Here is a 42606-nt window from a genome sequence, read left to right as displayed (position 1 = left end):
GGTAGACTTATCCACAGTTGCTGGTAACAAAATCAGCAATCCGCCCTGGGTCAAATTTCAATCGGCAGGGTGGGTCAATTTTCCATCAGCGCCAACAGTGTTGTGCATCATCATGCGTAAGGTGCGCGACATGTCTGCATCCATTTCAGCTTCGGCCACACCGGGCTGCTGAAAATGCAGGATGTAATGGAAGCGCTCAGCATACAGCTGGGCCATGATGGCCGTGGCCGGTTGTTTCGGGCGGCCGCCAAAGGGCACAGCCATGCCCACCACCGCCCGCACCCGCTGTGGCTCCAGCAGGGCCAAATGCCAGGCTATTGGTGCACCCCAGTCATGCCCCACCACACACACCTGCGTGTGCCCCAGTTGATCCATGGCTGCCTGAATGTCCCCACACAGGGTAATAACGTCGTAGGCCGCTGGATCGCGCGGTGCGCTGGTTTGCCCGTAGCCGCGCATTTCCGGCACTAAAACCCGGTAACCTGCGGCGGCAAGCGGCGCAATCTGCTGGCGCCAGGAATGCCAGCATTCGGGGAAGCCATGCAACAGCCAAACAGGCCGCCCCGCCTCGGGGCCGGCGCAGTAAAGACTGAGGTCAATGCCGTTGACCTCAAGCATGACGTGTTCAAGCTGATCCATGTGCACCTCCATTAACTGAGGCCACTATGGCAAAAACGCTGGGCAGGCGCGTGCTGTATTGATCCGCCGAATACACGGCCAACAATCAGCCTTGCGCGGTGCTCCAGTCGATCCACTGCAGCTGCCAGGTCGCCAGAATCAGCAAGCCGAAGCCGATGCGATACCAGGCAAAAACGGCATAGCTGTGGTTGGCAATAAACTTGAGCAACGCCCGCACGGCAATCATGGCGAAGATAAAGGAGGTGACAAAGCCAATGGCAAAAACCGCAAAGTCGTCCGCCTGGAAGTAGTCGCGGTACTTGTAACCTGAGTAAACCGCCGCCCCAACCATGGTCGGCATGGCCAAGAAGAACGAAAACTCGGTGGCTGCTTTACGTGACAAGCCAAACAACAGCCCACCAATAATGGTGGCCCCTGAGCGCGAGGTGCCGGGGATCATGGCCAGGCATTGGGCAAAGCCAATCTTCAGGGCGTGCTTCCAGGTCATGTCATCGACAGTTTCAGCTTCAATGCTGTGCTGACGGCGCTCCGCCCACAGCATGATCACACCCCCAACAACCAGCGCAACGGCGACGGTGATGGGGTTGAACAAGTAGTGATGAATCAAGTCGGCAAATAAGACGCCCAGCGCCACGGCGGGTAGGAAGGCGATCAGCAAATTGGCCGTGAAACGCTGCGCTTGCGGCTCTTTGTGCACGTTAACAACGATGCTCAGCACCTTTCGCCGGTATTCCCACACCACCGCCAAAATCGCACCCAATTGAATAATGATATTGAAGGCCATTGCCCGCTCACCGCCAAAACCGATCAGGTCGGCGACGATAATCTGGTGCCCGGTGCTGGAGATCGGCAAAAACTCGGTCAGCCCCTCGACCACACCCAGAATAAAAGCCTGGAAGGCAACCCAAAGATCCATTTCACACTCCTAGCAATCAAATGAACCGACACACGGCACTCTCTCCAAGTGCTCGCATGAGGTGTGGCAACGCGGCCAGACACAACTTCGGTTAGAACTTAGAAAACCCTTAAATCAGTGACTTATGCAGGGCGACTGGCGATGCTAGCAGAGTTGGCATTGCAGTGGCGCGAGGGCAAGCAGCAGTTCAGCCTGAATAAGGGGCATTGCTGGCCGATAAAGCGCCACAAAGAGCCTGCTCAGGGCGTCAATTGACCTACTGTTTACGGTATTAGTCATGCACTCATTGACCAAACGCCGCATGTGATCTGCGGCACTCAAGTGACATCCCAGTATGAATCACACAAATTCGGGAAGTGCTCACCCATGAACAGCTTACGTAGCTTGCCAATCAATCGCCGTCTCTGGCTCATTCTCTGCGTTGCCATTGCAATGCTGGTGATTCAAGGCGTGCTGTTACTCAAGCAGATTCACACAGACTTACAGGCCGGTAAAAGCGAGAAGACCCAGCATGTGGTGCAAAGTGCGGCCGGCATTCTGGAGCACTTTCACGAATTGGAGCGGGCAGGCACCCTCACCCGTGAACAAGCCCAACAGCAGGCCGCCGCGACAATTCGCAAACTGCGTTACGACGGCCAAGAGTATTTTTGGATCAATGATCAAACTCCCGTAATGATCATGCATCCCGCCAATCCAAAACTTGAGGGGCAAAACCTGTCGGGCTTTAAAGATCCGGACGGCAAGGCTTTGTTTAATGAGATGGTCGCCATCAGCAAGCGCCAGGGTGCTGGACAGGTGGATTACCGCTGGCCTAAGCCTGGCTCTGATGAGCCAGTGCCGAAAGTCTCTTATGTGCAACTGTTCCAACCCTGGGGCTGGATCATCGGCTCTGGGGTTTATGTCGATGATGTCGCCGACGAGTTTCAGCAGCAGGCGATCAGCGCCGTGTTGATTGGTTTACTGATTACCGCGTTGATGGCCGTGTTAGTGGTGCTGATCGTGCGCAGCATCACCCAACCGCTGCAGCAGGCGGTTGAAGCGATGGCCAACATTGCCAGCGGCGATGGTGACCTGACGCGCAACCTCGATACCCATGGCAATGATGAGCTCTCAGCGTTGTCGCGCCACTTCAATATCTTTACTGACAAACTGCGCAAGGTGATCAGCCAGTCGCTTCAGTCTGCCGGCGAGCTCGACACCGCTGCCCGTGACCTCAGCCAGATTGCTGGGCAGGCGCAACAACACAGTGAACAGCAATCGCAGCAGATGGAGCTGGTGGCCACCGCCATCAATGAAGTCACCTACGGCGTGCAGGACGTGGCGAAGAATGCTGAAAACGCCGCCAGCGAGGTCCAGGCCGCCGAAGATCAGGCCCGCCATGGGCAACAGAATATTGAAATCAGCTTGCGCCAGATCAGCGACCTCTCGGCCACCATCAACCAGGCCGTGAGCGTCATTCAGGACCTGGCCCAGGAAAGCACGCAGATCGGCAGCGTGCTTGAGGTGATTCGCTCAATCGCCGAACAAACCAACTTGTTGGCACTCAACGCCGCCATCGAGGCCGCCCGAGCCGGTGAGCAAGGGCGTGGATTTGCGGTGGTCGCCGACGAGGTGCGCCTGCTCGCGCAGCGCACACAAAAATCCACAGCAGAAATTCAAGTGATGATTGAGCGCCTGCAAGGTAACTCCGAAGCAGCCGTTAAAGTCATTAACGACAGCAGCAAAGCGTCGCAACTAACCATTGAGCAGGCCAGCCAGGCTGGCACCAGCTTGACGCAAATAGCCAGCGGCCTGCGCAACCTCAACAGCTTGAATGCTTCAATCGCCAGTGCCACGCTGCAACAGTCGCATGTTGTTGAAGACATCAACCAGAATGTCACCCAGGCCGCCAGCCTGGCTCAGGAGAGTGCCCTGGCTGCACAACAGTCCAGTGCAGCGGGCAAGCAATTGGGACAACTGGCCGAGCAACTCAACCGCCTCTTAAGACAGTTCAAGGTATAAACGCCGATGAGCAGTATGGAACACCAGGAAATCGATCTGAGCAGGCCGCAGAATCAAGACCTGATCTGGGATCTGGACAGCATCGCCCGACGGGAGTTGGCCGAACGCTTTATCAAGCTGTTCGAAAATCGCCTGTGTGTTTACTCCGAGTCAACACGCCAGCTTTACACCAACTATGACCTGCACTTTCCGTCTGACATGGGCCGCAAAATGGTGGTTTTGCCTAACCCTTATGCCTTCCACGACACCCTGCACGGTATCGAGCCACAGGCGATTCGCCGCACCGGGTTGTGCGTACTCCCTGGCGTAGTGCTGCATAAACCCGGTTTGCTGCTGACCTCCATGATTAAGGAAGGTGGCCCAGCCCCCAAAACCATGGCGTTTAAACCGGCATTGGCGCAGATCATCAGTAACCAGAAAAAAGCCGGCGATCTGTTTCTGCCTATCTTGATCAAAGGCGACTTGCGCGAATTCGACCAGCAAATGCCTTATCTGCATTTACACCGCCTACAAATCGCTCGCCTTGATCGTTTGTCAGCGTTCGAGCGTGACGATATTCAGAGCACCATCACGCGCAAACTGCTGATGCTTTATCGCCAAGCCGATAGCCTGAGTTGCCAGTGAGCACTTTTGCTGAACAATAAAAAAGCGGGCATCGGCTACCCGATGCCCGCTCTTGATCGTGTTACGCCGCGCCTACTGTTGGCTGACCCAAAAAACTGCTGTTACAACGCAGATGAGGATCAAGGCAAAAATGGCCTTGGCATCTGCCGCACTGTCAGCCCCTTCTGTTTCACTGTGTTCGCTCATGGACATGCCCTCTTGTTCTGTTTTCGGGTGAGTCGCACTCAGCAGTTAAGACCACAGCCTGCGCTTGCTCAAGCCAGCAAGCTATTTTGGCAAGCAGGCTTATCGCTTTAAGTTCTTTCCATATACTCAAACATCACTTTTGCGCATATCCATGAACTGGTATCTTCCTCGGCCTCCGCCAGGGGTGCGCGGCCGTGCGCGCTGATTAGCTGTCTGAACCGGTTGACGAGGTGGCGAGAAATAGCCCGAAAAAGGCGCAGCGCATCGTCAATAGGTTCTAAAAGCCTGATAACAGGACACCATATGTACGTATATGACCAGTACGACCAACAAATCGTCGAGGACCGCGTCAAGCAGTTCCGCGATCAAACCCGCCGTTATCTGGCTGGCGAGCTGAGCGGCGAAGAATTCCGCCCACTGCGCTTGCAAAATGGCCTCTACGTCCAACGCTTTGCGCCCATGCTGCGTGTGGCCGTGCCCTATGGCCTGATGTCATCAGCACAAGTGCGCATGATGGCCAAAATCGCCCGTGACTACGATAAGGGTTACGCGCACATCAGCACGCGGCAGAACGTGCAGTTCAACTGGCCGGACCTGGAAGACGTACCGGAGATTCTGGCCGAGCTGGCGACCGTGCAGATGCACGCCATTCAGACCAGCGGCAACTGCATTCGCAACACCACCACCGATCAATTCGCCGGTGTGGCCAAAGATGAAATCATCGATCCTCGTCCTTGGTGCGAAATCATTCGCCAGTGGTCGACCTTCCACCCCGAATTCACCCACCTGCCGCGCAAGTTCAAGATTGCCGTCAACGGTGCCGTCGGCGACCGTGCAGCCATTGAAGTGCACGACATCGGCCTGGAAGCTGTCCAGAACGATGCCGGCGAGTTGGGCTTCCGTGTTTCCGTTGGTGGCGGCCTGGGCCGTACGCCAATCGTGGGCAGCTTCATCAACGAATTCCTGCCTTGGCAGCACCTGATCAGCTATCTGGACGCCATCCTGCGTGTGTACAACCGCTACGGCCGCCGTGATAACAAGTACAAGGCACGTATCAAGATTTTGGTCAAAGCACTGACCCCTCAGGTGTTTGCCGAGCGCGTGCATGCTGAATGGGCGCACCTCAAGGATGGTCCAACCACACTGACCGAGGCCGAAGTGGCGCGCGTTAAGGCGCACTTTATCGACCCCGATTACAAAGCTCTGGACGACCAAGACGCGGCTCTCGCTGCGTTGGATGCCGAACACCCGGGCTTTGCCCGCTGGCGCCAACGCAACACCTTCGCGCACAAGAAGCCAGGCTATGTGGCTGTAACCCTGTCACTCAAACCAACCGGTGTTGCACCCGGTGATGTGACAGACAAGCAGTTTGATGCCATCGCTGATCTGGCCGAGCGCTACAGCTTTGCTGAGGTGCGCAACAGTCACAACCAGAACATCATTTTGGCGGATGTCGAGCAGGCGCAGTTGTTCAGCCTGTGGGGCGAGCTGCGCGAGCATGGCTTTGCCACGCCGAACGTCGGCCTGCTGACCGATATCATCTGCTGCCCGGGCGGCGACTTCTGCTCCCTGGCCAACGCCAAATCGATTCCAATTGCCGAAGCCATTCAGCGCCGTTTCGACGACCTGGACTACCTCTTCGACATCGGCAATATCGACCTGAACATTTCCGGCTGCATGAACGCCTGCGGCCACCACCACGTCGGCCATATCGGCATTCTGGGTGTGGATAAGAAAGGTCAGGAGTTCTATCAGGTGTCGCTTGGCGGCAGCGCTGGCCGTGATGCCAGCTTGGCGCAGATCCTTGGCCCATCCTTTGCTGAAGCCGACATGGCCGATGTGATCGACAAGATCATCAAGGTCTATGTCGAGCGCCGCAACGAAGAAGAGAGTTTCCTCGATACCTTCCGCCGTGTTGGTGTCGACCCGTTCAAGGAGCGTGTCTATGCAGCGAATCATTAAAAACGGCCAGCTGGTTGATGAAAGCTGGCATCTGCTGCCCAAAGACGCCACGCTGGACGGCATTTCCAATTGCGATGATCTGATTGTGCCGCTGGCTTTGTGGGTCGATCACAGCACCGCGCTCAAGGCCCGGGATGGCGGCATCGGCGTGTGGCTGGATGCCGGTGAAGAAATCGAAGAGATCGCCGATCAGCTGGATAACTTCCAGGTGATTGCGCTGAACTTCCCGGCCTTCACTGATGGCCGCCACTGCTCCACGGCTTACTTGCTGCGTAACCGCTACGGCTACAAGGGTGAAGTACGCGCCATTGGCGATGTGCTGCGCGACCAACTGTTCTCCTACCAGCGCGTGGGCTTTGATGCCTTCGCCCTGCGTGAAGACAAAGATCCGCTCGACGCCCTGAAAGCCTTTGAGGAGTTCAGCGAGGTATACCAAGCCTCAACGGACCAGCCACTGCCGCTGTTCCGCCGCCGCGCCTGATCAACCTGCTGTAGCAAGCAGCTTAGCGCTATAAAAAAAGGCCACCGCGTAGGTGGCCTTATCGTTTGTGTGCTGCGCTTAAGCCAAATTGACCAGCACTCGCCCAACCTGTTTGCCAGCCAGCACCTGCGCAATGGCGGCAGGTAGTTGCTCAAGGGTGACTTCACTCACCAAAGTTTCTAGGTTGACCTTCCATTGCAAGGACAAGCGATCCCACATGGACGCTTTGACCACCAACGGCAATTCGACCGAGTCGACGCCCAGCAGATTCACCCCACGCAGGATAAACGGCAGCACATTGCCCTTGAATGCCACGCCCGCCGTCAGCCCGCAGCACGCGACACTGGCACCGTAGCGCAGTGACTTGACCACATTGAACAGGATGTCCCCGCCCACACAATCCACAGCACCCGCCCATTGCTCTTTGAGCATCGGTTTATCGGTGCCCGCTTGCAGATCAGCGCGCAACACAACCTGCTCAGCGCCCAGCGACTTAAGGTAATCCTCCTGTTCAGCTTTGCCGGTAGACGCCGCCACGCGGTATCCAAGCGATGCAAGCAAGGCGACCGCCACACTGCCAACCCCGCCTGTTGCGCCGGTGACCAGCACAACACCGGCGTCCGGGGTTAGCCCGCTTTGCTCCAGTTTGTCCACGCACAGGGCAGCGGTAAGCCCTGCCGTGCCAAGCACCATAGCTTCACGCAGGCTCAACCCTTGCGGGCGTTTCAAGGCCCAACTGGCCGGGATACGAATGTACTGGCCAAAACCACCGGCCGTGTTCATGCCCAGGTCGTAGCCGGTGATGATGACTTCATCGCCCACAACGAACTCAGCCACGCTGGAAGCTTCGACAATGCCCGCAGCATCAATACCCGGCGTGTGGGGAAAGCTCTTGGTAACGCCTCGGTTGCCACTGGCAGACAGTGCGTCTTTGTAATTCAGTGAGGAATATTTAACGCGAACCAGCAGTTCGCCAGCCGGTAATTCACCGATCTCACGCTGCACAATGACCTGCTCAAATTCACCGGTAGCCGTTTCTCGGGCCTGTAATGCGTTGAACGTGCTCATCTTCATCCTCTGTGTGACGGGCCAATTACCAAAAACGCTGCTGATTCAAGCGGCTAAGCCAGTTAAGCGCAAAGCGATCCAGCGCCACACTGCCCGCCAGCCCAACACGCTCCTGCAGGGTTTTCTTCTCGGCAAAATGCAAATGGAACAAATCAGCATCTTTGGCGCGTTGCGCCAGGTATTCATCGCTGGTTTTAAGCTCATCCACCAACTGCTTTTCCAAGGCCGCCATGCCCAGCCAAACCTCACCAGTGGCGACTTGATCAATATCCAGTTGCGGCCTGTAGCGCGCGACAAAGCCTTTGAACAATTCATGGGTGATTTCCAAGTCCTGCTGGAACTTTTCCCGGCCTTTCTCGGTGTTCTCACCAAACACCGTCAGGGTGCGTTTGTACTCACCTGCCGTCAGCACTTCAAAATCGATGTCATGCTTTTTTAGTAACCGATGCACATTGGGTAACTGCGCCACAACACCGATAGAACCAAGGATAGCGAACGGCGCACTGATAATTTTCTCGCCGATGCACGCCATCATATAGCCGCCGCTGGCTGCAACCTTGTCGATACAAATGGTCAGCGGTATGCCCGCTTGACGAATACGTGCCAACTGCGAGGATGCCAAGCCATAGCTGTGCACCATGCCGCCGCCACTTTCCAAGCGCAGCACCACTTCATCCTGCGCGGTGGCCATACTCAGTAAAGCAGTGATTTCGTGGCGCAGGCTGTCAGTGGCGGATGCTTTGATGTCACCGTCAAAGTCCAACACGTAAACCCGAGGTTTCTGCGTGCCGCTCTTTTTCTCCTGTTTGGCGGTCTTGGCTTGAGCCTTGGCGATCGCCTTCAGTTGAGCTTTGTCGAGAACCGCCTGCTCTACACGCTGTTGCAGTTGATTGAAGAAGTCATTGAGTTTGCTCACCTGCAACTGGCCTGTGCTCTGCCGTCCCTTGCTGCGCAGTGCCGCAATGGCCGACAGCACCACAAGGATGGCCACGACCAGGGTGACTGTTTTGGCCAGAAAGCCTGCGTACTCTGCAAAAAACTCCACCGAATCCTCCTTGTTGAATGAGCAGCGGCCATAGGTCGGTCACGCTGTTTGGCCTCCAGCATACCGAGGCACCGGGTGGACGACCAGCCAGCTTAAGCTCGGCATTCAGCACGCACATGCAATTCAAACAAGCGTATGTTTTTACGTTGACAGCCTCTGAGCTTCCTCATACCCTCGCGAGACTTTCACCGCACTGGAACTGATCGGACGTGGGCAACATCTACCTGATTAGACATGGCCAAGCCTCTTTCGGCGCTGACGATTACGATGTGTTATCGCCCATCGGTATTCGTCAGGCAGAAGTATTGGGCGGGCATTTGGCGAACCTTGGTGTGCGTATTGATCGCAGCATCAGCGGTGACTTGCGCCGTCAACAACACACCGCCAATGCCACATTGCAACAGCTGTTGGGTGATGATCAGAACGCTCCAGTAATTGAAATAGATCCGGCATTTAATGAATTTGATGCGGACGCTGTGATTCGCGCGCTGCTGCCTGACATGCTTCCAGAAGAGCCCGAAGCGCTGAACATTTTGCGTAACGCCGCGCAGCATCGTGCCGAGTTTCAGCGTCTGTTTGCCAAGCTGATTGGCCGTTGGTTGACCGGCGAGTACGACACGCCTGGCCTGCAAAGCTGGCAAGGCTTTGTTGAGCAGGTACAAGGCGGGCTTGAACGACTCTTGCAACAGGCTGACAACAAACAGAACATCGCAGTATTCACCTCAGGCGGTACGATTACTGCCCTGCTGCACCTGATCACCGGTATCGCGCCAGCGCGGGCCTTCGAGCTCAACTGGCAAATTGTTAACACCTCACTGAGCTGCCTGAAGTTTCGTGGCACACAGGTGAGCCTGGCTTCCTTCAATAGCCATGTGCATTTGCAGCTGTTGAAGGCGCCGGAACTCATCACTTATCGCTGAGTCCGGCCCACTGCACCCATTGGGTGCTAGTAACCCCCAAGAAAAAGGAAAACATCATGAGCGTTGCAGACATCGTCCAAACCATGCACTCCAAGTTCAACGCCAGCGCTGCTGCAGGCCTCGACCTGGTATTCCAATTCAACATCGAAGACGGCGAGAACTACGCTCTGATCGTCAAAGACGGCAGCTGCACCGTTGAGCAAGGCGAAAACGCCAACGCTAACGTGACCCTGATCATGGACACCGAAACCCTGAAAGGCATCACCAGCGGCGAAACCGACGGCATGCAAGCATTCATGTCCGGCAAACTGCGCGCCGAAGGCGACATGATGCTGGCCATGAAACTGGGCGAACTGTTCCCGGTTTAAGCCAAGCAGGCGTTATTGCTACTCGAAAAACCGAAGTCTCTGACTTCGGTTTTTTTATGCCCGCAGCCTTTATAACCATGTCAATCAGGCCGCTTGATTAAGCAGCAACACGCTGGCCTATTAAGGCGCGCAAAGCTTGTTCGCAGCCAGCAGCAGCATTAGATTAACCAATAGTCTCAGGCACCTATCATAAGCAGAAGGGATAAACATGGCGCTTACTGACCAGTCAACCCGCATCCGTGACGGCGAAGAACTCAACGCCACGGTCATCGACCAGTACCTTAAGGCGCATATCCCTGGCCTGACAGGCGAGCCGCGTATCAGCCAGTTTCCAGGCGGCGCGTCTAACCTGACATACCTGCTGGAATACCCTGATAAAGAGTTTGTTTTGCGCCGCCCGCCTTTTGGCCACAAAGCCAAATCGGCACATGACATGGGCCGCGAATACCGCATCCTCAATCAACTCAACGCCGGCTTCCCCTACTGCCCAAAGGCTTATGTGCATTGCACCGATGAATCGGTGATCGGTGCCGAGTTTTACGTGATGGAGCGGGTCAACGGCATTATCTTGCGTTCGGATATGCCCGCCGAGCTGAACTTCAGCGCCGAGCAAACCCGCGAGCTGTGCAAGAGTTTTATCGACAAAATGGTCGAGTTGCACAACGTCGACTACAAGGCCGTCGGCCTGGGCGATCTGGGCAAGCCTGAGGGCTACGTGCAGCGCCAGATCAGCGGCTGGAGTGATCGCTACGAGAAGGCGCTTACCCCTGACGCGCCACTGTGGGAGCCCGTTAAAGCCTGGCTGCGCGACAAGATGCCGGCCGATCACCACAAGCCAAGCATCGTGCACAACGACTACCGCTTCGACAACGTCATCCTCAATCCAAACAACCCGATGCAAATCATCGGCGTTCTGGATTGGGAGCTGACCACCCTTGGCGATCCGCTAATGGATTTAGGCAATACCCTGGCCTACTGGATTGAAGCTGCAGACCCGGCTCCGGTTCAGCTTATGCGCCGCCAGCCGAGTAACGCGCCGGGCATGCTCACGCGTCAGCAGTTTGCAGACTATTACGCCGAACGTGCCGGTATCGAAATCAAAAGCATCGATTTCTACTACACCTACGGCCTGTTCCGCTTGGCGGGCATCGTGCAACAGATTTACTACCGCTACTTCCATGGTCAGACCCAGGACAAGCGCTTCGCCCAGTTTGTGCACATGAACAAACTGCTCGAACAAATGAGCCTACAAGTGATCAATAAATCGCAGCTGTAAACGGCCGGACAGGCCTCACAACAAAGGAAAACTCAATGTCCAAGACCCATCTGTTCGACCTCGACGGCAAAATTGCTTTTGTATCCGGTGCCAGCCGTGGCATTGGTGAGGCCATCGCCAAATTGCTGGCTCAGCAAGGCGCGCATGTGATCGTCTCCAGCCGCAAGATCGACGATTGCCAAAAAGTGGCTGACGCGATTATTGCCGACGGCGGTAAAGCCACCGCTGTGGCCTGCCATATCGGTGAAATGGAGCAGATCAGCAACGTCTTTGCGATGATTCGCGAGCAGTTCGGTCGCCTCGACATCCTGGTTAACAACGCCGCCACCAATCCGCAGTTCTGCAACGTGCTGGACACTGATCTAAGCGCCTTCCAGAAAACCGTGGATGTGAATATCCGTGGTTATTACTTCATGTCCATCGAAGGCGGCAAGCTGATGAAAGCCAACGGCGGTGGCTCGATCATCAACGTGGCCTCGATCAATGGCGTAAGCCCAGGCGAGTTCCAGGGCATTTACTCGGTGACCAAAGCCGCCGTGATCAGCATGACCAAGGTGTTTGCCAAGGAGTGCGCGCAGTTCGGCATTCGTTGCAACGCCCTGCTGCCAGGCCTGACCGACACCAAGTTCGCCTCGGCACTGACCAAAAACGACGCCATCCTGAAAATCGCCCTGCAACGCATCCCACTCAAACGCGTTGCAGACCCAAGCGAAATGGCCGGCACCGTGCTGTATCTGGCCAGCGATGCGTCCAGCTACACCACAGGCGTCGCGCTGAACGTCGACGGCGGTTTCCTGTCCTAAGCCGCTTGTTTGTTCACCAAGCCCGCGCCTCAGTGCGCGGGCTTTTGTATGTATACCCGCGAGATTTTTAGCACTGCGGCGCGCATCTTCGCGGTTCAGGCTTTATCATTCCGGCATTCTGTTTGGCCGGGTTAACCATGAAGTTCACCATCGCCCTGTTCTCCCCTCCGCATGCGCCCTCCTCGCGCCGCGCTCTGCGTTTTGCCCAGGCAGCCATCGCGGGCGGGCATGAAATCGTTCGACTGTTTTTTTATCAAGACGGCGTACACAGTGCATCCGGCAATGTGGTCAACGCGCAGGATGAACTCGACGTACCGCGTGAATGGCGTGAGTTTGTGCAAACCCATCAACTCGATGGCGTGGTGTGCATTGCTGCTGCGTTGCGCCGTGGCGTGCTCAATGGTGAAGAAGCCGAGCGTTACGCCCGTACCGCAGCCAATGTGCAAGCCCCCTGGGAGCTGTCCGGGTTAGGCCAGTTGCATGAGGCAGTGCAAATGGCCGACCGTTTGATCTGCTTTGGAGGGCCATAAGATGAGTCAGTCATTGCTGATTATCAGCCGTCAATCGCCTTGGTCAGGCCCCAGCGCTCGCGAAGCGCTGGACATCGCCTTGGCCGGCGGCGCCTTCGATCTGCCTATCGGTTTGTTGTTTCTTGACGATGGCGTGTTCCAATTAAGCCACGCCCAGCAACCGGCTCAACTGCAACAAAAAGACCTAAGCGCCAACCTCAAGGCGTTACCCATGTTTGGTGTGGAGGCACTGTATGTATCGGCGCGCAGCCTGGAAGAGCGCGGTTTGCACGAGCAACCACTGTCGCTGGCTGCCGAGTGCCTGGATGACACTCAGCTCAGTGCCTTGATCGACCGCTACGACCAGGTGATTACCCTCTAATGTCGACCTTGCATGTACTGTCTCACTCACCCTTTAGCGACAACCGTTTGAGCAGTTGCCTACGCCTTTTAGGCAGCCGCGACGCGCTTTTGCTGTGTGGCGATGCGGTCTACGCCTTACAGGCTGGCACTGCGCAGCGCCAAGCCCTAGAGCTGATGCCTGAGGCGATTAGCTTGTATGCCCTGGACGAGGATGTGCAGGCGCGTCACCTGACGCCACCTGAACGCCTGAACCTAATTGACTACCCAGGCTTTGTGGCGCTCAGCTGCCAGTATGACAAGGTCAACACCTGGTTATGAGCAGCCTGCAACTCGATGATCGCCAACTGCCAGTCGACAAAGACGGCTACCTGATTGAACTCGCCGATTGGTCCGAGGCCGCTGCCGCCGCGCTGGCAGAACGTGAAGGCATTGAGCTGACGAATGCGCACTGGGAGATTCTCTGGCTCATACGCGACTTTTATGCCGAGTTTCAGCTTTCACCGGCCAATCGCCCGCTGATCAAATTCGTTGCCAGCAAGTTGGGCAGCGAAAAAGGCAACAGCCTGCACCTCAACCGACTGTTCAACGGCGCTCCCGCCAAACTCTCCGCCAAGCTGGCGGGCCTGCCCAAGCCGACTAACTGCCTATGAACCTGGTAACCCCGCCGGAACACCCCTTTGCTCAATTCGTGCGCATTCTTGGCAAGGGCAAGCGTGGTGCACGTAACCTGACCCGCGAAGAAGCGCGCGACGCCATGGGCATGTTGCTTGACGGAAAGGTTGAAGAAAGCCAGTTGGGGGCGTTCCTCATGCTGCTGCGGCACAAGGAGGAAAGCGCTGAAGAAATGGCCGGCTTTACCGAGGCCGTGCGTGCGCGCCTGCAAACACCAGCCATTGCCGTGGATCTTGACTGGCCCAGCTACGCCGGAAAAAAGCGTCACTTACCCTGGTTTTTATTGGCGGCTAAAGCGCTGGCGAACAGTGGCCTGCGCATTTTGCTGCACGGTGGCGGCGCTCACACCGCCGGGCGTCTGTACAGCGAGCAGTTGCTGGAGACGCTGGATATCCCGCTGTGCCGCGATTGGCAGCAGGTTGAAAAGGCGATGGACCAACAGCAGCTGGCCTTTATCCCGCTGGGTGACTGGATGCCCCCGTTGCAGCACATGATTGACCTGCGCAACATCCTCGGCCTGCGCTCACCGATTCATTCCCTGGCGCGCATCCTCAACCCACTCAACGCGCGCTGCGGCCTGCAAAGCATCTTTCATCCCGGCTATCAGGCGGTACACCGTGAAGCCAGCCAACTGCTGGGCGATACGGCGGTGGTGATCAAAGGCGAAGGCGGTGAAATCGAAATCAACCCGGATGCCAGCAGCCACCTGTATGGCACGGCCAACGGGGTTAACTGGGACGAAGAGTGGCCAGCGTTAGCGGCCATGCGCCACGTCAAACCGGCCAGCCTGATGCCGGAGCATCTACTGGCCTGCTGGCAGGGTGAAGCGAGCGATGCCTACGGGCAACTGGCGATTATCAGCACCATGGCCTTGGCCTTGCGCGGTTTGGGTGAACCGCGCGACACGGCCATCAGTCGCGCCGAAGCGCTCTGGGCCTCACGCCATCAGGTGGCGCGGGCTTGAGCGCCTTCGAACCAGGCCAGTTTTTCCCTTAACTGCACCACTTCGCCGACAATCACCAGGGTCGGCGCACGCACTTCATGCTCCGCCACCCGCGCCGCGAGATCGGCCAGCGTGCCGGTGATCACGCGTTGGTTTTGTGTGGTGCCTTGCTGGATAAGCGCCGCCGGCGTAGTGGCGGCGCGCCCGTGAGCAATCAACTGCTCACAGATCATCGGCAAACCGACCAAGCCCATGTAGAACACTATGGTTTGACTGCTAGAGGTCAACTCCGTCCACGGCAGGTTGGTGCTGCCATCTTTTAAGTGCCCGGTGACAAAACGCACTGACTGCGCATGATCACGGTGGGTCAGCGGAATGCCCGCGTAGGCCGCGCAACCGGACGCTGCTGTGATGCCCGGCACCACTTGGAACGGGATGCCATGGGCGGCCAGCTCTTCGATTTCTTCACCGCCACGGCCAAAAATAAACGGATCACCACCTTTAAGACGCAGCACGCGCTTGCCTTCTAGGGCAAGTGTGACCAGCCGCTGGTTGATCTGATCTTGTGGTAGAGCGTGATCGGCGCGTTGTTTGCCGACGTAAATTCGCTCGGCATCGCGTCGGCACAAGTCGATAATGGCAGGTGCCACCAGGCGATCGTACAGCACCACATCGGCCTGTTGCATCAAACGCAAAGCGCGAAAAGTCAGCAAGTCCGGATCGCCTGGCCCAGCACCCACTAGGTAAACCTCACCGAGCATACGCGGGGCAATTCCGGCGATTTTCTCCTCCAACAGGCGCTGCGCCTCCTGCTGTTTACCGGCGAACACGCTCTCGGCCACTTGGCCCTGAAACACGTCTTCCCAGAACACCCGACGTTGCTGCACATCCGGGAACAGCGCTTTAACCTGCGCGCGGAAACGCTTGGCCAAGCCGGCCAATTGCCCGCAAGTAGCCGGAATCCAGGTTTCGATCTTGGCGCGAATCAGCCGCGCGAGCACAGGCGCATCACCGCCGCTGGTAACCGCGACAATCAGTGGCGAGCGGTCGACAATGGCCGGGAAGATTACGCTGCACAGCTTCGGCGCATCGACCACATTGACCGGGATAAACAAAGCCTGGGCTTGCTGCGAAATCACCGCGTTCAACGGTTCGTCATCGGTGGCGGCAATCACCAAAACCACACCCTGCAAATCAGCAGGCTGATAGTCGCGCAGCAGCACCTCACCTTGATTGGCCTTGGCCATCTCGATCAATTCAGCGCGAATATCTGGCGCGACCACCCTTAAACGCGCCCCCGCCTCACTGAGCAGGCGCGATTTGCGCAGGGCGATTTCACCGCCACCAACCACCAGCACGTGACGGTCCTGCAGTTTGTGAAACAGGGGTAAAAAGTCCATAAAGCAGCCTTCAGCAATAAGCGACGAGCCGCAAACGGGTTATCCCGTTTGAGGCTCCATGACACAGGATCAGATGAACTCGATACCGCCCATGTAGGGCTTCAGCACCTCAGGCACGCGAATGCGCCCATCGGCTTGCTGGTAGTTCTCCAGCACCGCCACCAAGGTGCGACCAACCGCCAGGCCGGAGCCATTGAGGGTGTGCACCAGTTCGGGCTTGCCGGTTTCCGGGTTACGGTAGCGTGCCTGCATACGGCGCGCCTGGAAGTCGCCGCAGTTGGAGCACGAAGAAATCTCGCGGTATTTGTCCTGGCTCGGCACCCACACTTCCAAATCGTAGGTTTTCACCGCGCCAAAACCCATGTCGCCCGTGCACAGCGCCAGTTTGCGATAAGGCAGTTCAAGCAACTGCAACACGCGCTCTGCGTTAGCAGTCAGGCTTTCCAGTGCCTCGAAGGACTGGCTCGGCTCGACAATCTGCACCATCTCAACTTTGTCGAACTGATGCTGGCGGATCATGCCGCGCGTATCGCGACCCGACGCACCGGCCTCGCTGCGGAAGCATGGGGTATGCGCCACCAATTTCAGCGGCAGTTGCTTGGCATCCAGAATCTCGCCCGCGACGATATTGGTCAGCGACACTTCGGCAGTCGGAATCAGGTACAGATCGGCTTCGCCTTCGCGGCTGATCTTGAACAGGTCTTCCTCAAACTTAGGCAGTTGGCCGGTGCCTTGCAGTGCTGGGGCCTGCACCAAATACGGCGTGTAAGCCTCTTCGTAGCCATGCTCGCTGGTGTGCAGGTTGATCATAAATTGCGCCAGGGCGCGATGCAGGCGGGCAATCGGCCCACGCAGCACGGCAAAACGTGCGCCGGACAGCTTGGCGGCGGTCTCGAAATCCAGCCAGCCATGCTGTTCGCCCAGTGCGACGTGATCCTGAATCGGGAAATCAAAGGTAGACGGTGTGCCCCAGCGAGACACTTCCACGTTGCCTTCTTCATCGGCGCCAACCGGCACAGACTCGTGCGGCAGGTTGGGGATGTTCAGCAGCAGGTTATCCAGCTCGTTCTGGATACTGTCCAGTTCGCGCTTGCCTTGCTCAAGATCGCTGCCCATCTGATCCACTTCAGCCAGCAGCGGCGCAATGTCTTCGCCGCGCTGCTTGGCTTGGCCAATCGACTTGGAGCGGCTGTTGCGCTCGGCCTGCAGTTGTTCGGTGCGGGTTTGTACGGTTTTGCGCTGCGCCTCAAGCGCTTCAAAACGCGCCACATCAAGGACAAAGCCGCGGGTGGCCAAGCGCTCGGCCACATCTTGGAGTTGGGTACGGATGAGTTTGGAGTCGAGCATGTTCTGGTCTCAATACATCACTAAGGGTTGCATGGCCGCAGCCATGGCGCGCAATGCCGCGCAGTTTAAGGCTTTAACGGGGATGGGGCCACCTGCCCCACTCACTGATACAGGCGCGCCAGGGCAAAACCGGCCCACACGGCCAACACACCACCGACAAGGCTGCACAACAGGTAGGCGAACGCCTCATTGTGGCGACCGCTTTCAAACAGCTTGAGAAGTTCAAGGCTGAATGAGGAAAACGTGGTGAAGCCGCCGAGCAAGCCAATAATCAGGCCGCCCCGCAGCTCAACGGGCAAATCGCTGCGCAGCAGGAACAAACCGGACAACAGGCCGATCAGCAAGCAGCCAATGATGTTGACGGTGAAGGTGCCCAAGTAGAAATGCCGAGGCCACTGGGCCACCACCCAACTGGCGGTAACAAAACGCAGAACAGATCCGACAGCACCGCCAAGCGCAACGGCCAACGCCATACGAATCATGGTTTTCTCCGCTGCCGAGGGCTGTTGCGATCCTGATTTTTTAGATGCTGCAGCTTGTCGCGGATTTTGAGCTCAAGACCGCGCGGCACAGGCTGGTAATACGCGCGCGGCTCGAACGCTTGCGGAAAGTAATCTTCGCCAGCAGCGTAAGCGTCGGGCTCGTCATGGGCATAGCGGTATTCATCGCCATAGCCCAGCTCTTTCATCAGCTTGGTCGGCGCGTTGCGCAGGTGCAGCGGCACCTCTTGCGAGCCATGCTCAGCGGCGTCACGCATGGCCGCTTTAAAGCCGGTGTAAACTGCATTACTTTTCGGCGCGCAAGCCAGATAGACAATCGCCTGAGCCACGGCCAACTCACCCTCAGGGCTGCCCAGACGCTCTTGCACATCCCAGGCGTTGAGGCACAGGGTGAGTGCACGCGGATCGGCATTGCCGATGTCTTCACTGGCCATGCGCACCACGCGGCGGGCGATGTACAAGGGATCACAACCACCATCGAGCATGCGCGCAAACCAATACAGCGCCCCGTCCGGGCTGGAGCCGCGCACGGACTTATGCAGGGCCGATATCTGATCGTAAAAGGCTTCGCCGCCTTTATCGAAACGCCGGCGCGTGTCGCCGAGCAGGTCCAGCAGCAACTCGGTGCCAATGGCGCTGCCGTCCTCGGCCAAATCGGCGGCGTTTTCCAGAAAATTGAGTAAGCGCCGACCATCTCCATCGGCTGCAGCCTGAAGGATTTTAAAACTCTCTTCCGGAAGGCTCAGACGCCGCTCACCCAACCCCTTGGGATCGCTCAAAGCACGCTCAACCAGTTTGCGCAGGGCGCATTCATCCAGGCTTTTGAGCACGTAAACCCGCGCCCGCGAGAGCAAGGCGTTGTTCAGTTCAAACGAAGGGTTTTCCGTGGTGGCACCGATAAAAATCAGCGTGCCGTCTTCCACGTAGGGCAAAAAAGCATCCTGCTGCGATTTGTTGAAGCGGTGCACTTCATCAACAAACAGGATGGTCTGACGGCCATATTGCGCAGCATGTTGCTGCGCCACTTCAACAGCCTGACGAATTTCCTTGACCCCAGAGAGCACAGCGGAAATCGTCTCAAAATGCGCGTCGGAAACCTGTGCCAGCAATCGCGCCAGGGTGGTTTTACCGACACCGGGCGGCCCCCAGAAAATCATTGAATGCAGCGCGCCCTGCTCTAAGGCCTCACGCAGCGGCTTGCCCCGCGCGAGCAGATGCTCCTGACCGACGTACTCATCCAGGCTGGCTGCACGCAAACGAGCAGCCAGGGGTTGGGCAACGGGGGCCTTACGAAACAGATCCATGACAGCGCGTTAACACCTCGGGTCGGGGGCTACTCTTGGATCACATCTGCGCCGGCAGGGATCTCAAAGGTAAATTGTGCGTCGTCCTGCGGCTCGTTCATTTTCACATTGAGGAAAAGAATATTCGTGCGCTGGCCGATGCTGTCGATCAACTGCATGTCGTTGAGCACCTGGTTGCGGAACGACAGGCGCAGGCTGTCAAACAGGGTGTCCTTGGACTTGGGCTTGAGAATGAAGTCGACCACGCTGCCACCTTCGTTATGGCTGATCTCGAAGTTCTCGCGAATCTTCGATACATCACCCGACAGCAACAGGGCTGGGGTGTGCGTTAGGCGTTGATCAAGGGTTTGAATAGTGACCTGTTGCAAGTCAGGGTCGTACAGCCACACTTTCTCACCGTTGGAAACCAGCAACTGTTCCATGGGTGCGTCGGTGTGCCAGCGAAACAAGCCGGGACGCTTAAGAGCCAACTGACCGGCAGTTTCTTGCAACTGGGTGCCGCTGCCATCCAGCGTCAACTGGGAAAACCGCGCCTCAATGGTTTGAGCCTGATTAAGCAGCTCAGTCAAACGCTGCACAGCCACTTCATCATCGGCCGCAACGGCAACGCTGGTAACACTCAGTACGGACAGCAATAGCATGCGAATCAAGCGCATGGGTTTCCTCGTCTATTCGGGTATTCAGGGAGCATCTGTTCAGGCTTGGCGATTAGTCACGCATGGGGCCAGGTGCTATGACCTCGCGTGAGCCATTTGTGTTCATTGACGTCACCACACCCGCCATTTCCATTGCTTCAATCATGCGCGCCGCACGGTTGTAGCCAATTTTCAGCTTACGCTGCACAGCTGAGATCGAGGCGCGACGGCTCTCAAGGACAAAGTTAACCGCCTCGTCATACAACGGATCAGCTTCACTGTTATCACTGCCGCCCTCGCCGCTGCCGCCGTCAAAGCCGCTTCCGGCCTCCTCAACACCGGCAAGGATGTCATCAATGTAGTCAGGCGTGCCGCGTTGTTTCCAAGCTTCAACGACGCGATGCACTTCTTCGTCAGAAACAAAGGCACCGTGCACACGAATGGGCAGACTGGTGCCAGGCGGCATATAGAGCATGTCGCCATGGCCCAGCAGCTGTTCAGCGCCGCCTTGGTCAATGATGGTGCGTGAGTCGATCTTGCTCGATACCTGGAACGCCATGCGCGTAGGAATGTTGGCCTTGATCAAACCGGTGATCACATCCACCGACGGGCGTTGCGTAGCCAGAATCAGATGGATACCGGCGGCACGGGCTTTCTGCGCAATGCGCGCAATCAGCTCTTCAACCTTTTTCCCGACGATCATCATCATGTCGGCAAACTCATCCACCACTACCACAATGGTGGGCAGGGTTTTCAGCAGCGGCGCTTCATCGTGCATGCTTTCGCGCTTGTAGAGCGGGTCAGAAAGTGGCTCACCGGCCTCTTCGGCATCTTTCACCTTGCGGTTGAAGCCTGCCAGGTTACGCACACCCATTTTCGACATGAGTTTGTAGCGGCGCTCCATTTCCGCCACCGACCAGCGCAACGCGTTGGCGGCCTCCTTCATGTCTGTCACCACCGGACACAGCAGGTGCGGAATGCCTTCGTAGATCGACAGTTCGAGCATCTTCGGGTCGATCATGATCAAGCGCGCTTCTTCGGGCGTGGACTTGAACAAAATCGACAAAATCATCGCGTTAACACCCACCGACTTACCTGAGCCTGTGGTGCCCGCGACCAGCAGGTGCGGCATGCGCGCCAAATCAGTGATGATCGGCTTACCGGCGATATCGTGCCCCAGAGCAAGGGTCACTGGTGACTTGGCTTCGTCGTACTCCGGCGAGGACAGCACCTCGGAAAAACGCACGATCTGACGATCTTCGTTAGGGATTTCGATCCCCACCGTGGTTTTACCGGGAATCACTTCAACCACACGAACACTCGTCACGGCCAGAGAGCGCGCCAAGTCTTTGGCTAGGTTGGAGATGCGGCTGACTTTGACGCCAGCAGCCGGTTGAATTTCGTAACGGGTAATCACCGGCCCCGGATGGATAGAGTCGACCGACACCTCAACACCGAACTCCTTCAACTTGATCTCAAGCAGGTGGCCAACACCTGCAAGCGATTCAGGGGAATAGGCGACCTTCTTGACCTCGGCGGGGTCGAGAATGGAAATCGGCGGCAGCGTGCCCTCAATGGCGCTGTCGACAAACAGCGACACCTGCTTTTCTTTCTGCACACGCTTGCTGGCCTCAGCTGCCTTAGGCGCAGCGGGCGGTGTAATAACCGGCGCCGGGCGGTTAACCCGTTCACTCATGTGCTTATTGAGAGACTCCTCGCGCTCGATCAAGCGTTCCTTGACCTTGGCTTGTTCGCGACGGTTCAGCTCGATAGGCGCGGCCACTTCGCTCACCCGCTCATCCACTTCACGCAGTTGAGCGACCAGTTGCTTGCGCTCAACACGGGTATTCCACCAGCGATTGGCCAGACCCTGGATCAACTCGATCAGATCCAGGGTGATTTTGCCGGTCAGGTCCATGACCTTGAACCAGGACAAATCGGTAAACACTGTCAGACCAAACAAAAACAGGGCAATAAACAGCAACGTACTGCCCTGAATATTCAGGGCATTGACGGCAAGTTGCCCCAGGCTTTCGCCCAAAGCCCCGCCTGACGATGCAGGCATGCTGGCGCTGGCCTGAAAGTGGATATACGCCAGTGCGGCCCCAGACAACACCAAAAAAACCAAGCCAATCAAACGCCAGGAAAACAGCCAACCACTCCATTGCCATGGCTGGTGGCGAGCACGGAACACCTGCAACGTCTTAACCGCGAGCAACAGCGGAAACAGGTAGGCAAAATACCCCAAGGCCATAAACAGAATATCAGCAAACCAGGCACCGGCACGGCCTGCTGCATTCTGAACTTGCTGCACGTTGCTGGTGTGCGTCCAGCCTGGATCGGCCGCATCGTAGGTCAGCAGAGCCATCCACAGATAAAGACAGAGCGCGCCCAGGCCAATCAATGCGCCTTCTTTGAGTCGATAGGGCAGTTGCTGACGCCAGATAGGAGCTTGCACGGTTAGGCTAGATTTCTTCAAAACGCATCTGTTCCTGCGCCAGAGGCGCCGAATAATTGGTTAACGGCAAAATATGCAGCGATTGCACAGGTTTAACCACACGATACCAGACAGGCCTGTATGCATAAACAGCTGCGGCGGTTGACTCCCGCTCCTTGCCTGCTTCGGTGTAGCATAGCCACCACTGTCTTGCATGCGGCTCAATTGGAGCATGCATTCTCTTTTGTGACAAAGGCTTATGAGGTGTTTTTATGAGCGAAGTCAAGCATTCACGCTTGATCATCCTGGGCTCCGGCCCTGCCGGTTACAGCGCTGCCGTATACGCCGCCCGCGCCAACCTCAAGCCCGTGATCATCACTGGCATGCAACCAGGCGGCCAACTGACCACCACCACCGAAGTGGATAACTGGCCGGGTGACGTCGAGGGGCTTACAGGCCCAGCGCTGATGGATCGCATGCAAAAACATGCCGAGCGCTTTGAAACAGAGATCGTTTACGACCATATCCACACCGCCGAGTTGCAGTCGCGCCCATTCACGCTCAAAGGTGACAGCGGCACCTACACGTGCGACGCGCTGATCATCGCCACCGGCGCGTCAGCTCAATACCTCGGCCTGCCATCAGAAGAAGCCTTTGCCGGCAAAGGCGTATCGGCCTGCGCCACATGCGATGGCTTTTTCTATCGCAATCAGGTCGTAGCGGTGATCGGCGGCGGTAATACGGCCGTTGAAGAAGCGCTGTACCTGTCGAACATTGCCAAAGAAGTTCACTTGGTGCATCGCCGCGACAAACTGCGCTCGGAAAAGATCCTGCAAGACAAACTCTTCGAAAAAGCCGCTAACGGTAACGTGGTGCTGCACTGGAACCATCAACTCGAAGAAGTACTGGGCGACAACAGCGGCGTTACCGGCGCACGCCTGAAGAACACCCAGACCGGCGAAGTGAACGATCTGCCGTTGGCTGGCGTATTCATTGCCATTGGTCACAAGCCCAATACCGACCTGTTCCAGGGTCAATTGGACATGCGTGATGGCTACCTGCTTATTAAAGGTGGCAACGAAGGTAATGTCACCGCCACCAGCATTGACGGCGTATTCGCGGCCGGAGACGTTGCTGATCACGTTTATCGTCAGGCCATTACCTCGGCGGGTGCCGGGTGCATGGCGGCGCTGGATGTCGAGAAGTACCTCGACGACAATTAAGCCACACCGGGCGCAGGCTCTCTGCGCCCTCCCCTCCCCCTGCTTTGCCGGCCCTGCCCATGCTGACGTGGTTGCAACGCGACTCTCTGGATTTCCCCCCGCTCGAACGCGCCTTGCGTGACCCGAATGGTCTTTTGGCTGCTGGCGGCGACTTAACCCCCGATCGGTTGATACAGGCCTATCGGCATGGCTGCTTCCCCTGGTTCCAAGATGGCCAGCCGATTCTCTGGTGGTCACCTGACCCACGCACGGTTTTGCTGCCAAGCGAACTGCACGTTTCGCGCAGCCTGAGTAAAGTCATGCGCCAAGAGCGCTACCGGGTCAGTTTTGATCAGTGCTTTACAGAGGTCATTCGTGCCTGCGCAGCACCACGCAGTTATGCCGCTGAAACCTGGATTACCACCCCCATGCAGGATGTCTACCTTGAACTGCACAAGCGCGGCATCGCCCATTCGGTGGAGGTGTGGCGCGGGCAGGAGCTGGTGGGCGGCCTTTATGGCCTGGCCATGGGTCAGCTATTTTTTGGCGAGTCCATGTTCAGCCGCGCAGACAACGCCTCAAAAGTCGGATTTGCCACATTGGTCGAACACCTGCGCGCATGGGGCTTTGTTTTGATTGATTGCCAAATGCCCACTGAGCACCTGATCAGCCTGGGTGCGCGCAGCATTCCTCGCACTGAATTTGCCCAGTACCTGAAAAACCATCTCGATCAGCCCACCTCAGCAGACTGGGTCGCCTAGGCGAGTTTTCCAGCCTGGCTTACACTCCAAGAGCCGCTACTGATTTGTTGATCAGCACAGCGCACATGCAATAGGCCCAAGAAGAACGATGTTGAGAGTCGATCATGACTGAGCTGGCCCGCCTGAAGTTTTATGCCACTCAACCGCATGCTTGCAGCTATCTGCCCGATGAACAGGCTACAACGCTGTTCCTCGACCCCAGCCAGCCCATGGATGCGCAGGTATATGCCGAGCTTTCGGAGATGGGCTTTCGCCGCAGCGGCGACCACCTCTACCGACCACATTGCCAGCACTGCAACGCCTGCGTCCCAGCACGTATTCCGGCAGCATCATTCACACCCAATCGCCAGCAACGGCGCATTATCAAACGTAATCAGGATATTGAGGTGCGCCTGGTGCGGCCCGCTTTTACTGAAGAGTATTACGCGCTTTACGTCCGCTATATCGAGTTGCGCCATGCCGATGGCGATATGTTCCCGCCCAATCGCGAACAATTCGCCACTTTTCTAGTGCGCGATTTAGCTTTTTCCAGATTTTATGAATTTCGTCACGCAGGGCGCCTACTGGCGGTAGCTGTTACGGATGTGCTGCCCAACGGCTTATCTGCGGTATACACCTTTTACGAGCCAAGCGAGGAACGGCGCAGCCTGGGCCGCTTTGCCATCCTCTGGCAGATTGCCGAAGCAGCCCGCCAGGAACTGCATGCGGTCTACCTAGGTTACTGGATCAAGAACTGCCGCAAGATGAATTACAAGACGCAATACCGGCCCATTGAGCTGTTTGTTAATCAACGCTGGGTCGCCCTTAGCTGAAGCCCTTGGCGCAAACCCCAAATTTCGGGCACAATGCACGCCGCTTTTGCCTGGCGCCAGTTGCACCGGGCCATTCATTGGATACCGAGGGCTTTACTGCATGTCGAAAGAAGACAGCTTCGAAATGGAAGGCACTGTCGTCGACACCCTGCCCAACACCATGTTCCGCGTGGAGTTGGAAAACGGGCACGTCGTTACTGCGCACATCTCCGGAAAGATGCGCAAAAATTACATCCGCATTCTGACTGGCGACAAAGTTCGTGTTGAACTTACGCCTTATGACTTGAGCAAAGGTCGCATTACCTACCGCGCCCGTTAACAGGCCACTGAAAACTCCGTTTTCCGGCATCTGTTACACCAAGCTCAAGTGAAAACGCCCGGCATAGCCGGGCGTTTTTGTTGACGCGCGTTAAGCGCTAGGCCATCTCGGCTGTGGTTTCAAAATCGAAGGTCAACTCACCTTCGGCAAGATCCACATGCACAACCCCACCATGCTCAGCCAGCTCACCAAACAAGATCTCCTCAGCCAACGGCCGTTTAATCTTGTCCTGAATCAGCCTAGCCATGGGCCGCGCGCCCATCTGTACGTCATAACCACTCTCCGCCAGCCAGTTACGCGCCGCATCGCTGACTTCAAGCATGACGCGCTTGTCCTCAAGCTGCGCCTGCAACTCGGTGAGGAACTTATCGACGATGCTTTTAATCACTTCGTGGTTCAGACGACCGAACTGGATAATCGTATCCAAACGGTTGCGGAACTCCGGAGTGAAGCTCTTCTTGATCACTTCCATCGCATCCGATGAGTGGTCTTGATACGTAAAGCCAATCGAGGCGCGTGAGGCTGTTTCGGCACCCGCGTTAGTGGTCATGATCACAATTACATTGCGGAAGTCCGCCTTGCGCCCGTTGTTGTCGGTCAGGGTGCCGTGATCCATAACCTGCAGCAGCAGGTTAAAGACCTCTGGGTGCGCTTTCTCGATTTCATCAAGCAGCAGGACGCAGTGCGGCGTTTTAGTGATGGCCTCGGTCAGCAAGCCGCCTTGATCAAATCCCACATAACCAGGTGGAGCACCGATCAAGCGTGAAACCGTATGCCGCTCCATGTATTCCGACATATCGAAGCGAATCAGCTCAACGCCTAACGCCTTGGACAACTGCCGTGCGGCTTCAGTTTTACCAACACCGGTGGGACCGGCAAACAGGAAGGAACCGACGGGTTTATCCGGCGCTTTAAGCCCTGCACGCGACAATTTGATTGCTGTAGACAGCGAATCAATGGCTGCATCTTGACCAAATACGGTGAGTTTGAGGTCACGCTCAAGGTTACGCAGCAGTTCTTTATCCGAGCTGCTGACATGCTTTGGCGGTATACGAGCGATTTTCGCCACAATATCTTCGACCTGCGCCACATCGATACGCGTTAGGCGCTTGTCGGCCGGCTGCAAACGCTGATAAGCGCCCGCCTCATCGATCACATCAATGGCTTTATCCGGCATGTGCCGATCATTGATGTAGCGCGAAGCCAATTCAGCCGCTGCGCGCAATGCCTCATCACTGTATTCGATGTTGTGATGCTGCTCGAAGCGGCCTTTCAGTCCGCGCAAAATGCCGATGGTGTCTTCAACCGACGGTTCAACCACGTCGACCTTCTGGAAGCGTCGTGCCAAGGCACGATCTTTCTCGAAGATACCGCGAAATTCCTGGAACGTAGTCGAGCCAATGCAACGGATTTCACCCGAAGAAAGCATGGGCTTGAGCAGGTTAGAGGCATCCATAACGCCGCCAGAAGCAGCACCTGCACCAATGATGGTGTGAATTTCATCGATGAAGAGAATGGCGTGTGGGCGTTTGCGCAACTCGTTAAGGAGCGCCTTCAAGCGCTTTTCAAAATCGCCACGGTACTTGGTTCCCGCCAGAAGCGAGCTAAGGTCCAGTGAATAGACCACGCTGTCTGCCAGCAAATCAGGCACTTGGTTATCAACAATGCGCTTGGCTAGGCCTTCGGCAATCGCTGTTTTACCCACACCCGCCTCGCCTACCAGCAAAGGGTTGTTTTTACGGCGACGCGCCAGAATCTGCGCAACGCGCTCGACCTCATGCTCGCGTCCCACCAACGGATCAATGCGCCCCTGACGCGCCAACTCATTCAGATTACTGGCATAGGCGTCCAGCGGATTGTTTGAGCTGGCGGATTCCCCGCCCTCTTCGTCTTGCATTTCCTGTTCGTTTTCAGGGTGACCGCCATGACCGGGCACTTTGGAAATGCCGTGGGCAATGAAATTGACCACATCAATACGTGCAACGCTTTGCTGCTTGAGCAAGAAAACCGCCTGGCTTTCTTGCTCACTGAAAATCGCCACCAGCACATTGGCGCCAGTAACCTCGCGCTTGCCGGAACTCTGCACATGAAAAACCGCGCGCTGCAGCACGCGCTGGAAACCCAGCGTGGGTTGCGTTTCGCGTTCTTCATCGTGCTGAGGAATCAGTGGCGTGGTGGAGTCAATAAACTCCTTGAGATCATGCCGCAGCTTGTCCAGATTGGCCCCGCACGCACGCAGTACGCTGGCTGCGGCCTCGTTATCGAGGAGTGCAAGCAGCAGGTGCTCAACCGTCATAAATTCATGACGTTTGTTGCGAGCCTCCTTGAAAGCAAGGTTGAGGGTGACTTCGAGCTCTCGATTTAACATAGCTTCACCTCATGCCCAAGTGTCCGGGGTTAACCGTCCTTCTCTATTTCACAGAGTAGCGGATGCTGGCTCTCTCTCGCATATTGATTCACCAGGGCAGCTTTTGTTTCAGCAATATCCCGGGTGTACACACCGCATACAGCTCGCCCTTCAGTGTGGACGGCGAGCATGACTTTGGTCGCTGCCTCTCGATTCATGTTGAAAAACTCTTCAAGAATCTCGACAACGAAATCCATCGGTGTGTAGTCGTCGTTAAACAAAATCACCTTATACATAGGCGGCGCTTGCAAGGCCGGCTTGGCTTCCTCGACGGCGAGACCGTAAGCGTCATCGTCATGCTCGGCTGGGCGATCCTGGTTGGATGTTAGTCGAATCTGGCTTCGTGCATGCATGCTCAGTTGCTTCATTGATGGACGAGTAGTCTGTTCGAGACAGAGTTTGAACGGCTTCTCAGCCAGTTGCAGCCTTGCCTTGACTATCGGCAAAACAGTGTTACAAACAATGAGTACCCGACCGGGTATTAAGGGTTCCCAGACTGGCACTTGCGCCGATGTGTACGGGATTTGAAGTGGATCATACTCCAGTGATGGAGTCCTTTGCAGAGGGATATCAGCATGGTTAGCGGTAAGGTCAAGTGGTTCAACAACGCCAAAGGCTACGGGTTCATCCTGGCTGACGGTCGAGATGAGGACCTGTTCGCCCATTACTCGGCTATTCAGATGGACGGCTATAAAACGCTCAAGGCTGGCCAGCCAGTAAGCTTCGATATTATTCAAGGTCCTAAAGGACTCCATGCCGTAAACATCAGTGCAGTAATTGTCGGCAGTGATGCACCCATAGCGCTCAAGCAGCACCAGGGTTCAGCGGTTGAAGTCTGATTAGCGCCGGCTGGGCTTAATGCCCTGAGAAGCCCGCCGACTGTGCGGGCTTCTTTTTAGCTGTTAGACGGCACGGGCTCGGCTGATGAGTCCGACCTGTGCGCTATTCGATTTGAACTGCAAGCTGCCCTACAGCATCAGCACACAGACTGCCAGGGCGCGCTGCTGGAGTAAGACGACAGCAACTCGTGCGCACTCAACAAGGCTCGTAAACGCATAGCCAGAAAGCACGCAAAGCACCCGGCCTACCTGCCTTGAGGCTTGCGTAAAGCCGGTGCTACCATGCCGGCCGCTGCCCACCCTGGGCGATATACAGAAGTCTTGAGGCCTATGAGCCGTATTCGCGAGCGCAATCGGGCGCTTATTTTGCGTGCCGCCAGCGAGGAGTTCGCCGACAAAGGTTTTGCCGCCTGCAAGACCAGCGACATCGCGGCCAAAGCTGGCGTACCCAAGCCCAACGTTTACTACTACTTCAAGTCAAAAGAAAACCTCTACCGCAAAGTGCTGAAAAGCATCATTGAACCGCTGCTGCAGGCTTCAGCACCGTTCAATAAGCCAGGTAAGCCGGCAGATGTGCTGCGTGCTTACATACGCTCAAAGATTCGCATCTCGCGCGAATTGCCCTCAGCCTCCAAAGTGTTTGCCAGTGAAATCATGCATGGCGCCCCCCAACTGTCGGCAGAGCAAACCAGCCAACTTAATACACAGGCCAAGCACAACATTGCCTGCCTACAAGGCTGGATAGACCAAGGCCTGATGGCCAAGGTCGATCCGCACCACCTGATGTTCAGCATCTGGGCCGCCACGCAGACATACGCGGATTTTGACTGGCAAATATCCACCGTCACCGGCAAAGCCAGCTTGGATGAGGCCGATTATGAAGCGGCCGCGCAGACCATTATTCGCATGGTCATCAAAGGCTGCGAGATTGCAGAAGACCCTGTTCAATCCTCCGAGCAGGTTACGTTCACCGCTCAATGAGCGACTGAAACGCCTTCAACCCCGCTCAATCGGGCTGGACGTCAACTCAAACGGACTGTTGCTGCGCCGCTGGTTGCGGTCTTCGCGCGGGGTCGCACCGAAGAAGTTGCGATAGGCGCTGGAGAAATGCGGCCCTGAAGAAAAACCGCATGACAAACCAATCTGGATGATCGATTTGCTGGTTTGCATCAGCAGTTGACGGGCTTTGTTCAGACGTAATTCAAGGTAGTACTGGCTGGGTACGCGGTTGAGGTACTGCTTGAAAATCCGTTCCAGCTGACGTCGTGACACGCACACATGCTGGGCGATTTCGTCGGTAGTGAGCGGCTCTTCAATATTGGCTTCCATCAGCAGCACGGCCTGCGTCAGCTTGGGGTGACTGGAACCCAAGCGATTCTGCAACGGAATACGCTGACGCTCGCCGCCTTCGCGGATGCGCTCGACCACCAACTCTTCCGAAACCGCACCGGCTAATTCTGCGCCATGGTCGCGCGCCAGCAACGCCAGCAGCAAATCGAGCACCGCGAGCCCGCCACAGGCGCTCAGGCGATCACGGTCCCAGTCAAACAGATGGCTGGTAGCGATAACCTTGGGGAAGCGCTCGCTAAAGTCATCCTGCCAGCGCCAATGCACCGAAGCGCGGTAACCGTCCAGCAGCCCCAGTTGCGCCAGCGGGTACACCCCGGCAGCAATCGCACCGATCACACAACCACTGCGAACTAGTTGCTTGAGCGCGCCAGACAGCGCAGCCGGCATCGGTCCAGGTGGTTCATCGGCCATTAAAAACAGCTTCTGACAACCTTCCAACTTACCGACCCAAGACTCCCCAGGCAGCCGCCAATCTCCTTCAAGCGCAGGCTCGGCTTGAAGAAACAGCAACTCGTAAACCACCTCGGGGTGCACACGCTGGGCGACGCGCAGCGCTTCTTCGGCCAAGGCCAGCGTCAGGGGCTTGGTGTTGGGCCAAAGCAGGAAGCCAATTCGGTGGGCATTCATGGGGGCAGTTTAGGCTCTGTTGGCGATTATGGGCATAGCACGGATGCTTGCAGATGTTGCCGTGGGTTATTTGAGACTGCCAGAGAGAAACTGTTGCAAACGCTCGGACTGCGGATTGATCAGCACTTCTTTCGGGCAACCGCGCTCTTCAACTACACCCTTGTGAAGGAACACCAACTGGTTGGACACCTCACGGGCAAAGCCCATTTCGTGAGTCACCACCACCATGGTGCGGCCTTCCTGCGCCAGATCCTGCATGACTTTTAGCACCTCGCCGACCAGCTCAGGGTCCAGCGCCGAGGTGGGCTCGTCGAATAACATCACTTCCGGCTCCATGGCCAGAGCACGGGCAATTGCTACACGCTGCTGCTCACCACCGGACATGTGTGCCGGGTAAGCATCTTTGCGGTGCGCCACGCCCACCTTGTTCAGGTAGTGCTCAGCCTTTTCCAGTGCTTCCTTCTTGCTCATGCCCAGCACGTGCACCGGGGCTTCCATGACGTTTTCCAAGGCACTCATGTGCGACCACAGGTTAAAGTGCTGAAACACCATGGACAGGCGCGAACGCATACGCTGTAACTGCTTGGCATCAGCGGCTTTCAGGCCACCGTCTTTGTTGGCCACCAGTTTCAGCTCTTCGTTGTTGAGCAGAATCTTACCGCTGTGCGGTTGTTCCAGCAGGTTGATGCAACGCAAAAAGGTACTTTTACCCGACCCACTGGAGCCGATGATGCTGATCACATCGCCTGCCTTGGCCGCCAGCGATACGCCTTTAAGCACTTCATGGCTGCCGTAGCGCTTGTGCAGATCCTGAACTTCAAGTTTGTACATGGTTTCCACTCTCTTGAATCAGTCGCTGAGCAAGCGACCCTGGCGAATAGGGGTACGACCGGCCACCTTGGCCAGCCACAAACCGGGCTGGGCAAAGCGCAACCGCTCGCGCGCATAAAGCACACCGTCTGTGGCAGCACAGACGGTCGTGTGGCGATCGTCCAACGGATCGATCACTTCAAATAAAGGGTCACCGACGCTGACCTGCGCGCCAATCGACTGCAGAAAACTCACCACCCCGGCATGCGGCGCATAGACGTACTCTGCGCCCGCAAAAGGCGTTGCCTCGCAGGTCGGCGCAGGCACAGGCGGCCAATCACCGGCGATTAAGCCTTGCTCTGCCAGAAAGGCAAGAATGCTCTCGGCGCTGGCTTGAGCTTGCTGCTGGCCCGTATCAGCCATGCCACCCAACTCAACCGTCACGGCCAGGCAAGCCAAAGGCACTTGGGCGCTGGGGAACTCTTGTGCCAGTTTGAGCCAAGGCAGCACACAGCATTCATCAAAGGAGTTACCGCCGGAATCTTCCACCGTGAGCGCGGCACCGGCAGCCAAGCGCGCTGCCAGCGAACGCAGTTGCGGCCATTGCTGAGGCAGCAAATACAGGTGCACGGCAGCATCAAAATCGCAGTGCAGATCAAGCACCACATCAGCATCGCAGGCGTGCTTGAGCAGAAGGCGCTGTAAGCCTTGCAGCTCGGAGCCAGCAGGCGGCAAGGCCTCCAATGCGGCGTGCATAGCGCGGCGAATCAGCTCGACGTTGACCGCCCCATCCGCCGCCAATTGCCCCTGCAACGCAGGCGCAATAAGCGCAGCCAGATCAGGAAAGTCGCGGTTGAAATTCTTCCCGCTGCCAAGCTCAAAACGCCCTTGGTGCGTGGCCTGAAACATCTGCCCCAAGCCAATCGGGTTGGCCACCGGCACCAGCTCAATCACGCCGGTCAAGCGCCCCTGATCGTGCAACTCACGCAAGCGGCGCTTGAGCTCCACCGCCACCCGCATGCCCGGTAACTCGTCAGCATGCAGCGACGCCTGAATATAGGCTTTGCGCGGCCCGACACCGAAACGAAATACGCTCAAGCGGCGCTCGGTGCCGGGACAACCCCAGGGCAATGGATGATCAATACGCTGCATGCTGCTTCCTCAAGCCTTGCGCGGGGCCATGTAGGCCAGCCAGCGGCGCTCAGCCAGTTTGAACAAGCGCACCAGAATAAAAGTCAGCATCAGGTAGAACAGGCCCGCGGTGATAAACGCCTCGAACGGCATGTAGTACTGCGAACTGACCGTACGCGCGGCACCGGTGATGTCAATCAGCGTAACGATGGAAGCCAGCGACGTGGTGTGCAGCATCATGATCACTTCGTTGCTGTACTGCGGCAGTGCGCGGCGCAGCGCCGATGGCAGCAGGATGCGGCGGTAGAGTTTAAAGCGCGACATGCCCATGGCCTTGGCCGCTTCGATCTCGCCATGCGGTGTTGCCTTAAGGCTGCCGGCGAGAATTTCGGCGCTGTAGGCGCTGGTGTTGATAGCAAAGGCCAGGCACGCACAGAAGGTCGCGCTGGAGAGGTAAGGCCAGAGCACGCTCTCACGCACCGCCTCGAACTGCGCCAGGCCGTAGTAGATAAGAAACAACTGCACCAACATCGGTGTGCCGCGAATCACATAGGTGTAAAGCCAGGCCGGGAAGTTAACCAACGGTGACTTGGACACGCGCATCAAACCCAAGGGGACGGCCAAGGCCAGGCCAAATGCGAGGGATATCAGCAGAATTTTCAGGGTAACGCCCACACCACTGAAATACAGCGGCAGGTTTTCCCAAATAACGGTGTAGTCAAAAATCATCGCTGCGCTCCCCGCTTACAGATCAGCGGCTTTAATGCCGACCGAGTAACGTTTTTCCAGGTAACGCAAAGCCAGCAGCGACACGCTGGTCAACACCAAGTACAAGGCCGCCACGGCCAGGTAAAAGGTGAACGGCTCGCGGGTGGCATCGGCGGCGCTTTTCGCCTTGAACATCATGTCCTGCAGACCCACCACAGAAATCAGCGCAGTGGCCTTGGTCAACACCAGCCAGTTGTTGGTAAAACCCGGAATCGCCAGGCGAATCATCTGCGGCACCAATACGCGAAAGAACACCTGCATACCGCTCATGCCATAAGCAGCGCCAGCTTCAGCCTGACCCTTGGGGATGGCCATAAAGGCACCGCGAAAGGTTTCCGATAGGTACGCACCAAAGATAAAGCCCATGGTGAACACACCGGCAATAAACGGATTGATGTCGATGTAGTCGTCGTAGCCGAGCAGCGGCGCAAGGCGGTTAACCATGTCCTGACCGCCATAAAATATCAGCAGGATCAGCACCAGATCGGGAATGCCGCGAATGACCGTGGCGTAGGTTTCACCCAACAAGGACAGCCACTTGATAGGCGACAAGCGAAACGCTGCCCCCAGCAAGCCCAACACAATGGCCACGGCCATGGATGTCAGCGCGAGAGTCAGGGTGAGCCAGGCACCCTCAAGAATGGTCGAGCCGTAGCCGTTGAGCATGCTCTGCTTACCTCGTGCAAACGCCTGGCGGCGCCTGGCAGTCCTACGGAAAATGACCGGGAGCGATGTTGAACTCGCTCCGCGACGGCCAGAAGAATGATCACCAAGGATGGTGGGCACTGAACGTGGTGCTCGCTAGAGGCTACAGCCCGCCCGCGCCACGCTCAGTGAAGGCAACGCGGTGAAATCAGTCGCCGTAAACGTTGAAGTCGAAGTACTTGTCTTGCACTTCTTTGTATTTGCCGTTGGCGCGGATGGCCACGATGGCAGCACTGATTTTGTCAGCCAGGGCCTTATCACCTTTGCGCACAGCAATACCGGCACCTTCCCCGAAGTATTTGGTGTCGTTGAAGTCCGGTCCTACCAAGGCGAAGCCTTTACCAGCGTCGGTTTTGATAAAGCCGTCATCGATGTTGATAACGTCCGCCAGGGTGGCGTCAACACGACCGGCGGCCAGGTCGAGGAACACTTCGTTTTGCGAGCCGTAGCGCACCACTTCGATACCCGCCGGGGCAAACACGTCCGAGGCATAGCGGTCATAGATGGACGAGCGCTGAACACCAACCTTCTTCCCCTTGAGGTCGACCAGCGGATCGTTGATCACGGTGCCGGCCTTCATCGCCAACTTGCCAGGTGTGTGGTAGTACTTTTTGCTGAAATCAACCGATTTCAGGCGATCTTCGGTGATGCTCATGGACGACAGCACGGCGTCAAACTTACGCACTTTTAGTGCTGGGATCAGGCCGTCGAATTCTTGCTCGATCCATTTGCATTCCACTTTCATCTCTTCGCACAGGGCGACGCCGATGTCGTAGTCAAAACCGCTGATGGCACCTTCAGGGGTTTTAAAAGCGAACGGCGGGTACGCCGCTTCGATACCGATGCGCAGCGGCTTGGCTTCTTCAGCCATGGCCAGTGGCGACAGCATGGACAGCGCCAGTGCGCCGAGAAGTGCAATCTTCTTCATTGTGTGACTCCTTCGAATGGGAATGGCATCGGTGGGCAGAGATTGTGGGGTATGCATCCAGCCTTGCATGAATTGTAGTGAGTCACCGTCAAGCTGCGCACTGCGCAACGACCGAACGGCCCCAGCCGGGTGACGGCATTCTAGCGACAGCTCGAAAGTCGATATTTCTTCAATGCGACAAGTAATTACAAAAGGGTCGGGCAGGCAGAGCGTTGATATTGACAGCATCTGGCTTTTATGCAGACACAGAAAGATGGGTAAACCTTATATAAAAGCAATTAACGCGCCCATTTTCTAAAGAAGCGCTTTTTACGGGGCTTGCACTGCTTTTTAATTTTTACAGCACGGCTAAACACTGCGCCATTTTGGCGCAAAACGTTTCCGTAGACCCCATCCATGAGCACAGCGTTACGCCGAGGTGACGCGTTAAAACACAGATGAAAATCGGCAATGCTGCAAAACGCACAACGCCCTGCCCGGCTTGTGGCCGAAACAGGGCGTTGCCTGCAAACGATTTAACCTGAGGTTAAGCGGCCTGCATCTCGCGATGAGTATCGATAAGGTGCTGCACCACGCCAGGATCGGCCAGCGTGGAGATGTCGCCGAGTGAATCGTATTCGGCGGTGGCGATCTTGCGCAGGATACGGCGCATGATCTTGCCCGAGCGGGTTTTCGGCAGGCCTGGGGCCCACTGAATCACGTCCGGCGAGGCAATCGGTCCGATTTCTTTGCGCACCCAGTTTTTCAACTCTAAGCGCAATTGTTCGGAAGGTTCTTCTCCTCCGTTCAGGGTCACGTAAACGTAAATACCCTGCCCTTTGATGTCGTGCGGCACACCAACCACAGCCGCTTCAGCCACTTTCGGGTGAGCAACCATGGCACTTTCGATTTCCGCAGTGCCCATGCGGTGACCGGACACGTTCAGTACGTCGTCAACGCGGCCGGTAATCCAGTAGTAGCCGTCTTCATCACGGCGCGCACCGTCACCGGTGAAGTACATGCCTTTGAAGGTCTTGAAGTAGGTGTCGACATAACGGTCGTGGTCGCCATACAAGGTACGCGCTTGGCCCGGCCAGGAATCGATGATGACCAGGTTGCCTTCCGCAGCCCCATCAATCAGGTTACCCAGGTTATCCACCAATGCTGGCTGCACGCCGAAGAACGGACGAGTTGCCGAGCCCGGCTTGAGCGCAGTAGCACCCGGTAGCGGACTGATCAAAATGCCGCCGGTTTCGGTTTGCCACCAGGTATCGACAATCGGGCAACGCTCTTTACCGACGGTTTTGTAATACCAGTTCCAGGCTTCCGGATTGATCGGCTCACCCACCGAGCCGAGCAGGCGCAGGCTTGAACCGTCAGCACCGGCTACTGCAGCGTCACCTTGCGCCATCATGGCGCGGATCGCCGTGGGTGCGGTGTAGAGGATGTTGACCTTGTGCTTGTCGATGATTTTCGACACGCGGGTGATGTCTGGGTAGTTCGGGATACCTTCAAACAGCAGCGTGGTTGCGCCATTGGCCAGCGGGCCGTAGACGATGTAGCTGTGGCCGGTAACCCAACCCACGTCAGCGGTGCACCAGTAGATGTCGCCCGGTTTGTAGTCGAACACCCGCTCATGGGTCAGCGCTGCATACACCAAGTAGCCGCCGGTGGTGTGCTGCACGCCTTTCGGCTTACCAGTGGAACCCGAGGTGTAGAGAATAAACAGGGCTTCTTCAGCGCCCATTTCTTTCGGTGCGCAGTGGCTTGAGGCAACGGCCATCAGGTCTTCGTACCAGATATCGCGGTGCTGGTTCCACTTGATCGGGCTGGCAGTGCGCTTGCAGACGATAACCTTCTGCACGCTGTTGGTTTCCGGGTTGGTCAGCGCGTCATCAACGTTGGCTTTGAGCGGGGTTTTCTTACCGCCACGCAGGCCTTCGTCGGCGGTGATCACCACCTTGGAATGACAGTCGATGATGCGGCCAGCCAATGCCTCCGGGAAGAAGCCACCGAACACCACCGAGTGAATCGCGCCGATGCGGGTACAGGCCAGCATCGCCACCACCGCCTGCGGAATCATCGGCATATAAATGGTCACGACATCGCCACGGTGCACGTCCTGGCCGCGCAGGGCGTTGGCGAACTTGCACACCTGCTCGTGCAACTGGCGGTAGGTGATTTCCTCGTGCTCAGACGGGTCGTCACCTTCCCAGATGATTGCCACCTGATCGCCACGCTCTTCCAGATGGCGATCCAGGCAGTTATAGGAAACGTTGAGGGTGCCGTCAGCGAACCACTTGATATCGACGTGATGATCGTCAAACGAGGTTTGTTTGACCTTGGTGAACGGCTTGATCCAGTCGATGCGTTTAGCCTGCTCGCGCCAGAAACCATCGGGGTTGATCACCGATTGCTGGTACATGGCTTTATAGGTCGCCTCATCAGTCAGCGACTGAGCAGCCACCTCAGGGCGCACGGGATACAAGGACGCAGCACTCATCAGAAACACCTCGGTGGGTAGTTGTTGTTCTATGTGCCATTTTGTAGTCCACACCCCACCTTCGAACCATTCGACCATGGTCTTAACGCTCTAAGACAATGGTCTGAGGCATTCACGCAGGCGCAAATCACAGCACGGCCCACAGGTGTAGCAAAGCCTGTTGGGTAACACAAAGATCAGCGGGGTGCTTTTGCGGCTGGGTTAGCCGCGCGCGGGGATTGCCAGGCCTCAACACCAGCTGGCCGGAGAATCCAAACCCAGCATGGTCGTAACGAAGGCATCTGGCTGGCGGGGGGGGCGCTGGGCCACGCGTGCAGGTCAGCTACAAGCGCTGTTGTCGACGCTCACACGTCCTACGAATCCCACCAGCTGCATCTGCGAGATACAGACTTAAAAATGCGCCGGCGTAAATCACCCATAAAAAAGGCGACCCAATAAGGTCGCCATATAAAACATTCCCAAAGGGGGGAATGGAGTAACACTTGCATCCAAACCACGCAGGATTGAATGAGCTAAGTTTCAGGCAGCGCCGGCAAGTAAGCCATTGCACCTTGGTCGTAGCCCCACCAGCGGCTAATCGCGTGGCGAGAACGCGATAAACCAAGGCTCCAGACGTCGACCGAAAGCCAATTCGGCATTAAACATCGCGCCCTGCTCCTCGCTCTTGTTTTCGCTCTGCTGCAAGCTCGCGTGCCATTTGTTCGGCAGGTTAAGGCGCTCAATGCCAGGCGTTTGTGCTGAGCCGCCGAGCTGCCACACCCAACGCTGGGATGCAGGGCGCGGGTCATCACCCTCACCCGTCCACTCGACAGCCGCGCTATTGGCCTGCGCATCAACAATGGCCTGCACGATGGCGTAGCGCTGGCGATCCGGATAACGGCTGCGCAGGGCCTGTTGATCTAACCCAGCATCGACCACCAGCAAGCGACTGGCGCGATTTTGCTCGAACTCCAGGGCCTTGCTGGCATTCTCAGCAGCCGCGCGCAGCGCCTCGCTGTCCGGCACGGCGCGATAAAGGCGCGCGGCCTCAGACTGTGCAGTGTGAGCCCGAGCCACTTCATGCTGATAAGCCGGGCCGTTAAATTCCAGCACCAGCAACGCATTGCGCTCTAGTTGGCGGCGATAGCGACGCACGCTTTCATCATTCAAGTCAGTGGGCAGGCTAAAGCCCAACTCGACCATTTTCTCGGCGCTGATCGGGGCGTAGCCGTAATCGTCACCATCCCGGCTAGGCCAGCGGTAATGCAGGTGCAGCGATTGGCTACTGTTGTCATTGCGCCAATAGGTGTAGGCGCTGCTCAGCTCGCGCTCAGTCAATAACAAACGACTGTCCATCGGCTCCAGACGATTCCAGGCCACCCCCAGCAGCACGAAGAGGTTAACCAGCGCCAGCAGCGCGAAACCGCCGATCAGGTAACGCAGAGATAGACGATTCATTGCCCACCTCCCAACAGCCCATGGCGACTGCGCAAGCGCCGCAACAGCAGCAAAATAAGCACCGCGCTCAAACCCAGCACCAGGAAGAACAGGTATTTGGGCATGCTGTCCCACCACCAATCAAAAAGCTTGGTGTAGAGGAAAATCACGAAAAATGTCAGCCCGGTGTTCACCACGTCGGCCCAGTTGCGGCGCACGCCCAGCGCAATCACCAGCCCCGCCACAACAAACCCGGCAGCCTGATAAAACCGCTCAACAACGCCCACTGCCGCGTCGAAATAACTGCTCTCGCCCCAATACGCCAACACCAGCATCGGCACAAACACGCCAAGTAAACCAAACACGCGGTAGATCACGGCAAAGCCATCAAAACGGCGCTGATCACACCACAGCGGCAGCGCGAAGATCAGCAAGGCCGCCGGGATGAAGTTTTCCGGTCGCTGCGCAAACCCCAGCCAATAAACCCCATCCCAACTGCCGACTCGCGCCGCCACAAAGGCCAACAAACAACTCAGGCCAATCGCCAGCAACAGCCGCGCACTGCAGGCATAAGCCAACAACAGCGCGTAAAGCGCCCAAGGCAGCAGAGCGTTAATTGACGGAGTGATATTGAAAATCTGCCCAAGCATGACGATGTTCAACACAAAACAGGTGAAGGCCACCAAGGCAGCGAGCTTGCCGAAATAGCCAGAACTATCCCGACGCTGCACAACCAGCACCAAGGCAAAAGATGCAAAGCTGGCCGTCAACAGAATGGCCACCTGACTCAGGGTTCTGAACAAGCCCCAGAACTGATAAAACAAAAAGAACACACTGGCCGACAACGCCAGCGCGCCAAGGAAAGAGGCAATCCGCATACCCAGCGATAACTGGCGGGTGTGCACGCTGTGATCAATATCGAAAGCGGCCAGGTAACGGTTGAGCAATTGCTGCTGGTAGTCGTGCAGGTGGCCGCGCTGGCTGTCACTGAGTGTCAGCACCTGCTCGGCTTCAAGACGCGCCAATTCGCGGTTGAACACACCAATATCATCGGCACGTTGCTGAGCATCGCTACGGTTTATCTTGGACATGGCATTCCTTGCAGCTGATCCTGACTCGCACACTCTAGCGCTAACAGGCAATTGATGGGCTGACCTAATAGAGGGTTTGTAAACGCAAATAATCTTCGCGGCTAATGCCCCGCCTATAAACAGCGCGCTGATGGTTAAACTGCTTTTAGCATTTAGCTTACGGATACCTGATGAAAAGCGTCCATGCACACCTGCTTCAGCACGCACCGCCTAGCCACAAACCAGCTGATACATGGGCCAGGCTTTGCTGTGAGCAAGCGCTGTTGGCTGTGGAGCAAGGCTGTTATGGCGTGGGCGCGGTATTGGTCAATGATGCGCAGGAGTTGTTGTGCAGTGCCCGCAATCAAGTATTTGCCAGCCACTACCACAGCGGCGCTCACGCCGAAATGCTCCTACTCGACCAGCTGGAAACCGAGTACCCGCAGCAGGATCGCAGCGCCCTCACCCTGTACGTCAGCTTGCAGCCTTGCCTGATGTGCTTCGCACGCATCCTGCTCGCCGGAATAACCCGCGTGCGCTACCTAGCCCGCGACAAACCCGGCGGTTTTAGTGGCCAACGGTTGCCCGCCGCTTGGGCTGAACTGGCCAACCGCCTCTCCATCGAACAGGCTGAAGTCAACCCGTATTGGATCAACCTGGCCGAGCAGGCCATCAACAGCCTGCAAGATCGCCAGCGGTTGCGTGAGCGGGTGGTGGCGGCGTGGCGAGGGGAATCAAATGACTAAGACGCAGGGCGGCGTCTTAGTCATTTGCCGTTATAAGCGAAATGCATGAACCAAACGCTGAAGATGGCTAGCAAGACTCGCTAGCTGAGTGCTGGTTGCCACGTTTTGCCGCGAAGCCTCACTGGTTTCTTCAGCTATCTGACTGACGCTGGTGACATTACGGTTGATCTCTTCAGCAACAGAACTTTGCTCTTCAGCAGCCGATGCAATCATGGCATTCATGTCGTTAATCGTCGCGACTGCAGTGCTGATCTGCCCCAGCATTTGGCCGGCACTGGCCACCTGCTGTTTACCACTTTGCGCTTTGGTACAGCTGCTCTGCATCACCGTTACCGCTCGGTTTGCGCCGCTTTGCAACTTTTCAATCATGCTTTGAATTTCGCGAGTCGATTGCTGCGTGCGTGATGCAAGCGTGCGTACCTCATCGGCCACCACAGCAAAACCCCGCCCTTGCTCGCCTGCACGAGCAGCTTCAATAGCCGCATTGAGTGCCAACAAATTGGTCTGCTCAGCAATACTGCGGATGACATCAACTACTGAGCTGATGCTGACACTGTTCTCTTCCAGCTCGTGAATAACTGTGGCCGCATGCTCCACCTCAGAGGCCAGGCTCTCGATGGCTGTAATGGCGTCATGCACAACACGCGCGCCACTCTCCGACTGCAGGTCAGCTTCCTGCGCAGCGCGTGCTGCACTGGCAGCATTACCTGCAACGTCCTGAACCGTGGCCGACATTTCGTGCATGGCCGTGGCAACCTGGTCAGTCTCCAACTGTTGGCGGCGAATCCCATCACTGGTTTGAGCACTTACCTGGGCAGTCTGCTCGGCGGCAGCAGCCAGTTGCTCAACCGCACCCGCCAATTCTTGAATGGTGTGCTGAAAACGCGATGCCATCGTATTGAACGCGCTGGCAATATCACCTAACTCATCTTGCCCGGCGTACGTGACCCGGTAACCCAAGTTGCCATCTGCCAATTGCTCACCACCAGCCTGGAGTGCGCGAACCCCCTTGGTGATGCCTGAGATGGTGGCCAGAGCTAGAAATACGGCCACTAGCAAGGCAACTGCCAGCGCTACGCCGATCATCACAAGCAATCGATCAAAGTCCTGCACGGCCTGCTGGTAGGTGCTGTTAGCCGCCGTTTGTTGCTGTTCAATAAGATTACGCAAGCTGCTGTAAGTGGTCATAAAAGCAGGTTGCAAACGCGTCAGTAGAATCGCGTTACCTTCAGCGTATTCACCCCGGCGCATCGCCGCGAGCACGGGGAGAACGCCGTTATCGAGATAATCGGAAAGCTTACTTTTCAGCTCATTGACCAAGCGCTGTTGCTCAGCGCTCAAGGGCATACGCTGGTAATCAGCCAAGCGCTCATGCATTGCGCTAACACTTCTGTCTACGGCGTCAAAATGCATGCTGGCAGGGTGATCGTGGGCTTTTTCAAATGCACTGCCAGGCTGATGCTGCAAGGCGAGCAGCAACTGTGTGCGTGAGTGGTGCATGTGGTTGGCAAGATCGCCGAGTTTGTCGAGTGGCAGCAAGACCCCGTTAAACATACGATCAAGATCGCTATTGCTGCTGCGCATACCGCTTAGTCCAGCCACGGTTAACAGCACGGCCAACAAACTGAGCAGTGCAAGCAGGCTTATAAGACGTATTTTTATTGAAAACCGGGTCAACCAGTCGCTCATATTTTCACTCTTATTGTTGGTTTATTGACGCCTATATTTTGTATCGACTCCTGAATTCATAGAATAAGTGCAACGCTTGAAACGATAGGCAGAGGGCCAGCCACCGGTAGAATCCAGGCTCTCACACCAAAGGATTCAAGCGCAG

42 protein-coding genes and 1 pseudogene are annotated in these 42606 nt (G+C 56.7%); 20 read left to right on the top strand and 23 right to left on the bottom strand.

What is annotated here, in order from left to right; translation table 11 throughout:
- Positions 1–102: 102 nt before the first annotated feature.
- Both AUK77_RS05270 and AUK77_RS05265 read right to left on the bottom strand, forming a co-directional pair.
- A pseudogene (locus AUK77_RS05270) lies at positions 103–639 on the bottom strand (alpha/beta hydrolase); the annotation flags it as partial.
- Positions 640–724: 85 nt separating this feature from the next.
- Positions 725–1555, bottom strand: coding sequence for an undecaprenyl-diphosphate phosphatase (locus tag AUK77_RS05265; protein WP_296126932.1), 831 nt, complete (start codon positions 1553–1555; stop codon positions 725–727).
- 366 nt (positions 1556–1921) lie between these two features.
- On the opposite strand from AUK77_RS05265, the gene AUK77_RS05260 reads away from it, so the two are divergent.
- The 4 genes from AUK77_RS05260 (at position 1922) to AUK77_RS05245 (ending at position 6809) form a co-directional block, all read left to right on the top strand.
- Positions 1922–3556: a methyl-accepting chemotaxis protein gene (locus AUK77_RS05260; protein WP_296126930.1), complete on the top strand. Its 1635-nt coding sequence runs from the start codon at positions 1922–1924 to the stop codon at positions 3554–3556.
- Between the two features lie 6 nt (positions 3557–3562).
- Positions 3563–4180: a hypothetical protein gene (locus AUK77_RS05255; RefSeq protein WP_296126928.1), complete on the top strand. Its 618-nt coding sequence runs from the start codon at positions 3563–3565 to the stop codon at positions 4178–4180.
- 489 nt (positions 4181–4669) lie between these two features.
- Positions 4670–6328 carry a nitrite/sulfite reductase gene (locus tag AUK77_RS05250; protein ID WP_296126926.1) on the top strand — a complete coding sequence of 553 codons (1659 nt, stop codon included), beginning with the start codon at positions 4670–4672 and terminating at the stop codon, positions 6326–6328.
- Positions 6312–6809 carry a DUF934 domain-containing protein gene (locus tag AUK77_RS05245; protein ID WP_296126924.1) on the top strand — a complete coding sequence of 166 codons (498 nt, stop codon included), beginning with the start codon at positions 6312–6314 and terminating at the stop codon, positions 6807–6809. Before AUK77_RS05250 ends, AUK77_RS05245 begins: the two co-directional genes overlap by 17 nt.
- 78 nt (positions 6810–6887) lie before the next feature.
- Here the strand turns inward: AUK77_RS05245 and AUK77_RS05240 are convergent, their stop codons facing one another.
- Complete coding sequence (locus AUK77_RS05240; protein ID WP_296126921.1) at positions 6888–7877, bottom strand: YhdH/YhfP family quinone oxidoreductase; 990 nt, start codon at positions 7875–7877, stop codon at positions 6888–6890.
- A 25-nt stretch (positions 7878–7902) separates the two neighbouring features.
- Entirely contained in the window at positions 7903–8922 is a 1020-nt protein-coding gene (sohB, locus tag AUK77_RS05235) for a protease SohB (protein WP_296126919.1), read from the bottom strand.
- 209 nt (positions 8923–9131) lie between these two features.
- On the opposite strand from sohB, the gene AUK77_RS05230 reads away from it, so the two are divergent.
- From AUK77_RS05230 to AUK77_RS05190, 9 genes are all read left to right on the top strand, one after another.
- Positions 9132–9842 (top strand): histidine phosphatase family protein, encoded by a 711-nt coding sequence (locus AUK77_RS05230; protein WP_296126917.1) that lies wholly within the window; start codon positions 9132–9134, stop codon positions 9840–9842.
- A gap of 53 nt (positions 9843–9895) precedes the next feature.
- The gene (locus tag AUK77_RS05225) at positions 9896–10210 is read left to right on the top strand and encodes an SCP2 sterol-binding domain-containing protein (RefSeq protein WP_296126934.1); all 315 of its coding nucleotides are present in this window, start codon (positions 9896–9898) and stop codon (positions 10208–10210) included.
- A gap of 208 nt (positions 10211–10418) precedes the next feature.
- A complete protein-coding gene (locus AUK77_RS05220) occupies positions 10419–11486 on the top strand; it encodes a phosphotransferase family protein (protein WP_296126916.1) in 1068 nt (355 codons plus the stop codon).
- Between the two features lie 35 nt (positions 11487–11521).
- The gene (locus AUK77_RS05215) at positions 11522–12289 is read left to right on the top strand and encodes an SDR family oxidoreductase (RefSeq protein WP_296126913.1); all 768 of its coding nucleotides are present in this window, start codon (positions 11522–11524) and stop codon (positions 12287–12289) included.
- 137 nt (positions 12290–12426) lie between these two features.
- Entirely contained in the window at positions 12427–12819 is a 393-nt protein-coding gene (gene tusD, locus AUK77_RS05210; protein WP_296126911.1) for a sulfurtransferase complex subunit TusD, read from the top strand.
- Position 12820: 1 nt separating this feature from the next.
- Complete coding sequence (gene tusC / locus AUK77_RS05205) at positions 12821–13180, top strand: sulfurtransferase complex subunit TusC (RefSeq protein WP_296126909.1); 360 nt, start codon at positions 12821–12823, stop codon at positions 13178–13180.
- Positions 13180–13479 carry a sulfurtransferase complex subunit TusB gene (tusB, locus tag AUK77_RS05200; RefSeq protein WP_296126906.1) on the top strand — a complete coding sequence of 100 codons (300 nt, stop codon included), beginning with the start codon at positions 13180–13182 and terminating at the stop codon, positions 13477–13479. The genes tusC and tusB overlap by 1 nt, the downstream gene beginning before the upstream one ends.
- On the top strand, positions 13476–13811 hold the full coding sequence (locus AUK77_RS05195) for a TusE/DsrC/DsvC family sulfur relay protein (protein WP_296126904.1): 336 nt from the start codon (positions 13476–13478) through the stop codon (positions 13809–13811). The genes tusB and AUK77_RS05195 overlap by 4 nt, the downstream gene beginning before the upstream one ends.
- Positions 13808–14797, top strand: a complete 990-nt coding sequence (locus AUK77_RS05190; RefSeq protein ID WP_296126903.1) for a glycosyl transferase family protein — start codon at positions 13808–13810, stop codon at positions 14795–14797. The genes AUK77_RS05195 and AUK77_RS05190 overlap by 4 nt, the downstream gene beginning before the upstream one ends.
- Here the strand turns inward: AUK77_RS05190 and cysG are convergent.
- From cysG to AUK77_RS05155, 7 genes are all read right to left on the bottom strand, one after another.
- Positions 14779–16176: a siroheme synthase CysG gene (gene cysG, locus AUK77_RS05185; RefSeq protein WP_296126902.1), complete on the bottom strand. Its 1398-nt coding sequence runs from the start codon at positions 16174–16176 to the stop codon at positions 14779–14781. The two genes, AUK77_RS05190 and cysG, sit on opposite strands and share 19 nt — an antisense overlap.
- A 69-nt stretch (positions 16177–16245) precedes the next feature.
- The gene (gene serS / locus AUK77_RS05180) at positions 16246–17523 is read right to left on the bottom strand and encodes a serine--tRNA ligase (RefSeq protein WP_296126901.1); all 1278 of its coding nucleotides are present in this window, start codon (positions 17521–17523) and stop codon (positions 16246–16248) included.
- A gap of 101 nt (positions 17524–17624) precedes the next feature.
- Positions 17625–18005 (bottom strand): fluoride efflux transporter CrcB, encoded by a 381-nt coding sequence (crcB, locus tag AUK77_RS05175; RefSeq protein WP_296126899.1) that lies wholly within the window; start codon positions 18003–18005, stop codon positions 17625–17627.
- Complete coding sequence (locus tag AUK77_RS05170; RefSeq protein ID WP_296126897.1) at positions 18002–19327, bottom strand: replication-associated recombination protein A; 1326 nt, start codon at positions 19325–19327, stop codon at positions 18002–18004. The genes crcB and AUK77_RS05170 overlap by 4 nt, the downstream gene beginning before the upstream one ends.
- A 29-nt stretch (positions 19328–19356) precedes the next feature.
- Positions 19357–19983: an outer membrane lipoprotein chaperone LolA gene (lolA, locus tag AUK77_RS05165; protein ID WP_296126895.1), complete on the bottom strand. Its 627-nt coding sequence runs from the start codon at positions 19981–19983 to the stop codon at positions 19357–19359.
- Between the two features lie 52 nt (positions 19984–20035).
- Positions 20036–22441 (bottom strand): DNA translocase FtsK, encoded by a 2406-nt coding sequence (gene ftsK / locus AUK77_RS05160; protein WP_296126894.1) that lies wholly within the window; start codon positions 22439–22441, stop codon positions 20036–20038.
- Complete coding sequence (locus AUK77_RS05155; protein WP_296126893.1) at positions 22428–22703, bottom strand: hypothetical protein; 276 nt, start codon at positions 22701–22703, stop codon at positions 22428–22430. Before AUK77_RS05155 ends, ftsK begins: the two co-directional genes overlap by 14 nt.
- On the opposite strand from AUK77_RS05155, the gene trxB reads away from it, so the two are divergent.
- The 4 genes from trxB to infA all read left to right on the top strand — a co-directional run bounded on the left by trxB (position 22672) and on the right by infA (position 25493).
- Positions 22672–23622, top strand: coding sequence for a thioredoxin-disulfide reductase (trxB, locus tag AUK77_RS05150; protein ID WP_296126892.1), 951 nt, complete (start codon positions 22672–22674; stop codon positions 23620–23622). The two genes, AUK77_RS05155 and trxB, sit on opposite strands and share 32 nt — an antisense overlap.
- A gap of 59 nt (positions 23623–23681) precedes the next feature.
- Positions 23682–24362 carry a leucyl/phenylalanyl-tRNA--protein transferase gene (gene aat, locus AUK77_RS05145; RefSeq protein WP_296126890.1) on the top strand — a complete coding sequence of 227 codons (681 nt, stop codon included), beginning with the start codon at positions 23682–23684 and terminating at the stop codon, positions 24360–24362.
- 104 nt (positions 24363–24466) lie between these two features.
- Positions 24467–25174 (top strand): arginyltransferase, encoded by a 708-nt coding sequence (locus AUK77_RS05140; protein ID WP_296126888.1) that lies wholly within the window; start codon positions 24467–24469, stop codon positions 25172–25174.
- Positions 25175–25274: 100 nt separating this feature from the next.
- Complete coding sequence (infA, locus tag AUK77_RS05135) at positions 25275–25493, top strand: translation initiation factor IF-1 (RefSeq protein ID WP_002553999.1); 219 nt, start codon at positions 25275–25277, stop codon at positions 25491–25493.
- Positions 25494–25590: 97 nt separating this feature from the next.
- Here infA and clpA read toward each other — a convergent pair whose 3' ends face one another.
- Positions 25591–27861 (bottom strand): ATP-dependent Clp protease ATP-binding subunit ClpA, encoded by a 2271-nt coding sequence (gene clpA / locus AUK77_RS05130; RefSeq protein ID WP_296126886.1) that lies wholly within the window; start codon positions 27859–27861, stop codon positions 25591–25593.
- Positions 27862–27890: 29 nt separating this feature from the next.
- Positions 27891–28253 carry an ATP-dependent Clp protease adapter ClpS gene (clpS, locus tag AUK77_RS05125; protein WP_296126884.1) on the bottom strand — a complete coding sequence of 121 codons (363 nt, stop codon included), beginning with the start codon at positions 28251–28253 and terminating at the stop codon, positions 27891–27893.
- A 222-nt stretch (positions 28254–28475) separates the two neighbouring features.
- On the opposite strand from clpS, the gene cspD reads away from it, so the two are divergent.
- Positions 28476–28739, top strand: a complete 264-nt coding sequence (gene cspD / locus AUK77_RS05120) for a cold shock domain-containing protein CspD (RefSeq protein ID WP_296126883.1) — start codon at positions 28476–28478, stop codon at positions 28737–28739.
- 330 nt (positions 28740–29069) lie between these two features.
- Positions 29070–29720 carry a TetR/AcrR family transcriptional regulator gene (locus AUK77_RS05115; RefSeq protein ID WP_296126881.1) on the top strand — a complete coding sequence of 217 codons (651 nt, stop codon included), beginning with the start codon at positions 29070–29072 and terminating at the stop codon, positions 29718–29720.
- Between the two features lie 15 nt (positions 29721–29735).
- Here the strand turns inward: AUK77_RS05115 and argR are convergent, their stop codons facing one another.
- The 9 genes from argR to AUK77_RS05070 all read right to left on the bottom strand — a co-directional run bounded on the left by argR (position 29736) and on the right by AUK77_RS05070 (position 40047).
- Complete coding sequence (argR, locus tag AUK77_RS05110) at positions 29736–30716, bottom strand: transcriptional regulator ArgR (RefSeq protein WP_296126878.1); 981 nt, start codon at positions 30714–30716, stop codon at positions 29736–29738.
- A gap of 66 nt (positions 30717–30782) precedes the next feature.
- A complete protein-coding gene (locus AUK77_RS05105; RefSeq protein ID WP_296126877.1) occupies positions 30783–31547 on the bottom strand; it encodes an ABC transporter ATP-binding protein in 765 nt (254 codons plus the stop codon).
- Between the two features lie 18 nt (positions 31548–31565).
- The gene (locus AUK77_RS05100) at positions 31566–32678 is read right to left on the bottom strand and encodes a succinylglutamate desuccinylase/aspartoacylase family protein (RefSeq protein ID WP_296126875.1); all 1113 of its coding nucleotides are present in this window, start codon (positions 32676–32678) and stop codon (positions 31566–31568) included.
- A gap of 9 nt (positions 32679–32687) precedes the next feature.
- The gene (locus AUK77_RS05095) at positions 32688–33386 is read right to left on the bottom strand and encodes an ABC transporter permease (protein ID WP_296126873.1); all 699 of its coding nucleotides are present in this window, start codon (positions 33384–33386) and stop codon (positions 32688–32690) included.
- A 15-nt stretch (positions 33387–33401) separates the two neighbouring features.
- Positions 33402–34091, bottom strand: a complete 690-nt coding sequence (locus AUK77_RS05090) for an ABC transporter permease (protein ID WP_296126871.1) — start codon at positions 34089–34091, stop codon at positions 33402–33404.
- 187 nt (positions 34092–34278) lie between these two features.
- Positions 34279–35058, bottom strand: a complete 780-nt coding sequence (locus AUK77_RS05085) for an ABC transporter substrate-binding protein (RefSeq protein ID WP_296126868.1) — start codon at positions 35056–35058, stop codon at positions 34279–34281.
- Between the two features lie 526 nt (positions 35059–35584).
- Positions 35585–37540, bottom strand: a complete 1956-nt coding sequence (gene acs / locus AUK77_RS05080; RefSeq protein WP_296126867.1) for an acetate--CoA ligase — start codon at positions 37538–37540, stop codon at positions 35585–35587.
- A 573-nt stretch (positions 37541–38113) separates the two neighbouring features.
- On the bottom strand, positions 38114–38977 hold the full coding sequence (locus tag AUK77_RS05075) for a DUF4824 family protein (protein ID WP_296126866.1): 864 nt from the start codon (positions 38975–38977) through the stop codon (positions 38114–38116).
- The gene (locus tag AUK77_RS05070; protein WP_296126864.1) at positions 38974–40047 is read right to left on the bottom strand and encodes a DUF2157 domain-containing protein; all 1074 of its coding nucleotides are present in this window, start codon (positions 40045–40047) and stop codon (positions 38974–38976) included. The genes AUK77_RS05075 and AUK77_RS05070 overlap by 4 nt, the downstream gene beginning before the upstream one ends.
- 170 nt (positions 40048–40217) lie before the next feature.
- Here AUK77_RS05070 and AUK77_RS05065 point away from each other — a divergent pair, with 170 nt between their 5' ends.
- Positions 40218–40772 (top strand): nucleoside deaminase, encoded by a 555-nt coding sequence (locus AUK77_RS05065; protein ID WP_296126863.1) that lies wholly within the window; start codon positions 40218–40220, stop codon positions 40770–40772.
- A 30-nt stretch (positions 40773–40802) separates the two neighbouring features.
- Here AUK77_RS05065 and AUK77_RS05060 read toward each other — a convergent pair whose 3' ends face one another.
- Positions 40803–42461 carry a methyl-accepting chemotaxis protein gene (locus tag AUK77_RS05060; RefSeq protein ID WP_296126861.1) on the bottom strand — a complete coding sequence of 553 codons (1659 nt, stop codon included), beginning with the start codon at positions 42459–42461 and terminating at the stop codon, positions 40803–40805.
- Between the last annotated feature and the right edge of the window lie 145 nt (positions 42462–42606).

Origin of the sequence: Pseudomonas sp. Ga0074129, from assembly GCA_001465025.1 — a bacterium.
Lineage (GTDB): Bacteria > Pseudomonadota > Gammaproteobacteria > Pseudomonadales > Pseudomonadaceae > Aquipseudomonas.
The sequence above is the reverse complement of the archived record's forward strand: the minus strand, read 5'-3'. Positions and strand labels throughout refer to the sequence as shown.

Coding starts and splice junctions, on each gene's coding strand:
- AUK77_RS05265 (WP_296126932.1), bottom strand. CDS start 1,555: ATGGATCTTTGGGTTGCCTTCCAGGCTTTTATTCTGGGTGTGGTCGAG.
- AUK77_RS05260 (WP_296126930.1), top strand. CDS start 1,922: ATGAACAGCTTACGTAGCTTGCCAATCAATCGCCGTCTCTGGCTCATT.
- AUK77_RS05255 (WP_296126928.1), top strand. CDS start 3,563: ATGAGCAGTATGGAACACCAGGAAATCGATCTGAGCAGGCCGCAGAAT.
- AUK77_RS05250 (WP_296126926.1), top strand. CDS start 4,670: ATGTACGTATATGACCAGTACGACCAACAAATCGTCGAGGACCGCGTC.
- AUK77_RS05245 (WP_296126924.1), top strand. CDS start 6,312: ATGCAGCGAATCATTAAAAACGGCCAGCTGGTTGATGAAAGCTGGCAT.
- AUK77_RS05240 (WP_296126921.1), bottom strand. CDS start 7,877: ATGAGCACGTTCAACGCATTACAGGCCCGAGAAACGGCTACCGGTGAA.
- AUK77_RS05220 (WP_296126916.1), top strand. CDS start 10,419: ATGGCGCTTACTGACCAGTCAACCCGCATCCGTGACGGCGAAGAACTC.
- AUK77_RS05215 (WP_296126913.1), top strand. CDS start 11,522: ATGTCCAAGACCCATCTGTTCGACCTCGACGGCAAAATTGCTTTTGTA.
- tusD (WP_296126911.1), top strand. CDS start 12,427: ATGAAGTTCACCATCGCCCTGTTCTCCCCTCCGCATGCGCCCTCCTCG.
- tusC (WP_296126909.1), top strand. CDS start 12,821: ATGAGTCAGTCATTGCTGATTATCAGCCGTCAATCGCCTTGGTCAGGC.
- tusB (WP_296126906.1), top strand. CDS start 13,180: ATGTCGACCTTGCATGTACTGTCTCACTCACCCTTTAGCGACAACCGT.
- AUK77_RS05195 (WP_296126904.1), top strand. CDS start 13,476: ATGAGCAGCCTGCAACTCGATGATCGCCAACTGCCAGTCGACAAAGAC.
- AUK77_RS05190 (WP_296126903.1), top strand. CDS start 13,808: ATGAACCTGGTAACCCCGCCGGAACACCCCTTTGCTCAATTCGTGCGC.
- cysG (WP_296126902.1), bottom strand. CDS start 16,176: ATGGACTTTTTACCCCTGTTTCACAAACTGCAGGACCGTCACGTGCTG.
- serS (WP_296126901.1), bottom strand. CDS start 17,523: ATGCTCGACTCCAAACTCATCCGTACCCAACTCCAAGATGTGGCCGAG.
- crcB (WP_296126899.1), bottom strand. CDS start 18,005: ATGATTCGTATGGCGTTGGCCGTTGCGCTTGGCGGTGCTGTCGGATCT.
- AUK77_RS05170 (WP_296126897.1), bottom strand. CDS start 19,327: ATGGATCTGTTTCGTAAGGCCCCCGTTGCCCAACCCCTGGCTGCTCGT.
- lolA (WP_296126895.1), bottom strand. CDS start 19,983: ATGCGCTTGATTCGCATGCTATTGCTGTCCGTACTGAGTGTTACCAGC.
- trxB (WP_296126892.1), top strand. CDS start 22,672: ATGAGCGAAGTCAAGCATTCACGCTTGATCATCCTGGGCTCCGGCCCT.
- AUK77_RS05155 (WP_296126893.1), bottom strand. CDS start 22,703: ATGATCAAGCGTGAATGCTTGACTTCGCTCATAAAAACACCTCATAAG.
- aat (WP_296126890.1), top strand. CDS start 23,682: ATGCTGACGTGGTTGCAACGCGACTCTCTGGATTTCCCCCCGCTCGAA.
- AUK77_RS05140 (WP_296126888.1), top strand. CDS start 24,467: ATGACTGAGCTGGCCCGCCTGAAGTTTTATGCCACTCAACCGCATGCT.
- infA (WP_002553999.1), top strand. CDS start 25,275: ATGTCGAAAGAAGACAGCTTCGAAATGGAAGGCACTGTCGTCGACACC.
- clpA (WP_296126886.1), bottom strand. CDS start 27,861: ATGTTAAATCGAGAGCTCGAAGTCACCCTCAACCTTGCTTTCAAGGAG.
- clpS (WP_296126884.1), bottom strand. CDS start 28,253: ATGCATGCACGAAGCCAGATTCGACTAACATCCAACCAGGATCGCCCA.
- cspD (WP_296126883.1), top strand. CDS start 28,476: ATGGTTAGCGGTAAGGTCAAGTGGTTCAACAACGCCAAAGGCTACGGG.
- AUK77_RS05115 (WP_296126881.1), top strand. CDS start 29,070: ATGAGCCGTATTCGCGAGCGCAATCGGGCGCTTATTTTGCGTGCCGCC.
- argR (WP_296126878.1), bottom strand. CDS start 30,716: ATGAATGCCCACCGAATTGGCTTCCTGCTTTGGCCCAACACCAAGCCC.
- AUK77_RS05105 (WP_296126877.1), bottom strand. CDS start 31,547: ATGTACAAACTTGAAGTTCAGGATCTGCACAAGCGCTACGGCAGCCAT.
- AUK77_RS05100 (WP_296126875.1), bottom strand. CDS start 32,678: ATGCAGCGTATTGATCATCCATTGCCCTGGGGTTGTCCCGGCACCGAG.
- AUK77_RS05095 (WP_296126873.1), bottom strand. CDS start 33,386: ATGATTTTTGACTACACCGTTATTTGGGAAAACCTGCCGCTGTATTTC.
- AUK77_RS05090 (WP_296126871.1), bottom strand. CDS start 34,091: ATGCTCAACGGCTACGGCTCGACCATTCTTGAGGGTGCCTGGCTCACC.
- AUK77_RS05085 (WP_296126868.1), bottom strand. CDS start 35,058: ATGAAGAAGATTGCACTTCTCGGCGCACTGGCGCTGTCCATGCTGTCG.
- acs (WP_296126867.1), bottom strand. CDS start 37,540: ATGAGTGCTGCGTCCTTGTATCCCGTGCGCCCTGAGGTGGCTGCTCAG.
- AUK77_RS05075 (WP_296126866.1), bottom strand. CDS start 38,977: ATGAATCGTCTATCTCTGCGTTACCTGATCGGCGGTTTCGCGCTGCTG.
- AUK77_RS05070 (WP_296126864.1), bottom strand. CDS start 40,047: ATGTCCAAGATAAACCGTAGCGATGCTCAGCAACGTGCCGATGATATT.
- AUK77_RS05065 (WP_296126863.1), top strand. CDS start 40,218: ATGAAAAGCGTCCATGCACACCTGCTTCAGCACGCACCGCCTAGCCAC.
- AUK77_RS05060 (WP_296126861.1), bottom strand. CDS start 42,461: ATGAGCGACTGGTTGACCCGGTTTTCAATAAAAATACGTCTTATAAGC.